This window comes from Bradyrhizobium sp. Cp5.3, assembly GCF_000426265.1.
Taxonomy (GTDB): Bacteria; Pseudomonadota; Alphaproteobacteria; order Rhizobiales; family Xanthobacteraceae; genus Bradyrhizobium; species Bradyrhizobium neotropicale.
The window spans coordinates 1-53,679 of sequence record NZ_AUFA01000034.1; the positions used below are offsets into that span (position 1 = coordinate 1).

The following is a 53,679-nucleotide window of genomic DNA, read 5'->3' on the forward strand; positions in this document are numbered from 1 at the left end:
TTCCGCGGCGACATCGGCGACCCCGACAAGATCGCCGCGCGCACCAAGGAATACGAAGACCGCTTCCTGTCCCCCTTCATCGCCGCCGAGCGCGGCTACATCGACGACGTCATCATGCCGCACTCGACCCGCCGCCGCATCGCACGGGCGCTGGCGATGCTGAAGGACAAGAAGACGGAAATGCCGGCGAAGAAGCACGACAATTTGCCGTTGTGACAAAAGCGTAGGGTGGGTTAGGCGAAGCCGTAACCCACCAGCGGAATCGGCCGCGCGTCAAGACCTCGGTGGGTTACGCTACGCTAACCCACCCTACGGGCTCGATCCAAAATCAAATGACCGAAGACGATCCTCCAGACGAGATTTCAGACATCGAAGCGCGGATCGAGGCGCTGGCCGAGGTCGCCGAGCGGTGCCGGAAGATCATCCTGGCGTCCAAGATCGCCATCGGCGGCGGTGCCGCGCTGCTGCTGATCACGATCCTCGGCCTGCTCGGAGCCGGTCAGGTCGCGGCGCTCGGGTCGATCGCGCTGGTGCTGGGCGGGATCGTATCGCTCGGTTCCAACATCAGCACGCTGCGGCAGACTGACGCCGCGATCAGTGCCGCGGAGATGCGCCGCCTGGAGCTGATCGGCAGGATCGATCTTCGTCTGGTCGCTGATACGCCCATGAAGCTGATGTGAAGCGGCTTGCAATCGCCTGCCGGGGGCCTACCATGACGGGTGTTGGACCCTTGAGGGAGCGCGGCCATGGAACTCACCGTGGTGCCCATCGTCAAGCCGGACGCCACCAACTTCATCTTCGGCCAGTCGCATTTCATCAAGACCGTGGAAGACCTCCACGAGGCGCTGGTCGGCGCGGTGCCGGGCATCCGCTTCGGGCTGGCTTTCTGCGAGGCCTCCGGCAAGCGGCTGGTGCGCTGGTCGGGGAACGACGAAGCCGCGCTTACGCTGGCACGCGACAACGCATCGGCCATCGGCGCCGGTCACACGTTCCTGATCTTCCTGGGTGACGGATACTTTCCCGTCAACGTGCTGGCTGCGGTGCGCGCGGTGCCGGAGGTCTGCCGCATCTATTGTGCGACGGCCAATCCGACGCAGGTGATCGTCGCGCAAACGGACCTCGGCCGCGGCGTGCTCGGCGTGGTGGATGGCGCCTCGCCGCTGGGCATTGAGACCGACGCGGACATTGCGTGGCGGAAAGACCTGCTGCGAAAGATCGGCTACAAGCTGTAGCGACTGGATGCAGCGGTCGACGTGAATTGCGTATCTCGTGGAGAGCGCACGATCATGAAGGGCTTGCTGCACGTGTTTGCCATGGTTGTCGCTGCGTGGGAGGCGGCCGCACAGGATGCGCCACAGGACGACCAATGCGTCCGTGAACGCGCCGCCATGGTCGAAACCATCCGGGCCTACGCCCGGTCCGCCGGAAGTGGCTTGGGACAGCAAGGACTGTCGGAGAGGGTGCTCGAGGCCATGGCGCAAACCAAGCGCCATCTGTTCATCGCCGAGCGGTCCTGCGCGATCGCCTACGCCGACAGTCCGGTACCGATCGGCCTCGGCCAGACCATCTCGCAGCCCTACATCGTGGCCTTGATGACCCATTTGGCCGAAGTCGCGCCCGATCACGTCGTGCTCGAGATCGGCACAGGTTCGGGCTACCAGGCCGCCATCCTTGCGCGCCTGGCGCGAAAGGTCTGCACCATCGAGATCATCCCGCAATTGGCCGAGACCGCCACGAAGACTCTGAGAGACCTCGCGTATGACAATGTCAGCGTCAGGCTTGGCGATGGCTACGGTGGCTGGCCCGAATGCGGTCCGTTTGACGCCATCATCGTGACGGCCGCGCTCGGGCATACGCCACCGCCTTTGATCGAGCAGCTCAAGGTGGGTGGTCGCCTCATCATGCCGGTGGGAGCCGGTTACGGCACGCAGCAGCTCACGGTCGTCGAAAAAGTCGCGCCCGGCAAGACAACGACGCGCAGCGTCGCCTACGTGCGGTTTGTCCCCTTTACGCGTTCACAGAACTAGAGGCGTGATGAATTTGGATTGAACCTCCCGCTGCAGCGCCAGCTCAATCGCACCCTTTAGATCTCGCGCAGGATGGGCTGAGCATAGCGAAGCCCATCCTGCGAAGCTGTGACTTCGTCTACGCAGCCTTGTGCTGCTGCTTCATGGCCTCCGCCGCGCGCTTCTTCAGTTCGGCCGGAGATACGTCCTCGATATGGGTGCCGATGTGCCAGCGGTTGCCGGCCGGATCCGTCACGCCGCCGCTTCGGTCGCCGTAAAATTGATCAGCGGGCTCCATCAACGATGTGCCGCCGGCCTTGAGCGCCTTCTGATAGACGGCATCGACATTGGGTACGTAGAGATAGAGCATCGTGGATGTTGCTTGTGCGCGCTCCGAGGCGTCGGAAATCATGATGATGGAATTTCCGACCTTGAACTCCGCATGTCCAACCTTGCCGTCGGGCCGCATCATCGGCTCGAAGACCGGTTGGGCTCCAAAAGCGTCTTTCATGAAACGGATGATCTTCTCCGCACCATCGACGACGAGATAGGGCGTGACGGTGTGGTATCCCTCGGGAACCGGTTTTACCTTGGTTGCCATGGCTGTTTCCTCTGGTTTTGATGAACCCATGCAGGACGACCCAGCCCTTGTCGTGTCCGGAATCTTCGACCCGGTCTTTGAACAAAGTATGACGGCTGGCGCCGCGTTTCAGCGGGCGGTCGCGTCAATGTGCGTCCGCTGCTAAGTTCCCCGTTGTCAGCGTTGCCGGGTTACAAAAACATCAGGGAGAATCCCATGCCCGCCGCCTTCTTCGTCGACCGAACATCTGCCGGATGCGGTGAAGGCGTTCGGCGTCGCCAAGGCGTGGCGGTTCTGGAGCCTCGACGATCCGTCGCTGCATCAGGCGGTGTATCAGTTCGATGACGAGGCTGCGCTCGAGGCCATGCTGAGGGGCGAGGCGTTGAAGCGGCTGACGGCCGATTTCAACCGCGACTGGCCCGAGGTGACGCGCGCGAGAGAGACGCTGGTGCTGGCGCAGGAATTTGGGACATAGCCTCGTCGCCCCGGAAGGACGGTGCTGAGGCAATCGTAGCTCGGATGGAGCGCAGCGAAGTCCGGGGTAAATGTATCAGCGCTGTCACTTCATGTCAGCTTTTCAATGAACCTGAACGCGCGCTTCAGCCGCAGTTCATGTCGCTGCTCCGACACTTCATTCTGCATCACGAGGACGATGATCCAAGAGGAAAGATGTCATGGAGCGCCGCAACTTCTTGAAGCTTGCATTCGGTGTCGCGGCTGGAGCGGCCGCGTTCACGGCGACTGCACAGGCCGCGCCGCTATCGCCACAACCGATCGGTGAGCTGGCCCGCACGCCGCAAGGCACTGCGGAGGCTCATCCCGCGGTTACCACCAGCGAGGAAGCCGCTCGTCTGAAGCCTGAGCAGGTTCATTGGCACGGCGGCTGGCATCATCGCCACTGGGGCTGGCGTCACCGGCATTGGGGCTGGCGTCATCGGCACTGGGGCTGGCGCCGACGCTGGCATCGCCGCCACTGGCGGCATTGGTAGGTCGGGGCCGGCAATTCGGCCTTCCCTGACAAACGGGGACCGCCTTGCGGTCCCCGTTTTCGTTCATCCCGGCAAAAGAAAATGGCCGCGCCAGCATGCCGCGCGGCCATTTCGCAGCACGAGAAGATCAGATCAAATCGGACGGCAGCGGCCGTAGTACCAGCGGAAGCCGTACGGGCAGACGCGTGCACGCGGCACCACGACGACCGGCGCCGGGGCGACCACGACAGGGCCAGGGGCCACGACGACCGGACCGCCGCGCATCGGGCGGCAGCCGCCATACGGGCCACGGTACCAGCCGGGACCGCAGCCCTCGGCGGCGCTGGCCGCCTCGCTGAAACCGACGACAGCGCTGGCGAGCATGACGGCTGCAAACAGAAATTTCATTTGATCTCCTTCTGGTCCTTGGGGAGGGCGCTTGCGGCGCACAATGAATCAAAAGACACGATTCGACACATTAAATTCGGGTGGGATGTGTCGACACGGCGCGATCCAACTTCGCAATCATGACCTGAATGCGACATGAATGCTTGTCGCGATGTTGCTTCAGGCGACAGCGATTGGCGCTAGCGGCCAAGGAAGCCGAGCACCAGCTCCCGGTACTTGTCGGGCGCTTCCAGGAAGACGAGGTGACCGGTGTCCGGAATCACCTCGGCTCGTGCGTTCGGCATCTTGTCGGCGAACGCTTTTGCGAGATCGGCGTTGTGCCCCATCTTCGGCCGCAGCGCCTCCGGCGCGTTCGGCCGGCCTGGTGCGTTGTGGTCGTCTGCGCCCATGATGAAGAGCGTCGGCTCGGAAACAAGCGGGATCTCGTGCGCCACCGGCTCGCGATAGATCATCTGGCCGGAGCTGACGAAGGCGCGCAGCCAGCGCGGATAATCCGGGCTGCCCTTGATGTTGAAGCGGGCGTCGATGAACGGCGTGATCTGGTCCGGCGGAAGTTTGATTGCGTAGTTGGTCTCGAGCTGCTTGCGGTAGCCCTCCGGCGTCAGCTTGTCCTCGGTCTCGATGATCTTCTCGGTCGGCACCGGCGGCACGTAGAGGCGGTAGTCCTCGAGCCCGATCGGCGCGGTCAGCACGAGATGGTTGACCCGATCCGGATAAGCCCGCGCGATGCGCACCCCCAGCATGCCGCCGAGCGAGTGGGCGACGATGTCTGCCTTGTCGATCTTGAGATGATCGAGCAGCGCGATGGTGTTGCGCGCCAGCGTGTCGAAATGCAGCTCGCCTTGCGGCTTGGAGGATTTGCCGAAGCCGATCTGGTCCGGCACTACGACGCGATAGCCGGCCTCGCTCAGCATCTTGATCACCGGCGCCCAGTAGCTCGACGGAAAATTGCGCCCGTGCAGCAGCACGACGGTGCGGCCGTTCGGCTGCGCCGGGGCCACGTCCATATAGGCCATGCGGACGTTCTCGCCGTCACTGACGAGCGGCAAGAGGTTGACGGGGTAGGGATAGGCGAAGCCTTCGAGCGCGATGCCGTAGGGCTCGCGCGGTGTGGCATCGGCGGCGTGGGATGCGAGAGGGGCGGAGGCGAGAAGAGCGGCACAGAGTGCGGCCGGCAGGATGCGGTTCATGGAGAGGCTCTGATTGGAATTGACGCTGTGAGACACAGTCTCCGTCATGCCCGGGCAAAGGCGCGAAGCGCGTCTTCGCGCAGATGTCCCGGTCATCCACGTGCGAGCCGCAATAAACGCGTGGATGGCGGGGTCAAGCCCGGCCGTGACGAGATCGTCCGATCACACGCAAACGTGCGATTTATCGCGATTTGCGTGATTACTCCCGCCCGTTGACGAACAGCGCGGCGAACTGCTTCTCGCCGGTGCGGGTGAAGTTCACGACGCGGCTGCCGGGCGTGGCATCGCGCGCGGCCCATTTCAGTTCGGTGAAGCGCCTCATCATCGCCGCGCCAAGTGTGCCGGCGAGATGATGGCGCCGCTCGCTCCAGTCGAGGCACGCCTTGCAGACGGGGCGGCGCGGATGGGTAAGCATGTCGGGCGAGATCTGCAAATGCCTGGCGAGGAAGCGTTCGCCTTCCACCGTCAGCTCGATCTCCTGCTTCTTCTGCTTCACCAGTTTTCGCTCGCGCAGGCTGTCCAGCATCTGCACGCCGAGATCGCCGGCAAGATGGTCGTAGCAGATCCGCGCCCGCCGCAGCGCCGGATCCTTTGGTCCCGTGCGCACGCGCATGTGGCCGGCCCGCGCGGCAAGGCCTGCGAGCCCTTCGAGCACGCCGGCGACGTCGGGATCGGTGAGGCGGTAATAGCGGTGCCGGCCCTGCTTCTCCGGCTCGATCAGTCCGCCGGCCTCGAGCTTGGCGAGATGGGAGCTTGCGGTCTGCGGCGTGACGCCGGCCTCCTGCGCGAGCTCGCTTGCGGTGAGCGCGCGGCCGTTCATCAGCGCCGTGAGCATGTTGGCGCGGGCGGGGTCGCCGACCAGCGAGGCGACCATGGCAATGTCGGGTCCTGCTTTCATGCTTCGATGCTAGCCGAAGCATTGGTGCCGGGCAAGGGCGTAGGGTGTAACCAATTCGTCATTGCGAGGAGCGAAGCGACGAAGCAATCCAGGCTGCCTCCGCGGCCGCACTCTGGATTGCTTCGCTGCGCTCGCAATGACGGCGAAACGAGGAGAACCCGCATGTCCGTCACCGTCTTCATCCGCTATCAGCTCGATCCGTTCAAGCGCGCGCAGTTCGAGGACTATTCGAAGCGCTGGCTCACCATCATCCCGAAATGCGGCGGCGACCTGATCGGCTATTTCATGCCGCATGAGGGCACCAACAACATCGCCTTCGCGCTGATCACCTTCGAGAGTCTGGCCGCCTATGAAGCCTATCGCGCACGGCTGCGCCAGGATGCGGAAGGCATGGCCAATTTCCATTTCGCCGAGGAGAACAAGTTTATTCTTGCCGAGGAGCGGACCTTCCTGCGCAAGGTGGTATTGTAGCCACGTCGCAAACAGGGAGATGCCCATGATCGCCGTGATCTTCGAGGTCTGGCCGAAGCCGGAACACCGCCAGGATTATTTCGATCTCGCGGCCGATCTGAAGCCGCTCCTGCAAACCATCGACGGCTTCGTCTCGGTCGAACGCTTCGAGAGCCTGACCGAGAAGGGCAAGATCCTGTCGGTCTCGTTCTGGCGCGACGAGGCGGCGGTCGAGGCCTGGCGCAACACGATGGAGCACCGCCGCAGCCAAGCCAAGGGTCGCGGCAAGATCTTCGCCGACTACCGCCTGCGCATTGCCAGCGTCATCCGCGACTACGGCAAGACCGATCGCGAACAGGCGCCGAAGGACAGCCGCGCCGTGCACGACGCACACTAGCGTGTGCCCGGGCGCGCACTGGCGCTGCCCCGGGTGGGTGCCTATGTCTGCGCGGCCAACAAGGGAGAGAAACATGCATGTCACGACCGCGGACAAACGCGCGACGTTCAGGAAGATGCACGATGCCGGCTGCTTCATCCTGCCCAATCCGTTCGACGTCGGCAGTGCCAAGGCGCTGCAGCATCTCGGCTTCAAGGCGATCGCCTCGTCGAGCGCGGGCTTTGCCTGGACCATCGGCCACGCCGATAACCGCGTCACGGTCGACGACGTCTGTCAGCATCTGGCAGCATTGTGCTCGGCCGTCGACATCCCCGTGAATGCGGATTTCGAGGGCGGATTTGCCGTCGAGCCCGACAGGGTCGCGGAAAATGTCGAGCGCGGGGTGCGGACCGGCGTCGCCGGCCTGTCGATCGAGGATTCCACCGGCGACAAGGACAAGCCGATCTACGAGCGCGCGCTCGCGGTCGAGCGCATCAAGGCGGCGCGCAGGGCGATCGGCGACAGCGGCACGCTCCTGGTCGGCCGCTGCGAGGCCTACCTCTGGGGCGTTGCCGATCTCAAGCTCGTCATCGACCGGCTCACCGCTTATGCGGACGCCGGCGCCGATTGCCTCTATGCGCCGGGCCTGAAGACGCGCGAGGACATCGCCGCGGTGGTGAAGGCCGTGCATCCAAGGCCGTTCAACCTGCTGATCGGCGGCTCGGGCCTGTCGTTGCAGGAGGCCGCCGATCTCGGCGTGCGCCGGATCAGCGTCGGCGGCTCGCTCGCGCGCGCCGCCTGGGGCGGCTTCATGCGCGCGGCAAAGGAGATGGCGGAGAAGGGGACCTTCGCAGAGCTCGGAAGCGGCTATCCCGGCGGCGAGCTCAACAAGATGTTCAGCTGACGCGAACGGTCAGCTGACGTGAACGACGAGCGGCGGGATGTCGGGTCCCGCCGCGCTCGCATTTCGACTCGGTTACTGCGCCTTGCCGCCGTCAGACGGCGCGGCCGGCTCCGCCGGCTTGTTCGGTGCCGCACCCGTGGTCACGCCCGGCGCGGTGTTGTTCTTCGGCGTCACGTCACGCATGCCGGGAGGCGCCGCCGGATTGGTCGGCTGCGTCTGCGCGGTCTGCGGGGGCGGGGCGTTGCTGGCCTGGTTGGTCGTACTCGTGTTGTTCAGGCCGTAGAACACGGCGCCCAGCACCAGCGCGATCGCAACGGCGAACAAGGCAACTTTGCCGCTGGAGGCGGGGCCTTCCCCGAGCTCGGGATCGGCCTGCAGGTCGGCATCCCGGCGTGCCGCGCGAAGATACTCATCGTCGGCGAGGTTCGGGCGGTACGGATCGTTGGGAAAACGGTCGTCAGCCATCGATTGGTCTCCTCGATTATTGCCCCGAGACAACCCGTGGCTGCGAGATTCCGTTCCGTGCTCGCTAATGCTTTCGTCGCATGTTGTTGCCCGCGCCCCGGGAATCGGGAACCTGTTCGTGGGGAACCCGGGACGTGAGTTCCACGCGAGCAAGGGAACAAAGCAATGTGGAGCCTGCCGCCGAGCGATAGCGTGCTGCATTTCCTGTCCCTGGTCGCGGTGGCCGCACAGGGCATGACGGCCGCGCTTGCGGCCGGACGACGCAGCATGGACTGGTTAGGGGTCTGCTTCCTCGGCTGCATCACCGCGCTCGGTGGTGGCACGTTGCGCGACCTCTTCCTCGGCCACTACCCGCTGGCCTGGGTCGCCAACCCGATCTATCTCGCTCTGGCCGGCGGCGCAGCCTTCGTCACCATCCTGTTTGCGCGCCTCGTGCACCGGCTGAAGGTCGCCTTCATCGTGCTCGATGCCATTGGCCTCGTCGTGTTCACCATGGCCGGCTGCGACGTCGCCTGGCAGATGGATGCCTCGCTCCCGATCGTCATCGTCTGCGGCATGGTGACGGGCTGCGCCGGCGGTGTCTTGCGCGACGTCCTCTGCAACGACGTGCCTCTGCTGTTTCGCTCCGAGCTCTATGCCAGCGTCTCGGTCGTCACCGGCCTGTTCTACGCCACGGCGTTTGGCCTCAAGCTCAACGCCGAGCTCTGGACCATTTTGACCTTCGTGCTCGGCATCAGCTTCCGTCTGCTCGCGGTGCGGTACAAATGGGAGATGCCGAAATTCGTGTTCACGGGTGATGAGCGGTAGGGCTCTTTCTGACCTCGCCCCGCTCTTGTCCGCCGGAGCCTTGGCGAAGGCGAATGCGGGGAGATGTACGCAATTTCGATCGGGGCGGCCGTGAGGGGATGGTAAATATTGGCTTTACGGAAGGCGTTACCTTTGAGCCCCGGCGGGCATAGCACAGGTCGACATGATGTCCGCTTGCGCCCTCAGGCGCGCATCAATCCTCTTGGACGAGCGCCGTACGAAGTGCCAGAGCAGCCAGCCAAAAGCGGATTTACGGCGCTGATTGTTCTTGTCTTCGAGACGCGTGCAGCCGCGGGAAGATCGCAGACGCGACTGTGCGTGCGGCTCCTTTTCCTTAGCCGCCGGCAAGGCAAGCACGGTTCCCTTGGGCGAACGTCGACAGAAATATCTGAAAACAAACCGTTCACCATGGAAATCGATTGCAATAATCTGGTGATACAACCGCGCGATGCGCGTGCTAAACCTACAGATGAAATAGTCAAAAGCTGCACGTCGGTTGTCGTAATTGGAAATTCGGAATGTTCAGTGCGTCGACCTTCGCACGAGCGACGGCATCGCCCGATCGCATTGGACCATCGAAAGATCCGAAGATCGCCAGTTCAAGTGCGCTCGGACACAGGGGGAGATCCCATCAGCGCACTGAGAAGTGCTGCTGGTTGATCGGCATTGCGGCGTGCGGTTTCGCGGTATTTCTGCTCGCGACGCTAGGCGTAGCCATAGAGGCTCGCAGCCTTGCCCTATCCGTAGGGCTGATGGCGTTTCTCATCTCCGTTTACATTTTCTATGGGACGTGGCGTCCGGCGCCAGTTCTCTCGAATATATGCGGCGCAGTCGCCGTTCTCTTCCTTTCGATTGGGATGGCTGGAATTATCAGTCTTGTTGGCTTGCGATACCACTTTCCCTTGATTGATGATGCGCTTGCAGAGAGTGACCGCCTCCTGGCGATCGATCTCCCGTCGATCATTGCATGGTTTGCAGATCGCCCTGCGCTGTCAAATCTACTCGGGATCGCCTATGATAGTTCCTTCGCGCAGTTGCTGGGACTTGTCGGGCTTCTCGCTGTTCTGCGCCGCTACGATAAGCTTTGGGAGCTGGTCTTTGTCTGCAGTCTGACCATCGTCGCCTCCACCACGATTTCGATTGTATGGCCTGCGATCGGTGCTTTCGCTTATTTCGATTATTCGACCGACGTTATCCGAAAGTTGCCTCTCAACGCGGGCACATATCATCTCGCGAAGTTCGAGTACTTTAGGAACGCCTTCTCGCCGGTGATATCGTTCGCCAGTCTGCAAGGGGTCGTAACCTTTCCATCGTTTCATTGCTGCCTCGCGCTCATGACCATATTCGCTGCAGTCGAAACCGGCTGGCTGTTCTGGATCGTGACGGCCTGGAATTCACTCGTGTTGATATCGACACTCCCGATCGGGGGACATTACGTGGTCGATCTGGCGGGCGGCGGGCTGCTGTGGCTGATCGGCGTCGCTTTGGCAACCGCACTCGGCAGATCCGGGCGGCGAGGAGTGCCGCTTCCTGGCCGGCAGATCATCTCCGAAGCCAACGCGTGCCCCGGGGCGATCGGAGAGAGAGACGCAGAGCATGTCGCGTTAACAACTGTTATGCCAATGTTCAAGTTCAAGACCGCCCGCGAGCTCCATGTGGCCGATCTCCTTATCTTGGCTGCAATCGCTGTCGTCACGTTGATCGTCATCGTGACTCCGTTCACCCGGTAAGACCGTCGGACCAGCTCCGAAGACGAAGATGGTGAAGGTCTTCATCCGGACGGCTCGCGCTGTTCGTTTAGGATCGGCCCCCTTTGATGATCTCGCTCGATATCACCGCTTCGCTCGTAAGATTTACACGGCAATCTGGGCGCATTGAGAATTGAGCCGTATTGCTCATCGGAGGTCGCGCCGAATGTTCGCCGCAGCGTTGGAGCAGATTCAAGACTTTGCACCGCCGAAGCGGGCAGCCTATGTCCGCATCATAGTCGCCGGATTCGCAGCAATTGTTCTTTCCAAAGCGTTCCGCTTCTTTGGCCACGGATTTTGGGAAGCGGGCCAGGCAACCGATTTTGCGGCCTTCTACATTGTCGCGCAGAAGGTATGGCTGGGCGATGTCGATCTGACCTATCGGTTCCAATCATTTGTGAAGATGCAGGCAGAAGCATCTGCCGACGCGACGAGCTTCATGCCTTGGACCTATCCGCCGCAGTTCGACCTACTTCTGTCACCGCTGGCTCTTCTGCCCGGTTGGGCAGCCTATCTTTCGTTCACGGCTCTGACTTTGGGAGCCTATTTGGCGACCTTGCGGGCTATCGCGGAAAAGAATTTCGCCCTTGTGCTGATCGTCAGCTTTCCGGCCGTCGCTGTCACGATTGGCAGCGGCCAAAACGGCTTTCTGACCGGCATATTGATGGGACTTGCCTGCATCAACATCGAGAGACGACCGTTTCTCGCCGGGATCGCACTTGGAGCCATGATCATCAAGCCTCATCTGGCCATCGCGGCTGGTGTCTACATGCTCTTGATCAGGCGATGGCCCGTGATTACGGCTGCCGGCGTGACGATCATTCTAAGCTCCCTCGTCTGCACGATTGTTTTTACTCCATCAATCTGGGGCGCCTGGTTGGAGGGCGTGAGGGAGTCGGCTTCCTTTTTGCAGGAAGGCCGATATCCACTGTTCCGGATGATTTCGACTTATGCGATGCTCTATGCCATGGGCGGATCGAGCGCCGCTGCTGCCTGGGGCCAAGCGTTAGCAGCATGTCTCGCTCTAGGCACACTCACGCTAGGTGTGGTTAGAGGACCATCGCCCCGCTTCGCACTAGGCGTGGCCGTCCTCGCCTCCGTAATGATCAGTCCCTACGCCTATGATTACGACCTACCCATCGTAGGTGTCGCGTTGGCCATGCTGTTGCCAGACCTTTCCGACTTGGCCACGCTACGGGAACGCAGCCTCACGTATGGACTTTTGGCGTTTGCTGGCGGCTATGGCCTGCTGCAAACGGCGTTCCTTGCGGGAAGCCCTAGCAATAATGCAGAGCGATCTCTCGATGCCTCCGTTTCAGGGGCGGCGCTCCTGGTCGTCCTCATGCTCGTATTGCATGCCACTCTTCGAGAGGCGCGCCACCGACGTCTAAGGGACAGCGCAATAGTCGGTTGAGTTTTCTCCGTGAGTTCGTCTTTGCGAACCCTCACCGTGACCCTCTCAGAGCGAGCGAAGCTCGTCTCGACCCCTAAGAACGGAGAGAGGGAGCCAACTACGGCTGCTGCTTCCGCGCCTTCGCCACCTGCGCCGGCGTCACCAGCGGCGCGGCGTTGCCCCAGGAATTGCGCATGTAGTTCGTCACCGCCGCGATCTGCTCGTCGGACAATTGCTTGGCATAGGGCGGCATCTCGCCCGAGTTGGGGGCGCGCGGCGTCGTCACGGTGTGTGCGCCGTCGAGGATGATGCGCAAGGTGGAGGATGGATTGACCGATTGCAGCAGCGCATTGCCCGGCAACGGCGGATAGATGCGCGGCGCGCCGGAGCCGTCGGCTTCATGGCAGGCGATGCAGAGCCGCGCGTAGACGGCCTGGCCGGCCTTCAGCTCGGCCTCGTCAGGCGGCGTCACGATCGGCTCACGCCGCGCCGCCGGCAGGCTCTTCAGATACACCGCCATGGCCCGCACGTCGGCGTCGCTCATCTTCGACGTCGAGCCGACAACGACCTCCGCCATCGGCCCGTCGGCATGGCTCCTGGCGTTGCGGCCGCTCTGCAGGTATTCGGCGATGTCCTCGGCGCTCCAGGACTTCAGCCCGCTGCGCGCCGCGCCATCGAGCCTTGGAGCGAACCAGCCGCCGACCTCGTTGCCGGACAACGCCTGTGCGTCCTTGTCCGCGCCAAAATAGTTTTTCGGCGTGTGGCAGGCGCCGCAATGGCCGAGCCCGGTGACGAGATAGCCGCCGCGATTCCACTCGGCGTTCTTGCTCTGGTCCGGCTCGAACAGGCCGGGCTTGAAGTACATGTAATTCCAGACCCGCATCAGGCCGCGATGGCCGAACGGCCATCGCAGCTCCGGCGGCTTGTTGCGGCTCACGACGGGCGCGAGCGTGCCGAGATAGGCGCGGATCGCCAGCGTGTCGTCCTTCGTCATCCGGGTGAAATAGGGATAGGGAAAGGCCGGGTAGTACAGCGAGCCGTCCGGCGCGGTGCCGTAGCGCAGGGCGCGGGTGAAATCGGCATCGCTCCAGGCGCCGATCCCGGTGTCGCGGTCGGGCGTCAGGTTCGGGGTGAAGATCGCGCCGAAGGGCGTGTCGATGCGCGTTCCGCCGGCAAAAGGCTTCGCGGGATCGGCGGTGTGGCAACCCGCACAGTCACCGGCCACCACCAGTGCCTCGCCGCGAGCGATCATCTCCGGCGACGGCTCGCTGGCTGCGGCTGCACTAGCAACTGCACTGCACAAAATCAGGCCTGCCAGAATCGTTCGCATCCTCGGCCTCTCCCGCGACCAATCGCCACTATCCGCATTATAGGGGCGTCACGTCATTTCGCGATGGCGGGGCATGGTGACACAAATTGAAAATGCCCGGCGCCTTTCCGGCCACGAAATTGCGATTTTTACCCGATGCCACTTCCGAGCCAGATTTGTGGTGCGAAGCGTTAAATATCCGACATAGAGTGGCAGAGGTGGTCGGCGCGCGCCCTAGCTAAAAACAACGGGCAGGCAACGGCTTAAGCGACCTTAATTGAGCAAGACCTGAACAGGGCGGCAAAGAGGACAGCATGGGCATCAACCAGGGTCCGATCAGTCTCGATCAAAAATACACCCAGGAAACCGGACACGTCTTCACCACGGGCATCCAGGCGCTGGTCCGCCTGCCCATGGCCCAGATCCGGCGGGACCGCGCCAATGGTCTCAACACCGCGGGCTTCGTCTCCGGCTACCGCGGCTCGCCGCTCGGCGGCTACGACCAGCAGCTCTTCGCCGCACGAAAACATCTCGAGCAGTACAACATCAAGTTCCAGCCCGGAGTGAACGAGGATCTCGCGGCCACCGCGATCTGGGGCTCGCAGCAGCTCAACCTCTCGCCCGGCGCCAAGTATGACGGTGTGGTCGGCATCTGGTACGGCAAGGGCCCCGGCGTCGACCGCTGCGGCGACGTCTTCCGCCACGGCAATGCCGCGGGGTCCGCCAAGAACGGCGGCGTGCTGTGCCTCGCCGGCGACGATCACGGCGCAAAGTCCTCGACCGTTCCGCATCAGTCCGACCACGCCTTCATCTCGGCCCTGATGCCGTATCTCTATCCGTCCAGCATCCACGAGATGATCGAGATGGGCCTGCTCGGCATCGCGATGTCGCGCTATTCGGGCTGCTGGGTCGGCATGAAGGTGATCACCGAGACGGTGGAGACCACCGCCGAGATCGACCTCACCGACGAGATGAAGCCCTTCATCATCCCCGCCGATTTCGAGCTGCCGCCCGGCGGCCTCAACCTGCGCTGGCCGGACGACCGCTTCGAGCAGGACCGTCGCCTCCAGGACTACAAGGGATTTGCCGCGATCGCCTTTGCGCGCGCCAACAAGGTCAACCGCGTCACCATGGATTCGCCGAACGCGCGCTTCGGCATCATGGCGTCCGGCAAGAGCTATGAGGACGTCCGCCAGGCGCTGCGCGAACTCGGCATCACCGAGGAGGTCGCCGCCAAGATCGGCCTTCGCCTCTACAAGATCGGCATGCCCTGGCCGCTGGAGCCGGAAGGCGTGCGCCAGTTCGCCGTTGGGCTCGAAGAGATCTTCATCGTCGAGGAGCGGCGCGAGATCGTCGAGAACCAGGTCAAGCAGGAGCTGTTCAACTGGCGCGACGACGTGCGCCCGCGCATCGTCGGCAAGATGGACGACCACGACAAGCGCTTCCTGACCTTCGCCGCCGAGCTCAGCGTCGCCTCGCTTGCCACCTCGCTCACCGAACGCCTGCTTCGACTTAACCTCAACCCCGAGATCGCGGAGATGCTCCGCGCCAAGGCCGACTGGTTCAACGGCCGCCAGGCCACGCAAATGCAGGCGACCGCGCCTGTCTCCCGCGTCCCGTATTTCTGCTCCGGCTGTCCTCACAACACGTCGACCAAAGTCCCTGAAGGCAGCCGTGCGCTCGCCGGCATCGGCTGCCACTTCATGGCGCTGTGGATGGACCGTTCGACCGAAACCTTCACGCATATGGGCGGCGAGGGCGTGCCGTGGGTCGGCATCGCGCCCTTCACCAACGAGAACCACATTTTCGCGAACCTCGGCGATGGCACCTACTTCCACTCTGGAATTCTCGCCATCCGCCAGGCGATCGCCTCCAAGGCCAATATCACCTACAAGATCCTCTACAACGACGCTGTCGCCATGACGGGCGGCCAGCGCCATGACGGCGATCTCTCGCCGCAGAAAATCATGGCCCAGCTTCACGCCGAGGGCATCAGCGAGATCTATCTGGTCTCGGAAAGCCCGGACGCCTATCCGGCCAACACCATCGCGCCGGGTGTGAAGAAATATCATCGCGACGAGCTCCAGAACGTCATGAAGATGTGCCGCGAGTACAAGGGCACGTCGGCGATCGTGTTCGTGCAAACCTGCGCGGCCGAGAAGCGCCGCCGCCGCAAGCGCGGCCTGATGGAGGATCCACCGCGCCGGGTCATGATCAATCCGGCCGTCTGCGAGGGCTGCGGCGACTGCTCGGTGCAGTCGAACTGCATCTCGGTCGAGCCGCTGGAGACCGAGTTCGGCCGCAAGCGCGCCATCAACCAGTCCTCCTGCAACAAGGACTATTCCTGCCTGAAGGGTTTCTGCCCGTCCTTCGTCACCATCGATGGTGGCGCGCCGCGCCACCGTGCACCTGGCGAGCTCGCTGACGTCGGCGAGCTGCCCGAGCCGGCCTCGCGTCCGGCGCTGGACAAGCCCTACAACATCGCGGTCGGCGGCGTCGGCGGCACCGGTGTTCTCACCATCGGCGCGCTGCTCGGCATGGCCGCGCATATCGAGGGCAAGGCCTCGATGATCCTCGACATGTCGGGTCTGGCGCAAAAGGGCGGGGCGGTGCTCAGCCACGTCCGCCTGTCGGATCATCCGGCCGAGGTGACCTGCTCGCGCATCGTCACCGGCACGGCCGATCTCGTGCTCGCCGCAGATGAGGTGGTCGCGGTCGCCAAGGACACGATCTCGCTCTGCGATACCAGCCGCACCCGCGGCGTCATCAACAGCCACGTCATTCCCACCGCCGATTTCATCCTCAACCGCGATTTCAACTTCCAGACCCGCAAGCTGAATGGGCTATTGGAAACCGCGCTGCACAGGGACTCGGTGTTCTTCGATTTCACCAAGCCGGCCGAGCAGCTCCTCGGCGACTCTATCGCCACCAACATGATGATGATGGGCTACGCCTATCAGAAGGGCTTCTTGCCCCTGTCGGCGGAAGCGATCGAGCAGGCGATCGAGGTCAACGGCGTCTCGATCAAGATGAACAAAGAGGCCTTCCGCCTCGGCCGTCTCGCGGTCGCCGATCCCGCGCGCCTTGCGGACATGCTGAAGGGGACTGACGAGGTCGTTGCGCCCAAGACCTTGGACGCAATGACGCTGGACGAGGTCATCGAGCATCGCACCAAGCATCTGACGGCCTATCAGAATGGTCGTCTGGCGAAGCGCTATCGCAAGCTCGTCGACCAGGTCCGAGACGTCGCGGTGAAGGGCGGCTATGACGACGCGCTGCCGCGCGCGGTCGCGATCAACTACGCAAAACTGCTCGCCTACAAGGACGAGTACGAGGTCGCGCGCCTCTTCACCGACGGCGCCTTCGAGCAGCAGCTTCGCGACCAGTTCGAAGGCGACTACAAGTTCAGCTTCAACCTCGCCCCGCCGATCCTCAGCAACGGCGTCGACGCGCTGGGCCGCCCGAAGAAGCGCGCCTTCGGCCCGTGGATGCTGAAGGCATTCCGTGTGCTTGCAAAATTCAAGTTCCTGCGCGGCACGCCCATCGACATCTTCGGCCGTAGCGCCGACCGCAAGCTCGAGCGCGATCTGATCGCGGGCTACGAGAAGGACGTCGCCACCGTGCTCGGCCTGCTGTCGCCGGTCACGATCGACACTGCGGTGGAGCTCTTGTCGCTGCCCGACCGCATCCGCGGCTACGGCCCGGTGAAGGAGAAGGCGGTCGCGGACGCCAAGGTCCGCTACGCCCAGCTCGCCGCCGACCTCGCAAGCCCGCCCTCCGCGCCGAGGCAGATCGCGGCGGAGTAGGGCGTCGCGCCTCGGACGCAGTGCGTAGGGTGGGTTAGCGCAGCGTAACCCACCACTTCTCTCTCCATGCGGAAAGTAAAGAGGTGGGTTACGCCTTCGGCTAACCCACCCTATAGCACTACAATCCATTGTGTCGCTTGGCGGGCGAGATACCACCGGCTACTTTGCATGGGGTTGTTTTCGAAAAATAGAAATCGCTTGTGCCGTCGGGCAAAACACCTTTACGACTTTGCACATCCTGCCTGTCCGCGGCGTGTTGAGGTGAACTATGGATCCTGCTCATCGCATCGTGACACAACTGCCGCTCACCGAGCTGCGGAGCGGCGAGGGCGTATTGGATGCGCGCTCGGCCGAAGCGGTGGGCGGGGTCGAAATCGAGCGCCTTCTGCGGGATCATTCGACCTTCGTGGTGGCGGATGTTGGAAAACCGCTGAAGTGGATATCCGAGGCCGATCGCTTTGCCTTCTGGAAGGCTGAGGTGAAAGACCGCCTGGTTTCGCGGGATACGGATTCCTTTTGTCTCGACGATTACGCGGGCGGTTATTGCTACGTGGCGACTGTTTGGCGGGGAGCCTCGTGCGCGCCGGTCATTGTTTTAGAGATGCATCACTAGGCTCCGCAGGGTTATCCCTGCGGCAACGGATGCTCGGCGGAAGCCCCACTTGCGTCGACCCGCTGCCCTCTCGCCCGACGGAATATTTCCGCGCTTGCCAACGGGGCATCCGCGGTTCAGAAAAACGGAGCAAGAAGAAACGCCAGCGGAGACCTGAAGTTTTGACCATCAAGGGCAAGGCCTACATTGCCGGGATTTTTGAACACCCGACCCGGCATGCGCCGGACAAATCCACCGCGCAGCTCCACGCCGAGGTCGCCAAGGGGGCGATCGAGGATGCCGGGCTCAGCAAGGACGATGTCGACGGCTATTTCTGCGCCGGCGACGCCCCCGGCGGCGCCTGGCCGATGGTCGATTACCTCGGCCTCAACACCAAAAAGCTGCGCCACGTCGATTCCACCGAGACCGGCGGCTGTTCCTACATTATCCATCTCGGCCACGCGGCCGAAGCGATCGCGGCGGGCAAGTGCTCGATCGCGCTGATCACGCTCGCCGGCAAGCCGCGCACCGGCGTGATGCCGCCGCGTGCGGCCGGTGCCGAGGCCGATTTCGAGTTGGCTTACGGTGCGACCACGCACAATGCCTACGGCATGTGTGCCATGCGCCACATGCACGACTACGGCACCACGAGCGAGCAGCTCGCCTGGATCAAGGTCGCGGCCTCGCATCATGCGCAATACAATCCGCATGCGATGCTCAAGGACGTCGTCACCGTCGAGGACGTGCTGAACTCGCCGATGATCTCCGATCCCTTGCATCGCATGGATTGCTGCGTCGTCTCCGACGGTGGCGGTGCGCTGATCGTGACGACGCCCGAGATCGCCAAGAGCCTGAAGAAACCGCAAGTGCGCCTGATCGGCCATGGCGAAGCGATGAAGGGCCCGCGCGGCGGCAAAGACCTCGACCTCACTTATTCCGCCGGCGTCTGGTCCGGCCCGCGCGCATTTGACGAAGCCGGCATCACACCGAAGGATATCAAATACGCCTCGATCTATGACAGCTTCACCATCACCGTCCTGATGCAGCTCGAGGACCTCGGCTTCTGCAAGAAAGGCTCGGGCGGCAAGTTCGTCGCCGACGGCAATCTGATCTCTGGCGTCGGCAAGCTGCCGTTCAACACCGATGGCGGTGGCCTCTGCAGCAACCATCCCGTCAACCGCGGCGGCATGACCAAGATCATCGAGGCCGTCAGGCAGTTGCGCGGCGAGGCGCATCCGAAGGTGCAGGTTCCGAACTGCGATCTCGCCATCGCCCACGGCACCGGCGGCCTGCTCGGCGTCCGCCACGCGGCCTCGACGGCCATTCTGGAGCGCGTGTGATGAGCGAAGCAAAGAAATATCCGGCACCTGTGACCAACGCCGAGACGGCGCCGTTCTGGGAAGCAGCGAAGCAGGGCAAGTTCATGATCAAGCGCTGCACCGCCTGCGGCGAAGCGCATTACTTCCCGCGTTCGATCTGCCCGTTCTGCTATTCGGACAAGACGGTGTGGGAGGAAAGTTCGGGCGAGGGCACGATCTACACCTACAGCCTGATGCGGAAGTCGCCGACCGGCCCTTACGCGATCGGCTACGTCACGCTGAAGGAGGGTCCGTCACTCCAGACCAACCTCGTCGATTGCGATCTCACGACGCTGAAGATCGGCCAGAAGGTGAAGGTGGTGTTCAAGCCGACGGACGGCGCGCCGCTGCCGTTCTTCACGCCGGTGTAGCAGAAGGTGCTTTCCCTTCTCCCCTCATGTCCGCCGAAGCCTTGGCGAAGGCGGATGTGAGAGAAGGTGGCGCGAAGCGCCGGATGAGGAGTCTCTGCCCACACGAAGAGTCTCGCTGTGGAGCCAACCCCTCACCCAAACGAGTTTGCCGTGATGTCCTCGCTGCCCTCTCCCACAAGGGGAGAGGGCACATCAACGAGCAGCGGCGCCCAAAATATCCGGGGAGGAAACCAAGAAAATGTCCGCCAGATACGAAGAACTTAAATCCCTCAAGAACCTCGGCCAGAAATACGCCTACACCGACCGTGAAGTGATGCTCTATGCCTACGGCATCGGGCTCGGCGCCGATCCGATGGACGAGAGCGAGCTCGCCTTCGTCAACGAGGGCACGCTGACGCCCCGGCCGCTCAAGGTGGTGCCGACCTTCGCCTCCGTGGCCGCCTGGGGCTCGGGTCCCGGCGAGATGAACCTCAACCGCGTGATGGTGGTCGACGGCGAGCGCGACATCACCTTCCACCAGCCGCTGCCGACCGCCGCGCACATCACCGCCGACTCCTCCGTGCTCGAGGTCTACGACAAGGGCAAGGACAAGGGCGTGGTCATCAGCCACCAGACCGTGCTGAAGAACGAGAAGGGCGAGAAGCTCGCAACTCTGGTCGCCTCACGCTTCGCCCGCGGCGATGGCGGCTTCGGCGGGCCGAACCTGATCCAGCCCGATGCGCACCAGATCCCGTCGCGCGCGCCCGACAAGAGCATCGACATCACCACGCGTCCCGACCAGGCGCTGGTCTATCGCCTCTGCGGCGACCGCAACCCGCTGCACTCCGATCCCGAGTTCGCCAAGAAGGCCGGCTTCCCGCGCCCGATCTTGCACGGCATGTGCACCTACGGCATCACCTGCCGCGGCGTGCTGCAGACCTATGCCGACTACGACCCAGCCGCCTTCCGCCAGCACGTCGCGCGGTTCTCCTCCCCGGTCTATCCCGGCGAGATCGTGACCATGGACCTCTGGAAGGACGGCAACGTGATCTCGTTCGAAGCCAAGGTGAAGTCGCGCGGCGTCACCGTGATCAAGAACGGCAAGACGGTGCTCGGTTAGGAAGGCACCGGCGGCGTACTCCCTCGCCCCGCTTGCGGGGAGAGGCGAAGAAACAAGAAACAGGGAGAAGCCACCATGGGACTACTCGACGGCAAAGTCGCGCTGATCACCGGCGCGGGCGGGGGGCTCGGCGAGGCCTACGCAAAGCTGTTCGCGCGGGAAGGGGCATCCGTCGTCGTCAACGACCTCGGTGGGCCCCGTGACGGTTCCGGCGCCGACAAGTCGATGGCGCAGATGGTGGTGGACGCAATCAAGGCCGAAGGCGGCAAGGCGGTCGCCAACGGCGCCGACATCTCCACCATGGAGGGCGGCCAGTCGGTGTTCGACGACGCCATCAAGCACTTCGGCCGCGCCGACATCCTTGTCAACAATGCCGGCATCCTGCGCGACCAGACCTTCGCAAAAGCCTCCGAGGCCGACTGGGACAAGGTCATCAAGGTGCATCTCAAGGGCACCTTTTGTTGCACTATGCCAGTGTTTCGCTGGATGCGGGAAAACGGCGGCGGCGTCATCGTCAACACCTCCTCGACCTCGGGCCTGATCGGTAATTTCGGCCAGACCAATTACGGCGCGGCCAAGGGCGGCATCTGGGGCCTGTCCAACGTGCTGGCGATCGAGGGCCGCAAATACAACATCCGGATCTGGACGCTGGCCCCGGGCGCGCTGACCCGCATGACCGCAGACCTGCCCCGCTATAAGGAGAACCCCGGTGCCGCGCTGGGGCCGGACGGCATCGCGCCGGCCGTGCTATACATGGTCAGCGATTTGTCGGGCGACCAGACCGGCAAGGTGCTGGGCGTGTCCGGGCCCCGCGGCGTGCGCGAAATGCGGATGATGGAGATGGAAGGCTGGAAACCGCCGCACACCGGCTGGAACGCCCAGGACATCGTCGATCACGCCAAGGAGATCTTCTTCTCCGAGGAGCAGATCAAGATGGGCGCGCGGCGGTTTTAGGAGTTGCCGTCATCCCGGGGCACGCGAAGCGTGAGCCCGGGATCCATACTCCCGGCGCGTTTGGCCCTTGGGCCATTCGCGCAACCCAAATAGGCCGGCGCGCCTATTTTTAGTTTTCTGCGAATGCGGCAAGCCGCACACGCAGCGTGGTTATGGATTCCGGGCTCGCGACTGCGTCGCGCCCCGGAATGACAATTAGAGAGAGACGAGGCACTTATGAAACTCACCGCCGATGCCAAGGGCACCTTCGCAATCGCGCCGACGCCGTTCCACGATGACGGCCGGATCGATGAGCGCTCGATCGACCGCCTGACCGATTTCTACGAGGAGGTCGGCTGCGACGGCGTCACGGTGCTCGGCATCCTCGGCGAGGCGCCGAAGCTCGATGCCGCCGAGGCCGAGCAGGTGGCGGTGCGCTTCGTCAAGCGCGCCAAGAAGATGCAGGTGATCGTCGGCGTCTCGGCGCCGGGCTTTGCCACCATGCGCTCGCTGGCGAAGGCCTCGATGGATGCAGGCGCCGCCGGCGTGATGATCGCGCCGCCGCCGTCGCTGCGCACCGACGACCAGATCACCGGCTATTTCAAGCAGGCGGCCGAAGCGATCGGCCCCGACGTGCCCTGGGTGCTTCAGGACTATCCGCTGACGCTGTCGGTGGTGTTCACCCCCACGGTGATCCGCAAGATCGTCACCGACAATCCGAACTGCGTGATGCTCAAGCACGAGGACTGGCCGGGACTGGAGAAGATCTCGACGCTGCGCAACTTCCAGAAGGACGGTTCGCTGCGGCCGCTCTCGATCCTGTGCGGCAATGGCGGCCTGTTCCTCGATTTCGAGATGGAGCGCGGCGCCGACGGCGCGATGACCGGCTACGCCTTCCCCGAACTGCTGATAGACGTCGTGCGGCTGTCGAAGGAGGGCAAGCGCGATGCCGCGCATGACCTGTTCGACGCGCATCTGCCGCTGATCCGCTACGAGCAGCAGCCCGGGGCAGGGCTCGCCGTACGCAAATACGTTCTCCAGAAGCGCGGCATCATCGCCTCCAGCGCGCAGCGCAAGCCCGGCGCGACCATCACCCCGGCGGCGAAGGCGGAGGTCGATTATCTCCTGTCGCGCGTCGCCCGCGTCGACAAGCGCGCCAATCTCCAGCCGCAATCGAGCGCCGCAGGTTAATCGCATGGCCGAGACATCAGCATCACGTCCCGCTTCGACGATCCTCCTGCTGCGCGACTGCGCGAGTGTAGACGGCGACAGCCGCGACGAGATCGAAGTCTTCATGATGGTCCGCCATCATCAGATCGAGTTCAATTCGGGCGCGCTGGTGTTTCCCGGCGGCAGCGTCGATGCCGGCGACAACGAGATCGTCGCCCGGTCCGACCTGTATTCAGGCGGCGAGGGACTGAGCGAGGCCGATCGGGGCTTCCGCATCGCCGCGATCCGCGAGACCTTTGAGGAGAGCGGCATCCTGCTGGCGCGGTTGAGAGGCTCATCCGCGCCGGTCGATGCCAAACGTGCCGGCGAGATCGCGGACAAGCATCGGGTCGCGCTCAACGAGCACAAGATCAGCTTTCTCAGCATTCTCGCCGACAACGGCCTCCAGCTCGCGCTGGATACTTTAGTGCCTTACGCGCACTGGATCACGCCGGAGGGCATGCCCAAGCGTTTCGACACCTGGTTCTTCCTTGCGGCCGCGCCGCCCGACCAGCTCGGTGCGCATGACGGCAGAGAGTCGACGGATTCGATCTGGGTGTCGCCGCGCGAGGCAGTGGAGGGCGGCGAGAGCGGGCGCTTCAAGCTGCCGTTCCCGACCACGCGCAACCTGATCCGGCTGGCGAAGCAGGGCAGCGTGAGCGCGGCGATCGACCACGCCCGTGGCATGTCCATCGTCACGGTCATGCCGGTGATGACGAAGACCGAAAGCGGCCGCCAGCTCCGCATTCCCCGCGAGGCCGGCTATGACGGCGAGGTGTTCGAGGTCGGCGCGGTCGGCTGACATACTTCGATATGCAGCGAATTATCGGTGATCCTGACGCGGTAAGTTCCGCTGCCTCGAGGCAGGACGGACCGCGTGACATGGATAGCCGGCAGGACACCAACATCACCGTCGAGCTGGCGCTGCTGCTTGCGCTCGCCACGCTCTGGGGCGGCTCCTACACCTTCATCAAGCTCGGCGTTGCCACCATCCCGCCGATCACGCTGATCGCGGCGCGTACCGCGATCGCGGGCCTCTTGCTGCTCGCGGTGATGCGGGCGCGCGGCATCAGCATGCCGACGGACGCCGCGACGTGGCAGCGCTTCGCCTTCCAGGCCGTGCTCAACAGCGTCATCCCCTGGACGCTGATTGCCTGGGGCGAGCGTCATGTCGATGCCGCGCTCGCCACCATCCTCAATTCGGCCGCGCCGATCTTCACCTTCCTGTTCACGGTCACTGTGACCCGGCACGAGGCGACGACGCCGCGCAAGCTGGTCGGGGTGGTCGCCGGGATGGCCGGCATCTGCCTGATCGTCGGCGTCGATGCATTTCATGACGTCGGCCGCGGCCTCGTCGCGGAGGCGGCGATCGTCGCCGCCACCATCTGCTACGCCTGCGCCGCGATCTTCAGCCGCGGCTTCAAGGGCCTCGATCCGATGGCGCCCGCCGCCGGCTCGCTGCTGGCGGGGGCGGCGGCCCTGATCCCGGCCTCGCTCGTGGTCGAGCAGCCCTGGACGTTATCGCCCTCGCGGGCTTCCGTGCTGGCGCTGCTCGCGCTCGCCGTGTTTTCGACCGCCGCGGCGTTCGCGATCTACTTCCGCCTGATCCAGACCCTCGGCTCGGTCGGCACCACCGCGCAGGCCTATCTCCGCGTGCCCATCGGGGTCGCCATCAGCGTCGCCTTCCTCGGCGAAAGCCTGAGCCAGACCGCCTGGATCGGGCTTGCCTGCGTCGTCGTCGGCGTTGCCGCCATGACCATCCCGGCGAGGGGCCCGGTCAGCGTCAAAACGTCCTGACCGGAAAGGTTAACCGAGGAGGGCGGGCGGTCGCGGCTTGCAATTTTAAGGATATTCCGCGGCCGAAGGCATGTTCCCCCAAGGCCGCAAGACGTCGTATATTGGGCTGCCAGGAGCCCGGTCACCACACCAATGTCCGCCGAATTGTCGCCGAACCCCGAGAAAAAGCGAATATTCTCGCTCTCCATCGGCCAGCTGACGTTCGGCAGCTTCCTGCTGGTGCTGGCGGTGATCATCGTCACCTCGACGGCGAGCGTGATCGCGATCCGGCACATCGATTCCACCTTCGCGGAGCTGCAGCGGCTCCAGAGTGTCGGCGATCTCGCCGAGGACATTGACCGGCGCATGAACGAGTTGCGGCTGGCCGCACGTGACTTCGTCACCGATCCCGGCGCCGGCATCCAGTTCAAGCAGGTCGGCGAGGCGGCCGCGACGCTCAGCGACATCCTGAAGAAGACCCGCATCGAGCTCGCGCCCGAGCAGCAGGACATGATCGACGGGGTCACCGAGCGGCTCGCGACCTACCGCAGCGGGCTGGATCGCATCTCCACCTTGATCGACCGGCGCGCCCAGCTGCTGGCCGGCTTGCCGCCCTTGCGCGACCAGTTCGACGCGGCCGTCGCCGGAACCGCGGACCGCGAGCTGGCGGCCCACCTGTCGGAAGCGCAGAGCCGGATCGCGCTGGGGTTGCTGGCGCGCAATCCGTCGGCGGCCGAGCAGGCCGCGCAGAGCATGCGGACGATGGATATCGCTGACACCAAGCTGAAGGCAGCGGTGGACGGCTATGCCGAGGCCATCATCGCCGTGGCCGTCCGGGAACGGCAGATCGCCGATATCGACCGCGAGGTGCTGGGTACCGAGGGCCGTCTGATCGGCCGCGTCACCGAATTGCTGCGCGAGGTCAGCGCGCGGCGCGGCCACGTGCTGTCGCGCGACTTCGCCCGTACGCTGACCGAGGCGAGATGGCAGAGCATCGTGTTCGGCACGATCGGCGTGCTGATCGGCATCGTCGCGGCCGCCTTCGTCGTGCGGCGGACCGTCCGGCCGCTCGCAAAGATCGCAAGGTCGATCCGCGCGCTCGCTGCCGGCGAGAAGAACGCGTCGATCCCGTCGGCCGACCTTGACAACGAAATCGGCGACATCGCCCGCGCCGCCGAGGTGTTCCGCCGTGCGCTGGAGGAGGCCGACACGGCGCGCGAGGCCGCGGTGCGCGCGCTGACCGAGCAACGGCTTGCCGAAGAGAGCTATCGCAAGCTGTTCGAAGGCTCGGTCGACGGCATCTATGTCACGACGCCGGCCGGCGACCTCCTCAACGCCAATCCGGCGCTGGCGCGGATGATGGGCTACGACAGTCCGCAACACCTCATCGACAGCATCAACGATATCGCCCACACCATCTACGTCCATCCCGAGGCGCGCGCCGAATATCAGCGGCTGATGGAGCGCGACGGCATGGTGCGCGAGTTCGAGTACCAGGTGCGCCAGCGCAGCGGCAACATTTTGTGGCTCTCGGACAGTGCGACAGGCGTGCGGGACGAGCAGGGCAGGATCGTCCGTTACGAGGGCACGCTGCGCGATATCACCGACCAGAAGCGCGCTGAAGATGCGATCGCCGAGGGCCGGCGCCTGCTGCAGCAGGTTATCGACACCGTACCCGCCGTGATCAACGTCAAGGACCGCGACCTGCGCTATGTGCTGATGAACCGCTACATGGCCGGCATCTTCGGCATCGAGCCCGGCGATGCGCTTGGCCGCACCACGGCCGACCTGATGTCGCGCTACGGCGCCGCCAAGACCGACGAGAACGACAAGCGGGTGCTCAAGCTCCGCAAGGGGCTCGGCTTCTACGAGGAGGAGTACAAGGACGCCTCCGGCAGCATGCGGCAATGGCTCGTCAACAAGCTGCCGCTGCTCGATACCGAGGGCGAGATCGAGCGGATCGTCACCGTGGCGCTCGATATCGGCGAGCGCAAACGCGGCGAGCTGGAGATGCGCAAGGCGAAGGAAGCCGCCGAGACCGCGCTGCGCAATCTGCGCGAGACCCAGGCCTCGCTGATCGAGGCGGAGAAGCTCGCGGCGCTCGGGCGGCTGGTCGCCGGCGTCGCGCATGAGGTCAACAATCCCGTCGGCATCAGCCTGACGGTCGCCTCCGCGCTCGAGCGCAAGACCGCGATGTTCAGCGCCGATGTCGAGCGGGGCGAGCTGCGCCGCTCGACGCTGAACGATTATCTCAACACCAGCCGCGATGCGTCCTCGCAGCTCGTGGCCAATCTCAACCGCGCCGCCGAGCTGATCCAGTCGTTCAAGCAGGTCGCTGCCGACCGCAACTATTCGGACCAGCGCACCTTCGACCTTGCCGACCTCACCGAGCAGGTGGTGATGAGCCTGCGGCCGGGCCTGCGCAAACACAACCTGACGCTCAACGTCGACTGTCAGCCCGATCTGACCATGAACAGCTATCCCGGCCCGTACGGCCAGGTGCTGACCAACCTGTTCCTCAATGCGGTGGCGCACGCCTTCCCGGACGGACGTCCGGGGATCATCGACATCCAGGTGCGCGAGTCCGGCAAGGACAATGTCGAGATCATCTTCTGCGACAATGGCTGCGGCATGAGCCTGGATGTGCGCCGCCGCGCCTTCGATCCGTTTTTTACGACGCGGCGCGACCAGGGCGGCACGGGCCTCGGCCTGCACATCGTCTACAGCATCGTCACCAACCGGCTGGGTGGACGGCTCGATCTCGATTCCGAGCCGGGCGGCGGGACGCGCATCCAGATGATCCTGCCGCGCACGGCGCCGCTCGAGCAGGCTGCGGAATAGCTAGTCTACGTCCGAAAGCTTGCGAAGCGTGGCGCCAAAGATCTGGCTGGCCTTGCCGACGAGCGCCGTCCCGGTCATCTCCGCGCGCGTATCGGTGAAGGTGCCGCTGACGCCGATGCCGACCGGGGCCGGGCCGCCGAACAGGGGATTGTCGTCGCCGCGCGGGGAGGTGTGCCGTTGCACCAGCACCTCGCCCTTGAAGGTGTTGTCCTTCACCGTGTAGCTGCCGGTGTAATAGAGGTAGGCATCGCCGCCAAGAATCTGGCCGTCGCGAAACAGGATCACGCCGCTGCCCTTGCCGACTCGACCATCAAGCAGCGCCACATGAATCGAATAAAGACCGTTTTTCATAACGCCCGCAGGTCGGCCACCTTCGCCCAAGGCGGACCGGTCCAGCTTTTATGCCAAAGCGCGTTCGCCTGCGCAACGCGTCAGATTGGCGACTGACAGCGCTGATCAATGCCGCGAACCGTAGTTATCCCGGCTTGTCTGTGACGCGGATATGACGGCCTCATAGTGCCGCGGGACCAGTCGTTTCGAATCGGAGTTGGCCCGCGAAATGCATAACCATCATTGCACTGGCCGCGGGGTGCTGGAGCAAGACGAACGTGACCCACTGGATCTATTCCGGCGGCGATGAGCCGCGCCTGTACGGTACGCGTCCCACGAATTGCGAAGCAGAGCAGGTTGGCAAAGCGACACGCTGGCGAAGCGTGCGCAGGCTCGGCTGCGCGTTCCTGCTGGTTGCGCTCGTTGCCCCCTTGGGGCACGCGCGCGACCGCGGCCAATTCGTCAACACCAATGCCGAATTGAAGGCCTGGTTCGACGGATTGCGCAGCGGCAAGGGGCCATGCTGCTCCGATGCCGACGGTTCGGCGATCTCGGACTCCGACTGGGAGAGCAAGGACGGGCACTATCGTGTCCGCGTCCCGCGCTATGACTATGTGGTGAATGGTCAGGCGCAAGAGCTCGTCTGGGTCGATGTGCCCGAGGAAGCCGTAATCTCCGAGCCCAATCGGGTCGGACGTACCATGGTATGGCCGATCTACGGCTACACGGGCGTCACCATCCGCTGCTTCATGCCGGGCAGCATGACCTAGCCGACGCAACCTGGGCTTGGGCGGCATCGAGCGCCGCCCACGCGGCATCAGGTGTACTTCTTGTCGCGCTCGAGCAGCTCGATGGAGATGCCTTCCGGGCCGCGGATGAAGCAGATGCGGACGCCGGGCCGGATCGTCGTCGGCTCGCGCGTGAACTCGACGCCTTTGGCCTTGATCTCCGCGGCGACGGCGTCGATGTCCTTCACCGTGAGCCCGAAATGGTCGAGGCCCTGATGGGGATGCGGCGGGGGCGGGCTGACGGCATTGTCGCCCTCCAGCGGCGCAATGAAGATCCTGGCGCCACCAAGGTTCACGTCGATCCGCCCCGGCGCGCGCACGATCTCGCCACCGAGGATATCCCGCAGCCAGGCCGCCGTGGCCTCCGGATCGGGGCTGCGCAGATGGACGTGATCCCAAGTGACGACTGGCATTTCATTTCCTCCCGACAGGGGCTTGCGATGTTGCAGTGCATGTTAGCGACCCCGGCCGGCAGTCGCCACCGTCGTTCCCGAATTCGCATGAGCGCGGGAACCATAGTTCCCCTATTGGATTAAGTAACTAGCGGTCGAATCCCTTATCGAAAGGCCGTATCGGCCTTGCAGGAAGCGTGATGCACAGAACGTGCTTCGGCCGCTGTCGGGGGTGCACCCATGAACGCAGGGTTTGACCGGATCGGGTTGGGACGCTTCGCCGGGATCGGCGACCGTCTGGCACGGAGAGCGACGATCATAGGCGTCTCATGTGGCCGAAGCCTCCTGTGGTTGCTGGCCGCACTGATTGTCGGATGTGGTGTCTGGATGCTGACGCCTTCCAAGGGCAACAGTGCTGAAGGCGAGCCGCGGAAATCCGAGTTGGCGACCGTCGATCCCGCGCCGGCCACAACCCCTGCGGCAAGCCAGGCCGCGGCAGCCGAGCTCGATCACCTGCGGATCTCCTCCCAGACCTGGCGACGTGGCGGGCTTGGCTCGAAGGCGCTCGTGACGTTCACCCTGCGAAACGACAATGATTATGCCGTAAAGGATCTCGAGATCGTCTGTGCCTTCACCCGGCGCGACGGCAGCCATCTGACCGATCGCAGCCGCGTGCTTCCCGAAATCGTGAGCATGAAGAGCCGCAAGACGTTTGCGCGCATTTCCGTCGGCGTTATCAACGTCAATGCCGATCAGGCCAAGTGCTCGGTGATCGCAGCGCGGCGCGCGTAAGCGGCCGCAGGTTCCGATAGCGGAAAAGTTACCGTTAATGCCGCGTCGCCCAAAAAACGTGGCGTTGCCGGTTGAACCGAACAGCCCCACTTATGAACCAATTAAAGGATCGCCGGTTAACGCGGAGTGCCCGCGCCTGGAAGCGCGCACGGAGCGATGTCCAATGCCCATCTTTCGGTATTTCATGTTCGTCGGTGGAGCGCTGCTCGCTCTGTTGCTCGCGGCGGATTTCGTATGGCCGGCGCCCCCCGCGACGCAGGGCATCGCGAGCGCAAGCAACGATCCGCCGCCGATCCGCATCCGGTCGGATCGCCACCTGCCGGAACGCGTCGTGCTCGATACCAGCAAGCCGACGATCGCCGCGCCCGTCGTGCACACGGCCGCTGTTGCCGCGCCGCAGGCAACCGCGTCACCCGTCCTGAACGAAATGTCGGCCAAGGCGCGGGTCCGCGAGACATTTGCCCAATTCATCCCGCCCGGGTCGAAGGCTGAGGCAGGATCGGTCAAGAAGACCGAGGCCAAGGCGTCCAAGCGCAGGGTCGCCAGGGCGCGGCCGGTGCAACCGCAGGGCAGGCCGATGATGCTGATGGCGCAGCAGCCGCATTTCGGCCTCTTCAACACGACCTGGTGAGCGCGTCCGTCTGCTCAGGGCGGGCGGGGCTTTTTATTGTCAAACCTCTCTGCTAAGTCGAACGCATCCGAACATCACGCTTGGTGCTGGTCCTGAAGGCACCGAACAGGCGTATCTCGGTAGTGGCCCGACGGTCGGGCCGAAGCGCTCGTAGCTCAGCTGGATAGAGCATCGGATTTCGATTCCGAGGGTCGGGAGTTCGAATCTCTCCGAGCGCGCCACTTTCAGTCTTTTTGCGGCGGTTATCTCCCGCGGTTCCATGGCCGGGAATGTCTGCAGGCTCGGCGTCCCTACCACCGGCGTCAATCGGGAAGCCCACAATCCGCTGCCGGGCAAGGACGGGACGAAACTCTTTGCCGGCCGGGCGAAGCCAGCCTGAAACAAACCGGGTCTAACCTTCCCTCAAGCTGCCGCATCCAACCCGTTTCAAGGGAGGGGATCTTATGAAAGCAGCATTTTTGGCACTATCGCTTCTTGGCCAGCCCGCGATACCGATTTCCGACCGTGTGCCCGTTTTCAATGTCGAAGCCCTTTGCAGGGATGTTTCCGCTGACGACAAGGCGTCAGGGCTGGCCCTGGCGCAGGACGCCGACGAATGCGTGCGTGACGAGACACTTGCGCAGCAGCAGCTAAGTTCGACTTGGCTGACTGTTCCGGGTCCGGCGCGCGAAAGCTGCGAAGGCGAGGCTGCGGCAGGTGGAATACAAAGCTATGTCGACCTGCTCACCTGCCTGCAGATGGCGGGCTGGGCGAACCCGGCTCCTTCACCGGCAGTGCCGCTCAGGGGCGCGAGCAAGACGCGGAACACCAAAAGTTAGTTGCGCAAGCGCGCAACCATCCACCGGTTTTTGTTCTGTCTGTGTTCTAATGGCGCGTGGCCCCGCGACCGGCGCAACAGGCTACGCGGTCCGAAGACTGAGCAGCCGGCCGCGCGCCAGGGTCTCCGAGGGTGCTTCGTTGAAGGTCGCGCGATAGATCGCGGCGAATTCGCCCATGTGGTGGAAGCCTTGTGCGCGGGCGCAGCTTGCGACGGTCAGGCTGCCGCCGCCTTTCAGAAGCCGGGCGCGGGCCGCCCACAGCCGCTTCAACCGGATGTACTGGTGCAGGCTCATCCCGCGCAGCTTCGACACGGCACTGCCCAGCGTGCGCATCGAGACGCCAAATTCGCTCGCGAGCCCTTCCGAATAGATCGGGGCGATCGGATGGGCGGCGACGTAGTCGTCGAGCCGCTCTATCAGCCTTGACGACCGCCCGTTCGCGATCCGGCTGTCGCCGGCTGTGCGCAGATCGACGCGAAACAGTTCATCGATGGCGAGGAGCAGCCCCTCCTGGAGATGCGCGGCAATCTCGGGAATCGCGAACAGGCCCGGCTCGGCGCTGGCCGTTCGCAGGATGTCGAGGATGAGCTGGCGCACATGCATCAGGGCGGCGCGGTCCGGGGCATAGGCTTGGATCATGTCGGCCCGGTCGAACCAGCCGCGATCCCGCAAGGCCGGCGAGAGGATGAGCATCGCGTGAAGGTTGGTCCCGGGTTCGACGAAATGGCAGTCGTCGTTGCCGCGGAGCGCAACGAAGAAACGCGAGTCCAGCTCCACGCCGTTGAGACTCGCCCGCCCATCATCCGACATCGGCAGCAACACCATCCCGCCGGGCGTGCGATAGGCCGTATCCAGGATGCGCGCAAAGGTTTGCATCACGATGATCCGGCACGCCGGCAGGCAGACAACCGCGCGAGCCGCCTCGAAATTCGCAACATCGAGCGGGATGCTCCGGGCATCTTCAAACAGCTCCGCCGGCCGGAACGCATCGATGTCGGTGAAGGTCGTCAGCTGCAGGGCGGGGGAGGGCGCAAGAGCACTGAACAACATTCGTCTGGCCCGCAGCCGTTTCAATGATGGAAATCATATCAATGGTGAAACGTCGTGATTCCGTAAACCGCGAAGCGGGGCCGTAGTATTGCGGTGTGACAGAGGTGCGACGTGTGGACGATGACGATACGTCCCGCTCTCTAGCGCTCCCGCTTCATCGGCTGGCCGGAGGCGAGATCGATGAAATGGACTCGCGTGCAGGCGGGACAGCTGAACGCCTCGAAGCTCCGCCTCTCGAGTTTCGGCTGCTTTTCCAGATGAGTTTGGACGTTCATGCCCGTCTGGGGGCATTGGAAAACGATGAAATCCGCCATCGACGCAAACTGCCGCAGCGGCATTTTCCTGCTTTGATCTAGATCAGTTTTGGAATCGGTCTACGCATCGCGGCGCCTTCGGGAGGGCGCACCGCCTTCCAAAAATGCGAAGGGGCCCGAAGGCCCCTCCAGATTTCACCAGCCGCGATAGCCGTAATAGCGAGGACCATAATATCTCGGGCCGTAGCCGTAGTACCGGGGCCCATACCCATAATATCTTGGACCATACCCGTAGTAGTCTGAACGCCACCAGCAGCGGCCCCAGGGATTACAGACCCACCGGACCTGCTCGATGTTGGAGACCTGCGGCGCAGGCGCGATGGGCGCAATCGGCATGGCGGACGCCGCCGGCGATGCCGCAAGGGCACCAAACAGGGACGCGGCAACGAGGCCAATCTTAAGCTTCATGATGATGTCTTCCTCTGCAAAACGCGATGCAAGATATCGAAGAGGTTCTGATTCAAATTGTGGCCGGTGCCGAAATGTAATGCTGATGAATGAACCTTCAGCCAACCGCAGGCTTGATCCACCGCCGCCAAGCTATTGCAGGTTTGGACCCATCGCCAACCTTGATCCCGCGCAGTTCCGAAGCTCGGCTTCGCACGTAGTCTTGTCGCCGTGAGCAGTCCTTCGAGGCATTCGAAGAGCATCTCCGATTGATTGGCCCCGCAAGATCATGGGACCACGCCGACACTTCGTTTGGAGCAGTTCAATGAACAAGATGAGAATCGACAAAGGCGACTGGCTCGTCGTGTGCGACGGGCGCAAGGCGCTCATCCTGGAAAATCTCGGTGACGAGATGTTTCCAAATCTTCACACCAAGGAGGTGCACGAGCAGGCCAACCCGTCGACCAGCGCGCAGGGGACCGATGCGCCGGGCAGATTTCATGCCGCAACCGGCGGTGCGCGCAGCGCGGTCGAGCAGACCGATTGGCACGATGAGGCCGAACGCGCCTTCCTGCGGACGCTGGCCGGCCGGCTCGATATTGCGGTCAGCTCGGGGGAGACCTCGGCGCTGACCATGGTGGCCTCGCCGCGTGCGCTGGGCATGATCCGTGCCGACTATTCGGAGGCCGTCCGCAAGGCCCTTCACGGCGAGGTCGGCAAGGACCTCGTCAAGCTGCCGGTCTACGAGATCGAGAAGCAATTGTTGCTGTCAGGAGCCGCCAAATAGGACTTGAAGTACGACTTGTCGGCTGGAGACAGGCGCCCCTCAGAAGCAGGGGTGCCTGCGGCGGTCCTGCCCGATATAGGCGGCCGCGCCCTGGTAGCAGTGGTTGTTCGACGGACCGTCATAATAGGCGAAGGCGCCCGGGGTGATCCCGGGGCCGTAATTGTGCAGGTAGCTGATCGGGTAGGGCAGCGGGTTGGCGTAGTAGCGGTGATGCCGGTGATGCACCCGGGCCTCCGAGAGGCTGGGGGCAAGGACTGCCGCCGACAGGACAGCAACCGCGGCAACAAGCTTCAACCTGCTCATCTTGATTCTCCGGAACCTGCGCTAACAGACCCGGCCTTTATAGCCATTTTGGGCCGGTTCGGCACCCGTCCCGGGGCCGAAAATCGCCTCCGATCCCCGCGATTCTGGCCGGGTGTGGCCCAAAAGTCGGAGGGCGTCCGCAGCCCTGCCCATTTTTGGCCTTTTCGAGATGCTTAACGAATTCCCCACACAAGTGTGACCAAAGAGAATTCCATCAAGATTCCCGTGGCCGGCCCCTTGGGGGTGCTCTTCGAGGCCGGCTCATTGCAAGGCTGTCGCCGTCACTGTGTCATGCGCATCACGCCCCTAAGCCTGCTGTTGCTCTCCGGCATCGTCGCCACGCCGGCGCGGGCCGATCTGCACATCACCCGCGACCATGGCGGCTATGTCGAGGAGTACAAGGTCAAGTACAAGCGCATCCGCGACAAGGGCGAGCGGGTCATCATCGACGGCATCTGCAATTCGGCCTGCACGCTGGTGCTGGGCATCGTGCCGATGAACAAGATCTGCGTGACCCCGCGCGCGAGCCTCGGCTTCCACCAGGCCTATTACGACAAGGCCTTCACCTTCGGCATCAAGGTCACCAGCGCCGAGGGGACGTCCGATCTGATGTCCTACTATCCGGACACGGTGAAGGACTGGATCCGCCGCAACGGCGGGCTCACCACGGACATGAAGAAGATCAAGAACGGCGTCGACCTCTGGAAGATCATCGATCCCTGTCCGACCGAATGGTGAGCGGCTCGCCTGACACCGCGCTCCCTTTGCAGCGCAACATCGGCTAGGCAGGAATTCGCATTGCCGCACAGCCCCTGGTCGGGCAATGAGTGCGGCAATGAATCATAATCAAGAATCCATGGCCGCGCGCGCCGCGCCGATCCTGTTCGTCGTGCTCTGGAGCACGGGCTTCATCGGCACCAAATACGTCATCAACAACGCCGATCCCTTGACCTATCTCGCCATCCGCATGGCGCTGGTCGTCGGCCTGATGGCAGTCATCGCCGCGATCGCCCGTCCGAAGTGGCCGGACCGCATCGGCATTGCGCACAGCGCCGTCGCCGGAATCCTGGTCCACGGCTTCTATCTCGGCGGCACCGCCATCGCGATCGCACACTCGATTCCCGCAGGGCTCTCCGCGCTCATTCCGGGACTGCAGCCGATCCTGACCTCGACCATTGCCAACCGCTGGCTTGGCGAGCGGGTGACGCCGGTGCAATGGGGCGGCCTGGTGCTCGGCCTCGGCGGCGTCGTGCTGATCCTGCACAACCGTCCGATGACCGGCGAAGCCGGCCTCGGCTGGCTCGCCTCGGTGGTCTCGCTGATCAGCATAACGCTCGGCACGCTCTATCAGCGGCGCTACTGCAATCACATCGATTGGCGCGCCGGCAACCTCGTGCAATACGCCGCAGTGACGGTTTTCTTTGCGATCGGTGCGTTCCTGTTCGAGGAGCGCGTCGTGCACTGGACGCGGGAGTTCGTGCTCGCGCTCGCGTGGCTCGCCGTGGTGCTCTCGATCGGGTCGATCGGGCTGTTGTACTGGCTGATCCGCCATGCGGCGGCGACCTCGGTCGCGAGCCTGTTCTATCTGGTGCCGGCCGTCACGGCGCTGATGGCCTATGTGCTGTTCGGGGAGAAGCTCGATGCGCTGGCGATCGCCGGCGTCGTAATCTGCGCGGCCGCGGTGTTTCTGGTCAACCGGAGCTTCTGAAGCTCCCGGGCGCTGGACCGCGGCAATACATCCCTGACGTGCACCGCTTATCTGTGCTAGGCTGGCGCGGCTTATTTCAGTTTCCCATTCCACTTGGTGATTTCCATGAAGAGAGCCAGGCGTGCACTGCTCGGCAGGTCCACGAAGCCGGTTCGGATTGCCTGCATCAATTACGCGGAAGAGACGATCGACGACCGGACGATGAGCAAGCTCACCGCGGCGCTCCAGAAGTGCTACGATGAGCACTTCCTGCCGGTGTGGGGCTATCCGGTCGATCTCTACGTCACGCAGAAACCGAGGCCGACGGACTGGCAGCTCGTCTATTTCGACGACGCTTCCCACAAGAACATGCTCGGACGCCACGAGCTGACACATCGCGGCCAGCCGATCTCGAAGATCTTCGTCAAGTCGCTTGGCGACGATGAGCCGGTCAGTCTGGCCGCCTCGCACGAGCTGTTCGAGATGGTGCTCGATCCCATGGCCAATCTGTGGGCCGACAAGAACAGGAATACGCAATATGCCTACGAGGTCTGCGACGCCGTAGAGGAGGACCCGTTCGTCGTCAGCGGGTTTCCGATGTCGAACTTCGTCTACCCGTCCTGGTTCGAACCGTTCAAGCATCCGCGCGGCACCAAGTTCGACCACAAGGGAACGCTGAAGGCGCCGTTCTCGATGACCGAGGGCGGATACGTGATCAAGAAGGTCAACGGCAGGCGGGTGATCAAGGCGTTCGGCTCACCCGAGAAGCGGCGGCGCTTCGCCAAGGAGGACCGTCGCGGACACCGGAGCGAATTCCGCGATCCGAAAGGAGAGCATCATCCGGGCAGGCGGGCGTCGAAGCGGCGAGGATAGAAGCGCTTGCGGGGCAGGCCGCCGGGCGCGCCCGCACCCGGAGGCCTGCTCTCAGAGCTAGCGATCAGCGCCTGGCCTTCCCAGCCTTCTTCTTGGTGGCTTTCTTCGCTGTCTTCTTTGCAGCCTTCTTCGCGGTCTTCTTGGCCGCTTTCTTGGAAGATTTCTTCGCGGCCTTCTTCGCGGCCTTCTTGGCTTTCTTCTTGGCGGCCTTCTTCGGCGCTACCTTTTTCGCGACCTTCTTGGCGGCTTTCCTGACCTTCTTGACGGCCGTGACCGCGGTGTCCTTGGTGGTCTCGACGGCGGTGGTGATCGTCTCCATCGCCTGTTCGATTACCGGCTTTTCATCGTCCATATCGTCCCCCAGGGTTTGAACGGAGCGATGACGATAGCGGGATTCGAAATTGTGTCAAAGCAACGCTCAACCTTTGCGGATCCTTGCGTAGGCGGCTAGCGCGCGCTCGCGCCCCTTGGCGTGATCGATCATCGGCTGCGGATAGGTCGCGCCGAGCGTGATGCCGCTGCTCGCAAGCTCGATCGGCGTGGCCCGCCAGGGCTGATGGATCAGCTTTGCCGGCAACGCCTTCAACTCGGGCACCCAGCGCCGGACATAGGCTCCTTCGGGATCGAACTTCTCGCCCTGGAGCACCGGATTGAACACGCGGAAGTAGGGCGCTGCGTCGGCGCCGCAGCCTGCGACCCACTGCCAGTTGGCGGGATTATTGCCGGCGTCGGCATCGACGAGTGTGTCCCAGAACCAGCTCTCGCCCTGGCGCCAGTCGATCAGGAGATGCTTGACCAGGAAGGACGCCACAACCATCCGCACCCGGTTGTGCATCACGCCGGTGTGCCAGAGTTCGCGCAGGCCGGCATCGACGATCGGATAGCCGGTGCGGCCGCGCTGCCAGGCCGCGAGCGCCGTGGCGTCGTGCTTCCATGGAAAGCCGTCGAAGTTCGCTTGCAGGTTTTCGCCGGCGAGGTCGGGGTGATCGTGGAGCAGGTGGCGGCAGAACTCCCGCCAGCCGAGCTCGCTCAGGAATTTGTCGATGCCGGGCGCAAGCGCCGGGTTCTCGGCCGCAGCGAACCGTGCGGCGTGCCAGACCTGTCGCGGGCTGAGCTCGCCGAACCGCAGATGCGGCGAGAGGCTGGAGGTGCCCGGCCGGTCCGGGCGATCGCGGTCGCCGACATAGGTGCGCGCGGTATGTTTGAGGAAGTCGCGCAAGCGCGCGCGGGCGGAGGCCTCGCCCGGCGTCCAGCTCTGGCGCAGGCCGCCGGCCCAGTCGGGCTTGCTCGGCTCGAGGTGCCAGGTCTCGAGCGTGTCGCTCGCGATCTTCGGTCCGGCGTGGAGCGCCTTCGGTGTGGGCAGGGGCTTTGGCGGGTCGCCGAGCGCCAGCACCCGGCGCCAGAACGGCGTGAATACGCGGAGGCCACGGCCCTCCTTGTTGCGAACGGACGAGGGCGGAACGAGCAGGTCGCCGGCGAAGCTCTTTGAGCCCACGCCGAGCTTTGCGAGCGCCGCCTCAAGCTGTCCCTCAACGGCCTGATGCGGCGCCTGTGCGATCTTGTTCCAATAGACCGCGCCGGCGCCGCTCTCGCGCGCCACCTCGGCGATTACCTTGGCGGCCGGGCCCTTGCGCAACGACAGCGATCCGCCGATCGCGGCAAGGCCGGCGCCGAGCGCCCGCAGCGACTGCGCCAGCCACCAGCGCGCCGCGCCACCCGGCGCCCGACCGGCGGCACCGTCCAGGACGTAGAGACAGATCACCGGCGCGCCGGTCTTGGCCGCAGCATGAAGGGCGGGATGGTCGGACAGGCGGAGGTCGTCGCGAAACCAAACAATGATCGCGCGCTGCTCAAGCACTGGAGCTGGCCTCGTGTGCGTCGACGTCGGGTGGGGCGCGATTGAGGACCGCGGTTCTTTTTGATCGTGAAGCGGACGACAGCCTAATTCGTAGCCCTTCCGGAGCGGTCCGCAGGGACCGAACCGGAATCTCGAGGTTCCGGGGCCGATGCCGACGCATCGCCCCGGAACGAGGTTAGATCACTTCGGCTGCGGGACGATCCGGATGTAGGGCTTTGGCTCCTTCCAGCCCTGCGGATAGATCGTCTTGGCCTCTTCATTGGAGACCGAGCCCGCGATGATGACATCTTCGCCCTGCTTCCAGTCGGCCGGCGTCGCGACGCGGTGCTTGGCGGTCATCTGGAGCGAGTCGATCGCGCGCAGGATCTCCTGGAAGTTACGTCCCGTGGTCATCGGATAGACCAGCACCAGCTTGATCTTCTTGTCCGGGCCGATGACGAAGACGTTGCGGACGGTCTGGTTGTCGGCCGGCGTCCGGTTGAGGGGATCGCCCGAGGTCGAGGCCGGCAGCATCTCGTAGAGCTTCGAGACGTTGAAGTCGGTATCGCCGATCATCGGGTAGTTCGGGGCGGCGCCCTGCGTCTCCTTGATGTCCTCCGACCATTTGGCGTGGCGGTCGACCGGATCGACCGAGAGGCCCATCAGCTTGACGCCGCGCTTGTCGAATTCGGGCTTCAGCTTGGCGAGCGCGCCGAGTTCGGTCGTACAAACCGGCGTGAAGTCCTTTGGGTGGGAGAATAGGAGGGCCCAGCTATTGCCGATCCAGTCGTGGAACTTGATCTTCCCTTCGGTGGTTTCGGCTTCGAAGTCGGGGGCGGTTGCGCCGATCGGAAGTGGCATGGTTCTACCTCATCGCATTGAATTTGCTGTGAAATTTTCTCTAGCCGTCAACCTCAGTATAGGAGTGTGAACGGCCCAAGTGAACGGGCTCAAGTAAAATGTGAATTCCTTCTTTGAAGAGCCGATTTTCTAGCACCTTTCTGTTACAGCCGTCGCCTGCGGCGAAACATCTCGACGGGAAAGGTCCGGTCCCGATCGCCCCGATTATGCCTTTTATGACCCGCATCACGCTCGCCCGACGTTTCCTGGAACCGAAATGGTCCTGACAGCGACTAATCGGCAACCATTGAGAAAAGTCACGATCCCCGTATCGAATCATTAACCACCCGTTTACGCCCGCGTGAAAATGCTGGCCGATCAGAAGAACTTGGAAGTGAACTATGTCCGCCGCCGCGCCTAAATCCGTTGAGTTGTCGTCTCTCGAACCGTCATGCCGCGATACCGCGGCCCATGCGCTCACCATCGTGCGCGATGGCGTGATCACGGGTGAAGGCCCGACCACCAAGGGCAGGGTGCATTTCTCCCGCTCGCTCGACGCCGCCGACGCCGCCTGGTGCGCCCGCATCCTGACCGCAGCCGCAGTGAACGACAAACCGGTCAGCCGTGCCGAAGCCGAGGTCCTGTTCGAGATCAACGAAGCCGCGACCGAGCGCGCCGATGGCGGCCGGTTCGACGACCTGCTCGCCAAGGCCGTTGCTCATTATGCCGCGAGCGCCTCGGGCGTGAAGGTGCCGCCGCGCAGCGTTGCGCTGTCGCAGGACACCGACATCGAGAGCTGGGCGCCGTCCTACGCCTCCAAGGTCAACAGCGAGATGCTGGAGTGGATTGCCGGCCAGATGCGCGGCAAGCGCCAGAACAACCGTCGCCTGATGGCGATGGTGGCGACCTTCCTGGGCGCCACCGCGCTGCCCCTGGCTGGCCAATTGCCGAACGTGTTCGACATCGGCATGTAGTTTTTCGCGTCTCTTGATGAGAGCGAGAGAAAGCGGCGGGGTTATTTCCCCGCCGTTTTTTGTTTGCCGGTCTCCGGCTCGAGCCCCAGCGTACGACCGGGGAAGCCGGCGGCGTCGAAATAGCGCTGGCTGCCGACGCGCTGGACGTTGAGCACGGTCTGCAGGCCGTTCTCGGACATCTTCGACTTCTCGACGGCCTTGAACGCCTTCGGCACGATGCCGTTGGGCAGGGCTTCTGACATCACCCGGCCGACCAGGCCGCCGTTCTGCGAGCCGCGCAGGCCCATGAGCTGGGCGGCGGTCATGCCGACGTCGGCATTGCTGACCGGCAGCTCGTCGACGAAGCCGGCTTTGAAGTCGGGCCCGATCGCGGCCATGAAGTTCATGGTGTCGCCGCGACTGAAGCTGCCATGCATGCCCTGGCCCTGGCGCAGCACAGTGTCGGCGACCTGCACCGAGCAGTTGGTCGGCGCCTCGCCGCAATCGCTGGCATAGGAGCGGAAGTTGACGACGATCGCCGGCGTCGGCGTCGCCGACTTGCCGCGCAGGTTGATGCTCGACAGCGGCAGGGTGCCGGGGAAGCGACCGAGGGAGTCGTCGACGAACAGGCCGGAGACGTAGTCCTGCTCGAGCAGCGCCTTGATGGTCCTGGCCGTCAGCTTCTTGTCCTTGTTCGGCAGATAGATCAGGTCGGAGCCGCCATTGGTGGCGATGACGAGGTCAGGCTTGGTCGGATCCTTGCCGAGCACACCATTGCCAGCCTTCGGATGCGCGTTGCCGGTGACCGCAGCGTTCTTGTCGTTGGGGTCGAAAAGCGGCAGGTCGAGCGCCTTCGCAAGGTCGAGCGCCAGAAAGCCCATCGGCAGGAAGTCCTTCGGCGTGTCGTCATAGCTGACCTTGGCCGAGGGGCTGGACTTGCTTTCCTTGGAGATGGTCGAGAAGCCGTGGTCGGCCTGGATCATGATGTTGGTATTGACGGCGAGCCCGAGCTCGTCCAGCGCCTTGCGGATCTGGGCGAGGTTGTTGTCGACGTTCTTGATACTCGCCATCGTGCTCGGGCCGTTGATGCCCGGCATGATCTGATTGAGGCTGTCGCCCTGGTTATGCTGGGTGCCGTCGGGATCGCGCGACCAGAACACCAGCACGAACGGCTTGTTGCGCGCCTTGAACATCGGCAGCACCACCTTGGTGGCGACATCGGCGAAATAGGCCTGCTGCGCGACGTTGGCGACGGTGGTGCCGGGCGTTTTGGCATCGCCAGCCTTGCCGTTGTCGCCGCGGCCGGGGGCGGCGAGGGCGAGGCCCGCCTTGGTCAGGGCTTCCTTCATCTCGTCCGACAGCGCCACGCCGTTCTTGCCGCCGGTGGAATCGTCGATGACGATCGAGTGCTTGCCGGCCTTCTCGGGATGATCGGTGTGGTCCCACTGGTAGGTCGGGCCGACCTTGCCGATCGCCGCCGTGCTCAGGCCCTTGTCGCGGGCCATCTTCAGGACGGTCTCCTCGTTGAGATAGTCGCCCTTGAAATGCTCGTCGATGTCGCCGAGCACCGCGTCGTTCTCGATGAAGGGGACGACGGTGTTGCCTGCCGGTACGGAGGTGTAGTTGGTCCAAATCGTGTTCGAGAACACGCCGGTGTCGCCGAGATAATGGCCGGTCGACATCGCCGAGCCGTTGGCCATGGTGAAGGTCGGGAACAGCGAATGCGAGTTCTTGAAGTTGACGCCCTTGTCGCGGACCTCGGCCATTGCCGGCGCGGTTTCCGGGGTCACCTTCAGCGCGCGCAGGCCGTCAGGGATGAACAGGATCAGGTTACGGGGCGTGTTGTTCTGGGCGGAGGCAAGTCCGGTGGACAGCACTGTCAGTCCGGCGGACAGCAACACCAGTAAACGGCGCATCAATCTCTCCCTGCGGTGAGGCGGCTTGGCGGCCGACGGCGGCCGCTGCCTTCGTTTAGTTTTGCTGTATGACAGTTTTGTTACAAGAGCGAAAAGGCGCGCAAGAGGGATGAGGACAATGCCGCCACAGCCTCGCCATCCCCCCGCGCAACCGCGAAGCGGTTGTAGCCGGGGTGGGCCGGCCGTTAGGGCGCGATCTGCGTCGTCTGATGCTACGCGCGCTTCTTCTTCGGTTGCCTGGGGCGAAACAGGGAGAGGACGTTGTCCGCGAAGAACTGCCGCGCTTTTGGAATGAGGCCGATGATGGCCGCCAAGGAGGTGATGGCGGCAGTGATCGCCCCAATGGCCCCGTTGAGGCTCGCGACATAGCTCTTCAGCCGTTGGAACGCCGTTACCTGGATTTCGATGGACTCATGCAGCGTCGTAAGCTGAACGCGGTGCTTGTCCGGGCCGATCTGGATATTTGCGGCGACATCGATCGTCACCGATTTCGTGCCGGACGAGATCGGCTTGACCTTCCATTCCCATTCGACCGGGTGCGCCAGCGTCGCGGTGCGCGCTTGCGGACCCGATGGGCTGATTTCGAAATCGTCGCCTGTCAGCGTGGCTTCGACCGATTGCGCGAATGGCCGATCGTCGCGCGTGACCACCTGGCCCGGCATGCCGCTGAAAGTGGCGGCCTGGCCTTCGGCGGTCAGCAGAACCAGCCGCATCGGGAAGGCCTCTTCGAGGATGGCGGTGTTCGGCTTGTTGAACTTGAAGGTCCCCCGCTTGAGGTTTGCCACGACGTCCCCGAGTTCGACGCAGGGAGCGCCGGGATTAGCGGCAATAATGCCGAGGGCGGCATTGTCCTCGCGACATCTCGACTGATCGTCGTTACGAAGTTCGTCGCCCGCGGAGAACGGTCTCAAGCCGGCGCGAGGTATGGTCGGACGGGTGCCGGGGGGTGTCATTGCGGAAACATTGGCCGAGGGATTTAGGGGGGCAGTCGATGCGGCTGCACTTGCCGCAGCGGCGGGACGCTGTTGATTCAGTGATTCTGGAGGTGGTCTCGCGGCACTCGCGACAGGCGGCGGTTCAGCGCGCGCAGCAGGCGGTGGCGCGGCGCTTGCGGGAGGTGGTGCAGCGGCGCTTGCTGTAGGTGGTGGCTCGGCGCTTGCAGCCGGCCGTGGCCCGTCGCCTGCAGCAGGTGCCGCCTGGTTTGCAGCAGGTGCCAACGTGGCACTTGTTGCGGGTGTCGCCGCTGGTGGTCGCTCTGCGCTCGCAGCAGGTGGTCGTGCAATGCTTGCGGCAGTCGGTCGGCCGGTGGACAGGGGCGTAAGGATTTTGCCAACAGACCGCAGTTCGAATCCCGCTGCCAGGAGGGCGACGACGACTGCCGTGCCGCCGAAGATCAACGATCCAACAATAAGGCTACGCTTGCTCATTGAAATGAAATCCGTCGTTGAAATGGCCTGATCATGCTCCAACGACGCAAGATAGCAATATGGTCAATGTGCTCGTATCAGGAGTGCTGACCTAAAATTCTGCCAATGAATTCCCTCACGGCCACAACAGTTTCGATCAAGCCATTGTCCATACCCGGATTGATCGAAGCACGGGTCCAGATCGGCATTGTCCGCCGCGCAGGCACTGCTGCGCCGTCATTCCGGAGCGGTCTGTATCCGCGGATTGCGCGCGAGCACCTGCGCGGGCTTCACCGCCACCGGATAGACTCCGCCATTGGCCAGATCGCGGCGCAGCGACGGCGGCGCTGCGTGCAGGGCGAAGATGATCGCGATCTGCGTTCGGTTCTGGAGGCGGTATTTGCGCATGATGTTGCCGATATGCGCCCGCACCGTGTTCTCCGAGATCTTGAGCTCGTAGGCGATGTTCTTGTTCTGCATTCCACGAGCGATAAGCATCATCAGCTCGCGCTCGCGCGGCGTCGGTGTAATCGAATCTTTCAGATCCGGGTTCATGACTACCTCCTCCCTGGTCTTTGGTCGATGCGAACACCCCAGCAGCATGTTCTCACTCTGTCTTGAGCGCCTCGATGGGACTGAGCTTGGACGCCTTGTGTGCAGGATAGAAACCAAAGATGAGGCCCGTCGCGATCGAGAAAGCGAGGGCCAGGGCAATCGCTTCGCTGTCGATCGACGTGATCCACCCGGCCATGCGGGCAACCGTCATCGACAGCGTGACGCCACCGATGACGCCGATGGCGCCGCCGAGGAGGCAGAGCACGAGCGCCTCACAGAGAAACTGGAGACGAATGTCCCGCATCCGCCCGCCGAGCGCGCGGCGGATGCCGATTTCCCGGGTACGCTCGGTCACCGACACGATCATGACATTCATGATGCTGATGCCGCCGACCAGCAGCGAGACTGAGGCGATGGCCACGAGCAGGAGCGCCACGGTGCGGATCGCTCCCTGCTGGGCTTCCATGGCGGCGGCCGGATCCTGGACCTTGAAGTCGTCTTCCTGTCCGGCGAGGATCCGGTGGCGCTGCCGCAGCAGGCTCTCGATCTCGGATCGCGCCCCCGCCATCTGACCGTCGGCAGTCACCTTGGCGATGATGTAGGCGACCGAATCCCGGTTGATGTTGCTTGCGCTGCCGAGGAAGCGCAGCTTGGCCGTGGTGAGAGGGACGAAGGCGACGTCATCCTGTGACGGGTCCTTGTGATCGAGCACGCCGACCACTTCAAGCGGAACCTTCATGATCCTGATCTGCGCGCCGATCGGATCGTCGCCCGGCGCGAACAGCTCGCGCGCGACGGTGCTTCCAAGGATCACGACCTTTCCCGCGCCGGCCTCCTCGGTGCCGGAGAAATAGCGCCCCGAGGCGAGCTGCCAGTCGCGCACCATGAAGTGCCCGGTGGTCGTGCCGTTGATCGTCGTGTTCCAGTTCTTGCCTTCGTGGATGACCTGCGCCGTTCCGGCGATCGAGCCGGCCGCGGCCTGGACTTCCGGAATCTGCTCGAGGATGGCCTGCACGTCGCTTTCGGTCATCGTCAGCTTGCTGCCTTCCTTCAGGCGCACGCCGCCCTGATAGATCGCGCCCGGCGTGATCATCAGCACGTTGGCGCCGATCGAGCGGATCTGCTCCTGCAGGCGTAGCTGCGCGCCCGCGCCGATCGCGAAGACCGTCACGATCGACGCGACGCCGATCACGATGCCGAGCATGGTGAGGAAGCTGCGCAACGGGTTGAGGCGCAAGGCGTGCAAAGCGATCTGAAAGCCCTGGAGCATCGTCATGACGCAAAGCTCCGTTTCGGCAGCACCGGAGCCAGCGTCTCGTCGCTGACGAGCTCGCCGTCGTGCAGGCGGATCGTGCGCCGGCACTGCGTCGCAATGCTGGGATCATGCGTGATCATCACGATGGTCTGGCCGGCCTCGTTGAGCGCGGCGAACAGCGCCAGGATCTCGGCACCGGTGCGGCTGTCCAGTGCGCCGGTGGGCTCGTCGGCGAGCACGATCAACGGGGTGGCGATCAGCGCCCGGGCGATGGCGATGCGTTGCTGCTCGCCGCCGGAGAGCTGGCGCGGATAGTGATGCGCCCGGTGCAGCATGCCGACGGCTTCGAGGCTCTGCTCGGCCCGCTCGAGGCGCTCCTTGCGGCCGACGCCGCAATAGACCAGCGGCAGAGCGACGTTCTCGATCGCGTTGTGGCGCGCGAGCAGGTTGTAGGACTGGAACACGAAGCCGATGCTCCGGGCGCGCAGGGACGACCTGCGGTCTTCGGTAAGGGCGGCGACATCCGCCCCCTCGAGATAGATCGCGCCCTGGCTCGGCAGATCGAGCAGCCCGATCATGTTCATCAGCGTGGACTTGCCCGAGCCGGACGGCCCCATCACGGCGAGGATCTCGCCCTGGTCGATGTCGAAGCTGACATTGCGCACCGCCGTCACCGCGACGCCGTCCGCGCGGTAGGTCCTGCACACGGACCGAAGGCTGATGAGGGGCAGGGGAGCGGTCATGATCCGAACCTGATCCCGAGGAATTCCATGCCGGCCGGCCGGATCGCCTGTCCGACCGCGACCTGGCTGCCTTCGACGAGGTCGCCGCTCTTGAGCGCGACCTGTTCGGTGCCCGCCGCGCCGACGGTCACGGGGATGCGTTGAAGCAAGCCGCTGGCAGTACGCACCCAGACGCCGCTACGTCCAGGGGTTGTGTCCGTCCGCGCGCCCGAGGGCTGGAAGCGCAGTGCGGCCAGCGGCACCTTCAGCACATCGTCCTGCCGCTCGATCACGATCTTCACCAGGGCGGTCATTCCCGGCAGCAGCGCGCCGTCGAGGTTGGAGGTCGACAGCACGACGGTATAGGTGACCACGTGCTGCTGGTTCTGCGGTGCCTTGCGCACCTGCCGCACCACCGCCTCGAAGCGGCGGTCGGGATAAGAGTCCACCGTGAAGTAAGCTCGCTGGCCGAACGCGATGCGGCCGATATCGGCTTCGTCGACCTGGGCGTGGATCTCCATGTCTTCCAGACGGTGGGCGACCAGGAAGGTGGTACGCGACTCGAGGCCGACCGCGAGCGTCTGGCCCTCGTTGATGAACCTGCCGACCACGACGCCGTCGATCGGCGAGCGGATCACTGTGCGGTCAAGATCGGCCTGCGCTGCCGCCAGCACGGCAGCCTTTTCCGGAACCGCCATTTTCGCCTGCTGCAGCTCGGCCTCGATCCTGCGGACGTCGGCCTGTGCGCCATCGACGGAATAGGCATTGAGGGACACGAGGACCTCGGCCTCGCGCTCCTGGGCCAATCTGGCGGTAAATTCCGTCTGGGCGTCATCGACCGCCGTGGTCGCAACGACGTTCTGCTGCTGCAGCGCGAGCTTGCGTTGGAGGGTCTTCTGCGCCGATGCCTTCACCGCCTGGGCGCTATCGAGCTTGGCGGCGAGCACGTCTCGGCTGCCCTTGGCATTTTGCAGATCGATCCTGGCGCGATCGAGCTTGGCGCGTTGAATTTCGACGAGAGAGTTGGCGACCGCCAGCGCCGCCTTGGCTTCATCGACCTTGGCCGCGAAGCTGCGCGGATCGATCAGGGCGAGCGGCTGGTCCTTGCTGACCGTATCGTTGAAGTCGACATAGACCCGGGCGAGCTGTCCGGAGAGTTGCGAGCCCACCTCGATCGTCTTGACCGGCTGCAGCGCGCCCGTGACGGTGACGGTCTGCTCGATGGTGCCGCGTTGAATGGAGGCATAGCGGAACAGTGGCGAGTCCGACCCGAAGGTGGGCGCCACGCGTCCGGCGGGCGCAAGGAACTGCCTGGTCGATTCATAGGCGCGTGCCGCGCCGACCGCTGCATTGCCCGCAGCGCCAGTGATGGCGGCCGGTGCCGCGCCGTAGATCGTGGCGAGGCCGCATGCAGTTCCGAGCAAGGCAATGACTGGCACAAATCGCATATTGAAAACCCGCCTTCTTTGAAAATGACTTTAGTTGGCGGAAAAACCGGAGTCGCGCTATGGTTGTAAATCGCCCGATGCGATACCGGCGTCTTGGCAGTATGTCGCCATTGTTAGGACGACGGACGGGCGCGCTCCATGATACAGTTGTAAAGTTCGAACGTGCGACGTTTCGTGATTTGCGCAACACGCATACCGAGCGTATTCCAACTGATGCGCGCGGTATCGAAGTCGATAGCTGATTGAACGTACCGTATGGTTCGGCGGACCCATCGGTGTTCAAGTCAGCGCATGAGTGACGCTTCCATGACGCAGTTGGCGATATCACGGCTACGATGCCGGATTGCCGCGTCCCCAACATGGCGTATTGCCGCGACTTGCGTCGTCGAATCCCTTCAATCACGAAGCCGATGTGTGAACGCCTTCACTCGTCTTCACCGGGCGTTGGCCCTAAGACGTGGAGGCCAGGGGCCGATGCGACTCGTTCGGCCTCGGGCTTGCATTCAAGCACCTCGTTATTTTCGCTTGCAAAAAGAGTTGGCGGCTCGTCGCCGGATCATCGGCCCCAAGTCCGGGAGTCTGTTGCAATGAGTTCAAATCAAGCCACTGTTTACGTCGTTGATGATGAAATTCAGATTCGAAATGCGATCGGAAGTCTCTGCGAGGAGACGGGTCACCAGGTCAGGCTGTTTGCGTCAACGGACGAATTCCTCAACGAGCGCCTCTCCAACGGGCCGTCCTGCCTGGTGCTCGACGTCCGCTTTCCCGGCACCTCGCCGACCGGACTCGAGCTTCAGCGCAGGTTGGCTGAATCGGGTGTGTCCATTCCGATCGTCTTCATCAGCGGCCATTCGGACGTCCGTGTCTCGGTCGAGGCGATGAAGCGCGGTGCGGTCGAGTTTCTGCCAAAACCGTTCCGAGAGCAGGAGATCCTCGATGCCATCAGGCACGGCATCGAGCGCGACCGCAGGCGGCTCGCGCGCGAAGACGCGGAGCGCGGAGCGCGGCAGCGCGTCGAAACCCTGACCGCCCGGGAGCGGGAGATCATGCTGCTGATGGCGGAAGGACTCGTCGCCAAGCAGATCGCGGCAAAGCTCGGCGTCAGCGAGGTGACGGTGAAGGTCCATCGCGCCAGGATGATGCGAAAGCTGGAGCTGCGATCGCCGATCGAGGTGGTGCGGTTGATCGACAGCATGGGCCCGGAAGCGCAGACAGCGCGCTTCAGCGCGGGACTTCCGCTGACTTGAGCCTGCAGGCGGACGAGTCGCGCAACGTCTAGTCCGTACCGATTAGCATGAACTACAGTCTGTCGCCTGGAGGGTAATCAGTTCAGAGTGATCCCACGATGTCGGCCTCCTCAACCCACGGCATCACAACTCCTGGTCAAATTCTTTGTCAGAAAAGGGATTACCCATGCGCAAGTTGCTCCTCGCTTCCGCCGCTCTGTTCGCCCTGTCCTCCGCAGCGTATGCCGACAATACGGCGACCACCGTGCAAGTCGGCCTCGCAAACGGCTCCACCGTGAATCAGCAGGGCCACGTGAATGACACCTCGACCACCAGCCAGCTCGGCCTTGTGAATAGTGCGAGCACCATGCAGGGCACGACCGCTCCGTCGCTCAACAATGTCAGCTCGGTGACCCAGATTGGCGTCCTTGGCAACTCGGCCACCACCGGTCAGGTTGCCACCGGCAACAACACCAGCGGGATCAGCCAGTCCACGCTCTTCGGCTTCCCGCCGAACAACAGCGCCTCCGTTGGCCAGCTCAGCGGCGGAATCAACCTCAGCACCATTACGCAGCACTAAGCCAGCCCCGTACCTCCTTGGGTGCGCCACATGCGGGCGCACCCAGGGCAGGCTCGAGCGCGATCAGACGAAACGGTGGATCGACCAGCTACTATCGGCGGGAGGAAATCAGATGCGGATCAACTATGTAATCGCGACGGTCGTCACGCTCAGCGCGTTGACCGCTGTCGATGCCAAAGCCGACAACACGGCGAACGTGCTGCAATTCGGCACCACAAATTCTTCATCTACAACTCAGACCGGCCCGGTAAACAATACCGCGACGACGCTGCAATTCGGCGCGACCAACACCGCATCGAGCCTGCAGTTTGGATCGCTGGCCTCGGTCAATTCGGCGACGATTGGACAGGGCGGCACGACCCCCACCGCGACCAATAACGCCGCGGTCGGTCAGGTCGGCGGCGCCAACACGAGCTTGATCGGTCAGATTGGCCTGAACAACACGGCCGGCGTGGGCCAGCTCGGGATCCTGAACGGCTCGACGATCCTCCAGCAGGCTCCGTGAACGCATCATCGGCAGTGAGGCATGTCATGAACCATTTTCGAAACGCCGCTTGCGGCGCCATCGTCGCACTTTACTGCGTCGGCGCCGGACCCACGAGCGCGCAAACCGCGAACATCAAGACCATCGTGTCGATCGGCGGGCCGCCGGTCGTCCTCAACCAGAATAGTTCGACCAACATGGCGGGCGTGTTCATGATCGGCGGCAGCACCAGCGCGACCGTGACCCAGACCGGCAGCAACAATGCCACAGGAATCCTGCAATTCGGCGGAACGAATTCGGCAACGGTCGGGCAGGGGGGCGCGAACAATTTCGCCTTCGTCGGTCAGGTCGGCCAGTCGGCGACCAGCGTCGTCTCGCAACTCGGTGCCATGAATACCGGTACGATCGCGCAGTTCGGTGGGGTCAACACGTCGACGGTGAGCCAGACCAGCCCGTGAGACGCGCGCAAAGCACATCAGTGTCACGCGACGGAAAAAGGGGAGCGCGATGAGGGGCGGCAGGCAAATCCTGGCCAGGTTAATCTTGGCATTGACGGCGTTGCTCGCCGTCATGAGCGCGGCGACGGAAGCATCCGCCGGGTCCGTGCAGCGCAGCGTGACGAACAGGAACGTCAGCATCGAGACGATCGTGGAGTTCGGCAACAATGTGCAGCCGGTCACGATCGAGGAGAACAGCCGCATCAACATCGCGCGGGTGATCGAGATCGGCGGAACCGGAACAGTCGACGCGACCATTGTCCAGAACGGTGTGCGCAACTATGTCGATGTGATCCAGGTGGGCGGCACCACCAATGCGCTGATCGGCCAGTCGGGGGTGAGCAACACGGCTAATATTACCCAGATCGGCAATTCAACGAACGCTCTCCTGCTTCAGATCGGCGATATGAACACGGGAGCGGTCAGGCAGTTTGGACATTTCAACTGGTTGGCGATATTCCAGTTCGCGCGATGAAACGAGACGACGAGGTGTGACATGAAATCCCTCCTGCTCGCATCCGGAGTAAGTATCATGATGGCGATTGCAGCACCGCCGGCTGGTGCCGGCGAGACCGGTGACGGCCACACCACCGTGGTCCAGGACGAGAACGGCACGTCGGTCATCACACAAAGCGGTGATCCGGCGCAGGCCGAGGTCAGGATCGAGAAGGAGCCCGGCCGCACCACGGTCTACCGCCGTAGCGGCGGAAACACCGCGATCGTGTCGCAGGGCACGGGAAATGCGCAGGACATGCTGGACTGGCTGCGCAAGCAGCAGGGCCGCTGAAGCGCGAAGGCCCACCGTCCACCGGGACGGTGGGCCTCGTTGTGCGCCGGCCTTACCAGGAGCGATAGGGACCGGTCAGCGTACCGTTGTTGTTGCCGCCCGGACCGACGTCACCTTGCGTCGAGCTCGGCGCCGGATGATTGCTGCCGTTGAGCGTGCCGTATGGCGCCGCCGGTCCGGGAGTGTACATCGGGCCCGTCTCATAGGCGTAACCGCCGCGATCCCATCCTACCGGGTTGCCGTTCCAATCGTAGGCCTGGGCCGACGCGGCGGTCGTGCCCGCGATGAGCGATATCGTGGCCAGGCACGCAAGTCGTGTTCTACGTTGCATCGAGATGCTCCCTTGCTGTGTCGGGGGCCAACGACCGCAGTGCAGCAGCGTTCCGGATCCGTCCGGTCAACTCGATCAACCCGCGATCAACTGGTTATGAGCCGAATTCCAGGGAACGAAGCGCTTCCGCAAGCTGTAGCGGCGCATCTTGCCGCAGGGCGCGCTCTGTTAATCCTGCGTCTTAACCAACAATTAATTATAGGTTTGCGGGGGAACGACGGCCGGGCCTAGCGTGCAGTGGGGAGCTGCCGTAGCCAACGAGTTGGTGCGTATCATGACCTATAAAATGCAAGGGGCGTTGCTCGCCTCGCTCAGCGCAGCCGCGCTGCTCCTTAGCCCGCATGAGACTTTTGCCAGGCCAGCGATTGCCACCGCCGCGCCGCCAGCGGTCGGACGTCCAGCGATCGCGCGGCCGGCCGCCCGGTTCCACCATCGGCGGAACAATCCGTTTGTCTATTGGCCGGGCGGGGGCGGGTTCTTCTACGATCCCGGCATGACCAGCCAGCCCTTCGTCGATACGGTGCAGCCGCCGCAGTCCACCGACGTACGCTACACCTACACCTATGATGTGCCGTGGGACTGGGCGCATCGTCTTCCGCCGAACGTCACGCCGTCGGACCGTCCCTACGTGCCGAGCTGCCCGTCGGAGACGGTGACCGTGCCCGGCCGCGGCGGCGGCGAGCACACCGTCAACATCATGCGCTGCTACTAAAGCGGCGCTGTCCTAGCCCAGCTCGAAGCTGGTCACACCGAAGACGCGATCGAGCCGCAGCGGGCGGATCGCTCCGGTGTACATCCGCGCCGTCTCGAACACCGGTTCGAGGCCGAAGGACTCGGCCAGCGCGACCGCCTCGCGGTTGACGGCGGGGACATCGAGAAAGACCTCGCCGCTGCCCGCGCTTGCGAGCAGGGAGCGCATGATCACCTCCGCGCCGGCGCGATCGTCGGCGACGAGCGGGCCGATCTTGCGCCCGGTCCGGCACGGACGGATCACGCCCCATGCAGCAAGCCGGCCGTCGCGCACGAGCGCGCGGCCGATATGGCCGGGCGCGTCGATCCAGGCACGCAGGAAGTTGCCGCGCGGAGCCGGGAAGACAGTGGCGTCGTCGGCTTCCACGATTGCGAACGGGACTTTCTCGAGCGCGACGACATCGGCGGGCGGCGCAGGCGCGGCGGCGATGGTGCCGCCATAGCGGATATTGGCGTAGGCCAGGTGGAAGCCGGATTTCCTGTAGTTGTCCTGTTGCGCTACCACGCCGTCGAGCCCGATCACGCGGGATCCGGCATGCGCGATCGCTGCGTTCCAGATGCGCAGGCCGTGGCCGGCGCCGCGAAAGGCCGCGCGCACGATATAGAAGCCGAGAAAGGCGAAGGTCTCGCCATAATTGACGCAGGAGACGGTCGCGACCGGCTCGCCATCGATCTCGCCCAGAAAGAATCCTTGCGCATCGGGGATCGCGAAGCAGGTGGCATCGGCGAGCCCCGGATTCCAGCCTTCCGCTGCGGCCCAGTCGGCGGCGATGGAAATCTCCTCGAAACGCATGTTGCGGATCTGCAAGTCGCTCATGACGGATGCCTGTTGCGATGGACCTGTCGGCAGTTCTGCCTGTAGAACAGCCGATGATAGGCCGAGCCCTCGGCTCGCCTCAACGGGTTCGCAAGGGGGTCATCGTCATGGCAGCAGAAAAGGTCGCACTCGTCACCGCGGGCGGCAGCGGCATGGGGGCGGGGGCTGCGCGGCGGCTCGCCGCCGACGGCTTCCGCGTCGCGATCCTGTCATCCTCCGGCAAGGGCGAGGCGCTGGCGGCCGAGCTCGGCGGCTTCGGCGTCACCGGTTCGAACAAGTCGAACGACGATCTGAAGCGGCTGGTCGACGACGCGCTTGCCAAGTGGGGACGCATCGACGTGCTCGTCAACAGCGCCGGCCACGGCCCGCGCGCGCCCATCACGGAAATCACCGACGAGCAGTGGCACACCGGCCTCGATACGTATCTCCTCAATGTGGTCCGTCCGATGCGGCTGGTCACGCCGGTCATGCAGGAGCAGAAGGGCGGCGCCATCATCAACATCTCGACCGCCTGGGCGTTCGAGCCGAGCGCGATGTTCCCGACGTCGGCGGTGTTTCGCGCAGGCCTTGCCGCCTTCACCAAGATCTTCACCGACACCCATGCCGCCGACAACATCCGCATGAACAACGTGCTGC

The 53,679-nt window shown here is 63.9% G+C and carries 61 protein-coding genes, 1 tRNA gene and 1 pseudogene (1 of these 63 only partly in view); 41 read left to right on the top strand and 22 right to left on the bottom strand.

Features of this window, described 5'->3' with window-relative positions; genetic code table 11:
- The 4 genes from K289_RS45810 to K289_RS0131410 form a co-directional block, all read left to right on the top strand.
- A partial coding sequence (locus tag K289_RS45810; protein WP_035686503.1) for a carboxyl transferase domain-containing protein occupies positions 1-216 on the top strand: 216 nt, incomplete at its 5' end.
- A 116-nt stretch (positions 217-332) separates the two neighbouring features.
- The gene (locus tag K289_RS0131400; protein WP_027555104.1) at positions 333-680 is read left to right on the top strand and encodes a hypothetical protein; all 348 of its coding nucleotides are present in this window, start codon (positions 333-335) and stop codon (positions 678-680) included.
- Positions 681-746: 66 nt separating this feature from the next.
- Complete coding sequence (locus K289_RS0131405) at positions 747-1,232, top strand: adenosine-specific kinase (RefSeq protein WP_027555105.1); 486 nt, start codon at positions 747-749, stop codon at positions 1,230-1,232.
- Positions 1,233-1,286: 54 nt separating this feature from the next.
- The gene (locus K289_RS0131410) at positions 1,287-2,027 is read left to right on the top strand and encodes a protein-L-isoaspartate(D-aspartate) O-methyltransferase (protein WP_035686506.1); all 741 of its coding nucleotides are present in this window, start codon (positions 1,287-1,289) and stop codon (positions 2,025-2,027) included.
- A gap of 118 nt (positions 2,028-2,145) precedes the next feature.
- Here K289_RS0131410 and K289_RS0131415 read toward each other — a convergent pair whose 3' ends face one another.
- Entirely contained in the window at positions 2,146-2,607 is a 462-nt protein-coding gene (locus tag K289_RS0131415; protein ID WP_027555107.1) for a glyoxalase/bleomycin resistance/extradiol dioxygenase family protein, read from the bottom strand.
- A gap of 217 nt (positions 2,608-2,824) precedes the next feature.
- Between K289_RS0131415 and K289_RS45815 the strand changes: the two are divergent.
- Both K289_RS45815 and K289_RS45820 read left to right on the top strand, forming a co-directional pair.
- A pseudogene (locus K289_RS45815) lies at positions 2,825-3,061 on the top strand (hypothetical protein); the annotation flags it as partial.
- Positions 3,062-3,260: 199 nt separating this feature from the next.
- On the top strand, positions 3,261-3,575 hold the full coding sequence (locus K289_RS45820) for a twin-arginine translocation signal domain-containing protein (RefSeq protein WP_035686510.1): 315 nt from the start codon (positions 3,261-3,263) through the stop codon (positions 3,573-3,575).
- A gap of 132 nt (positions 3,576-3,707) precedes the next feature.
- Here the strand turns inward: K289_RS45820 and K289_RS0131435 are convergent, their stop codons facing one another.
- From K289_RS0131435 to K289_RS0131445, 3 genes are all read right to left on the bottom strand, one after another.
- A complete protein-coding gene (locus K289_RS0131435; protein WP_027555108.1) occupies positions 3,708-3,962 on the bottom strand; it encodes a GCG_CRPN prefix-to-repeats domain-containing protein in 255 nt (84 codons plus the stop codon).
- A 179-nt stretch (positions 3,963-4,141) separates the two neighbouring features.
- Positions 4,142-5,152: an alpha/beta fold hydrolase gene (locus tag K289_RS0131440; RefSeq protein ID WP_027555109.1), complete on the bottom strand. Its 1,011-nt coding sequence runs from the start codon at positions 5,150-5,152 to the stop codon at positions 4,142-4,144.
- Between the two features lie 199 nt (positions 5,153-5,351).
- On the bottom strand, positions 5,352-6,050 hold the full coding sequence (locus tag K289_RS0131445; protein ID WP_027555110.1) for a winged helix-turn-helix domain-containing protein: 699 nt from the start codon (positions 6,048-6,050) through the stop codon (positions 5,352-5,354).
- A gap of 162 nt (positions 6,051-6,212) precedes the next feature.
- Here K289_RS0131445 and K289_RS0131450 point away from each other — a divergent pair, with 162 nt between their 5' ends.
- From K289_RS0131450 to K289_RS0131460, 3 genes are all read left to right on the top strand, one after another.
- Complete coding sequence (locus K289_RS0131450) at positions 6,213-6,521, top strand: NIPSNAP family protein (protein ID WP_027555111.1); 309 nt, start codon at positions 6,213-6,215, stop codon at positions 6,519-6,521.
- A 25-nt stretch (positions 6,522-6,546) separates the two neighbouring features.
- A complete protein-coding gene (locus K289_RS0131455; RefSeq protein ID WP_027555112.1) occupies positions 6,547-6,897 on the top strand; it encodes an antibiotic biosynthesis monooxygenase in 351 nt (116 codons plus the stop codon).
- Between the two features lie 73 nt (positions 6,898-6,970).
- On the top strand, positions 6,971-7,780 hold the full coding sequence (locus K289_RS0131460; protein WP_027555113.1) for an oxaloacetate decarboxylase: 810 nt from the start codon (positions 6,971-6,973) through the stop codon (positions 7,778-7,780).
- A 72-nt stretch (positions 7,781-7,852) separates the two neighbouring features.
- Here K289_RS0131460 and K289_RS0131465 read toward each other — a convergent pair whose 3' ends face one another.
- On the bottom strand, positions 7,853-8,245 hold the full coding sequence (locus K289_RS0131465; protein WP_027555114.1) for a hypothetical protein: 393 nt from the start codon (positions 8,243-8,245) through the stop codon (positions 7,853-7,855).
- A 165-nt stretch (positions 8,246-8,410) separates the two neighbouring features.
- On the opposite strand from K289_RS0131465, the gene K289_RS0131470 reads away from it, so the two are divergent.
- From K289_RS0131470 to K289_RS45825, 3 genes are all read left to right on the top strand, one after another.
- Entirely contained in the window at positions 8,411-9,052 is a 642-nt protein-coding gene (locus K289_RS0131470; RefSeq protein ID WP_027555115.1) for a trimeric intracellular cation channel family protein, read from the top strand.
- Positions 9,053-9,570: 518 nt separating this feature from the next.
- The gene (locus K289_RS0131475) at positions 9,571-10,782 is read left to right on the top strand and encodes a phosphatase PAP2 family protein (protein WP_084788799.1); all 1,212 of its coding nucleotides are present in this window, start codon (positions 9,571-9,573) and stop codon (positions 10,780-10,782) included.
- Between the two features lie 184 nt (positions 10,783-10,966).
- Positions 10,967-12,214, top strand: a complete 1,248-nt coding sequence (locus K289_RS45825) for a glycosyltransferase family 87 protein (protein WP_051311009.1) — start codon at positions 10,967-10,969, stop codon at positions 12,212-12,214.
- A 97-nt stretch (positions 12,215-12,311) separates the two neighbouring features.
- On the opposite strand, the gene K289_RS0131485 is transcribed toward K289_RS45825, so the two are convergent.
- A complete protein-coding gene (locus K289_RS0131485) occupies positions 12,312-13,523 on the bottom strand; it encodes a cytochrome c (protein WP_027555117.1) in 1,212 nt (403 codons plus the stop codon).
- Between the two features lie 293 nt (positions 13,524-13,816).
- On the opposite strand from K289_RS0131485, the gene K289_RS0131490 reads away from it, so the two are divergent.
- The 10 genes from K289_RS0131490 (at position 13,817) to K289_RS0131535 (ending at position 27,487) form a co-directional block, all read left to right on the top strand.
- On the top strand, positions 13,817-17,308 hold the full coding sequence (locus tag K289_RS0131490; protein ID WP_027555118.1) for an indolepyruvate ferredoxin oxidoreductase family protein: 3,492 nt from the start codon (positions 13,817-13,819) through the stop codon (positions 17,306-17,308).
- A 268-nt stretch (positions 17,309-17,576) separates the two neighbouring features.
- The gene (locus tag K289_RS0131495) at positions 17,577-17,921 is read left to right on the top strand and encodes a hypothetical protein (protein ID WP_027555119.1); all 345 of its coding nucleotides are present in this window, start codon (positions 17,577-17,579) and stop codon (positions 17,919-17,921) included.
- Positions 17,922-18,082: 161 nt separating this feature from the next.
- Positions 18,083-19,240, top strand: coding sequence for a thiolase domain-containing protein (locus K289_RS0131500; protein ID WP_027555120.1), 1,158 nt, complete (start codon positions 18,083-18,085; stop codon positions 19,238-19,240).
- The gene (locus tag K289_RS0131505; RefSeq protein ID WP_027555121.1) at positions 19,240-19,629 is read left to right on the top strand and encodes a Zn-ribbon domain-containing OB-fold protein; all 390 of its coding nucleotides are present in this window, start codon (positions 19,240-19,242) and stop codon (positions 19,627-19,629) included. The genes K289_RS0131500 and K289_RS0131505 overlap by 1 nt, the downstream gene beginning before the upstream one ends.
- A gap of 238 nt (positions 19,630-19,867) precedes the next feature.
- Positions 19,868-20,728, top strand: coding sequence for a MaoC family dehydratase (locus K289_RS0131510; protein ID WP_027555122.1), 861 nt, complete (start codon positions 19,868-19,870; stop codon positions 20,726-20,728).
- Between the two features lie 75 nt (positions 20,729-20,803).
- On the top strand, positions 20,804-21,682 hold the full coding sequence (locus tag K289_RS0131515) for an SDR family oxidoreductase (protein ID WP_027555123.1): 879 nt from the start codon (positions 20,804-20,806) through the stop codon (positions 21,680-21,682).
- A 216-nt stretch (positions 21,683-21,898) separates the two neighbouring features.
- Complete coding sequence (locus K289_RS0131520) at positions 21,899-22,852, top strand: dihydrodipicolinate synthase family protein (protein WP_027555124.1); 954 nt, start codon at positions 21,899-21,901, stop codon at positions 22,850-22,852.
- A 4-nt stretch (positions 22,853-22,856) separates the two neighbouring features.
- Positions 22,857-23,672: an NUDIX hydrolase gene (locus K289_RS0131525; RefSeq protein WP_027555125.1), complete on the top strand. Its 816-nt coding sequence runs from the start codon at positions 22,857-22,859 to the stop codon at positions 23,670-23,672.
- A gap of 80 nt (positions 23,673-23,752) precedes the next feature.
- Positions 23,753-24,667 carry a DMT family transporter gene (locus K289_RS0131530; protein WP_027555126.1) on the top strand — a complete coding sequence of 305 codons (915 nt, stop codon included), beginning with the start codon at positions 23,753-23,755 and terminating at the stop codon, positions 24,665-24,667.
- Positions 24,668-24,799: 132 nt separating this feature from the next.
- Positions 24,800-27,487, top strand: a complete 2,688-nt coding sequence (locus K289_RS0131535; RefSeq protein WP_027555127.1) for a PAS domain S-box protein — start codon at positions 24,800-24,802, stop codon at positions 27,485-27,487.
- Here K289_RS0131535 and K289_RS0131540 read toward each other — a convergent pair whose 3' ends face one another.
- Positions 27,488-27,838, bottom strand: a complete 351-nt coding sequence (locus K289_RS0131540; protein WP_027555128.1) for a GrlR family regulatory protein — start codon at positions 27,836-27,838, stop codon at positions 27,488-27,490.
- A 257-nt stretch (positions 27,839-28,095) separates the two neighbouring features.
- Here K289_RS0131540 and K289_RS0131545 point away from each other — a divergent pair, with 257 nt between their 5' ends.
- Entirely contained in the window at positions 28,096-28,587 is a 492-nt protein-coding gene (locus K289_RS0131545) for a hypothetical protein (RefSeq protein WP_027555129.1), read from the top strand.
- A 47-nt stretch (positions 28,588-28,634) separates the two neighbouring features.
- On the opposite strand, the gene K289_RS0131550 is transcribed toward K289_RS0131545, so the two are convergent.
- Complete coding sequence (locus tag K289_RS0131550; protein ID WP_027555130.1) at positions 28,635-29,018, bottom strand: VOC family protein; 384 nt, start codon at positions 29,016-29,018, stop codon at positions 28,635-28,637.
- 219 nt (positions 29,019-29,237) lie between these two features.
- On the opposite strand from K289_RS0131550, the gene K289_RS0131555 reads away from it, so the two are divergent.
- From K289_RS0131555 to K289_RS0131570, 4 genes are all read left to right on the top strand, one after another.
- Complete coding sequence (locus K289_RS0131555) at positions 29,238-29,789, top strand: hypothetical protein (RefSeq protein ID WP_027555131.1); 552 nt, start codon at positions 29,238-29,240, stop codon at positions 29,787-29,789.
- Between the two features lie 163 nt (positions 29,790-29,952).
- On the top strand, positions 29,953-30,420 hold the full coding sequence (locus tag K289_RS0131560; RefSeq protein ID WP_027555132.1) for a hypothetical protein: 468 nt from the start codon (positions 29,953-29,955) through the stop codon (positions 30,418-30,420).
- Between the two features lie 144 nt (positions 30,421-30,564).
- Positions 30,565-30,641, top strand: a tRNA-Arg gene (locus tag K289_RS0131565).
- Positions 30,642-30,863: 222 nt separating this feature from the next.
- Positions 30,864-31,238 (top strand): hypothetical protein, encoded by a 375-nt coding sequence (locus tag K289_RS0131570; protein ID WP_027555133.1) that lies wholly within the window; start codon positions 30,864-30,866, stop codon positions 31,236-31,238.
- Between the two features lie 81 nt (positions 31,239-31,319).
- Here the strand turns inward: K289_RS0131570 and K289_RS0131575 are convergent, their stop codons facing one another.
- On the bottom strand, positions 31,320-32,288 hold the full coding sequence (locus K289_RS0131575; RefSeq protein WP_027555134.1) for an AraC family transcriptional regulator: 969 nt from the start codon (positions 32,286-32,288) through the stop codon (positions 31,320-31,322).
- Positions 32,289-32,401: 113 nt separating this feature from the next.
- Between K289_RS0131575 and K289_RS51820 the strand changes: the two genes are divergently transcribed.
- Positions 32,402-32,644: a hypothetical protein gene (locus K289_RS51820; protein ID WP_198024810.1), complete on the top strand. Its 243-nt coding sequence runs from the start codon at positions 32,402-32,404 to the stop codon at positions 32,642-32,644.
- A 93-nt stretch (positions 32,645-32,737) separates the two neighbouring features.
- Here the strand turns inward: K289_RS51820 and K289_RS49235 are convergent, their stop codons facing one another.
- A complete protein-coding gene (locus K289_RS49235; protein WP_084788800.1) occupies positions 32,738-33,010 on the bottom strand; it encodes a hypothetical protein in 273 nt (90 codons plus the stop codon).
- Positions 33,011-33,314: 304 nt separating this feature from the next.
- On the opposite strand from K289_RS49235, the gene K289_RS0131585 reads away from it, so the two are divergent.
- Positions 33,315-33,776 carry a host attachment protein gene (locus K289_RS0131585; RefSeq protein WP_027555135.1) on the top strand — a complete coding sequence of 154 codons (462 nt, stop codon included), beginning with the start codon at positions 33,315-33,317 and terminating at the stop codon, positions 33,774-33,776.
- A 39-nt stretch (positions 33,777-33,815) separates the two neighbouring features.
- Here K289_RS0131585 and K289_RS0131590 read toward each other — a convergent pair whose 3' ends face one another.
- Positions 33,816-34,079, bottom strand: coding sequence for a hypothetical protein (locus K289_RS0131590; protein WP_027555136.1), 264 nt, complete (start codon positions 34,077-34,079; stop codon positions 33,816-33,818).
- A 291-nt stretch (positions 34,080-34,370) separates the two neighbouring features.
- Here K289_RS0131590 and K289_RS0131595 point away from each other — a divergent pair, with 291 nt between their 5' ends.
- From K289_RS0131595 to K289_RS0131605, 3 genes are all read left to right on the top strand, one after another.
- Positions 34,371-34,817, top strand: coding sequence for a hypothetical protein (locus K289_RS0131595; protein WP_027555137.1), 447 nt, complete (start codon positions 34,371-34,373; stop codon positions 34,815-34,817).
- A 97-nt stretch (positions 34,818-34,914) separates the two neighbouring features.
- On the top strand, positions 34,915-35,787 hold the full coding sequence (locus tag K289_RS0131600) for a DMT family transporter (protein ID WP_027555138.1): 873 nt from the start codon (positions 34,915-34,917) through the stop codon (positions 35,785-35,787).
- A 105-nt stretch (positions 35,788-35,892) separates the two neighbouring features.
- The gene (locus K289_RS0131605; protein WP_027555139.1) at positions 35,893-36,639 is read left to right on the top strand and encodes a hypothetical protein; all 747 of its coding nucleotides are present in this window, start codon (positions 35,893-35,895) and stop codon (positions 36,637-36,639) included.
- A gap of 64 nt (positions 36,640-36,703) precedes the next feature.
- On the opposite strand, the gene K289_RS0131610 is transcribed toward K289_RS0131605, so the two are convergent.
- The 3 genes from K289_RS0131610 to K289_RS0131620 form a co-directional block, all read right to left on the bottom strand.
- The gene (locus tag K289_RS0131610; protein ID WP_027555140.1) at positions 36,704-36,991 is read right to left on the bottom strand and encodes a hypothetical protein; all 288 of its coding nucleotides are present in this window, start codon (positions 36,989-36,991) and stop codon (positions 36,704-36,706) included.
- Between the two features lie 66 nt (positions 36,992-37,057).
- Positions 37,058-38,449 (bottom strand): deoxyribodipyrimidine photo-lyase, encoded by a 1,392-nt coding sequence (locus K289_RS0131615; RefSeq protein ID WP_051311011.1) that lies wholly within the window; start codon positions 38,447-38,449, stop codon positions 37,058-37,060.
- Positions 38,450-38,677: 228 nt separating this feature from the next.
- Entirely contained in the window at positions 38,678-39,337 is a 660-nt protein-coding gene (locus K289_RS0131620; protein WP_027555142.1) for a peroxiredoxin, read from the bottom strand.
- 380 nt (positions 39,338-39,717) lie between these two features.
- Between K289_RS0131620 and K289_RS0131625 the strand changes: the two genes are divergently transcribed.
- Positions 39,718-40,290 carry a hypothetical protein gene (locus K289_RS0131625; RefSeq protein ID WP_027555143.1) on the top strand — a complete coding sequence of 191 codons (573 nt, stop codon included), beginning with the start codon at positions 39,718-39,720 and terminating at the stop codon, positions 40,288-40,290.
- A gap of 41 nt (positions 40,291-40,331) precedes the next feature.
- Here the strand turns inward: K289_RS0131625 and K289_RS0131630 are convergent, their stop codons facing one another.
- From K289_RS0131630 to K289_RS0131665, 6 genes are all read right to left on the bottom strand, one after another.
- Positions 40,332-42,185, bottom strand: a complete 1,854-nt coding sequence (locus K289_RS0131630; RefSeq protein ID WP_027555144.1) for an alkaline phosphatase family protein — start codon at positions 42,183-42,185, stop codon at positions 40,332-40,334.
- Between the two features lie 212 nt (positions 42,186-42,397).
- A complete protein-coding gene (locus K289_RS50850) occupies positions 42,398-43,612 on the bottom strand; it encodes a hypothetical protein (RefSeq protein WP_156918297.1) in 1,215 nt (404 codons plus the stop codon).
- Positions 43,613-43,828: 216 nt separating this feature from the next.
- A complete protein-coding gene (locus K289_RS0131650; RefSeq protein ID WP_027555147.1) occupies positions 43,829-44,146 on the bottom strand; it encodes a response regulator transcription factor in 318 nt (105 codons plus the stop codon).
- A gap of 52 nt (positions 44,147-44,198) precedes the next feature.
- A complete protein-coding gene (locus tag K289_RS0131655) occupies positions 44,199-45,422 on the bottom strand; it encodes an ABC transporter permease (protein WP_027555148.1) in 1,224 nt (407 codons plus the stop codon).
- Positions 45,419-46,144 (bottom strand): ABC transporter ATP-binding protein, encoded by a 726-nt coding sequence (locus K289_RS0131660; protein WP_027555149.1) that lies wholly within the window; start codon positions 46,142-46,144, stop codon positions 45,419-45,421. Before K289_RS0131660 ends, K289_RS0131655 begins: the two co-directional genes overlap by 4 nt.
- Positions 46,141-47,571, bottom strand: a complete 1,431-nt coding sequence (locus tag K289_RS0131665) for an efflux RND transporter periplasmic adaptor subunit (RefSeq protein WP_027555150.1) — start codon at positions 47,569-47,571, stop codon at positions 46,141-46,143. Before K289_RS0131665 ends, K289_RS0131660 begins: the two co-directional genes overlap by 4 nt.
- A 587-nt stretch (positions 47,572-48,158) precedes the next feature.
- Here K289_RS0131665 and K289_RS0131670 point away from each other — a divergent pair.
- The 6 genes from K289_RS0131670 (at position 48,159) to K289_RS0131695 (ending at position 51,145) form a co-directional block, all read left to right on the top strand.
- On the top strand, positions 48,159-48,818 hold the full coding sequence (locus K289_RS0131670; protein WP_027555151.1) for a response regulator transcription factor: 660 nt from the start codon (positions 48,159-48,161) through the stop codon (positions 48,816-48,818).
- A gap of 166 nt (positions 48,819-48,984) precedes the next feature.
- Positions 48,985-49,377, top strand: coding sequence for a hypothetical protein (locus K289_RS0131675; protein ID WP_027555152.1), 393 nt, complete (start codon positions 48,985-48,987; stop codon positions 49,375-49,377).
- Positions 49,378-49,489: 112 nt separating this feature from the next.
- Entirely contained in the window at positions 49,490-49,882 is a 393-nt protein-coding gene (locus K289_RS0131680; protein WP_027555153.1) for a curlin, read from the top strand.
- A gap of 26 nt (positions 49,883-49,908) precedes the next feature.
- Positions 49,909-50,319, top strand: coding sequence for a curlin (locus tag K289_RS0131685; protein WP_027555154.1), 411 nt, complete (start codon positions 49,909-49,911; stop codon positions 50,317-50,319).
- 157 nt (positions 50,320-50,476) lie between these two features.
- On the top strand, positions 50,477-50,833 hold the full coding sequence (locus K289_RS0131690) for a curlin (RefSeq protein WP_245284053.1): 357 nt from the start codon (positions 50,477-50,479) through the stop codon (positions 50,831-50,833).
- A gap of 21 nt (positions 50,834-50,854) precedes the next feature.
- Entirely contained in the window at positions 50,855-51,145 is a 291-nt protein-coding gene (locus K289_RS0131695; protein ID WP_027555156.1) for a hypothetical protein, read from the top strand.
- Between the two features lie 52 nt (positions 51,146-51,197).
- On the opposite strand, the gene K289_RS0131700 is transcribed toward K289_RS0131695, so the two are convergent.
- Positions 51,198-51,476, bottom strand: a complete 279-nt coding sequence (locus tag K289_RS0131700; protein ID WP_027555157.1) for a hypothetical protein — start codon at positions 51,474-51,476, stop codon at positions 51,198-51,200.
- Between the two features lie 274 nt (positions 51,477-51,750).
- Here K289_RS0131700 and K289_RS0131705 point away from each other — a divergent pair, with 274 nt between their 5' ends.
- On the top strand, positions 51,751-52,188 hold the full coding sequence (locus K289_RS0131705; RefSeq protein ID WP_027555158.1) for a hypothetical protein: 438 nt from the start codon (positions 51,751-51,753) through the stop codon (positions 52,186-52,188).
- Between the two features lie 12 nt (positions 52,189-52,200).
- Here the strand turns inward: K289_RS0131705 and K289_RS0131710 are convergent, their stop codons facing one another.
- Entirely contained in the window at positions 52,201-53,043 is an 843-nt protein-coding gene (locus tag K289_RS0131710; RefSeq protein WP_027555159.1) for a GNAT family N-acetyltransferase, read from the bottom strand.
- 107 nt (positions 53,044-53,150) lie between these two features.
- On the opposite strand from K289_RS0131710, the gene K289_RS0131715 reads away from it, so the two are divergent.
- Positions 53,151-53,679: the 5' portion of an SDR family oxidoreductase gene (locus K289_RS0131715; protein ID WP_027555160.1), read on the top strand. It continues 176 nt past the right edge of the window; 529 of the gene's 705 nt are visible here — the first part of the coding sequence; its start codon is at positions 53,151-53,153; its stop codon lies beyond the right edge, outside the window.

Excerpts from the sequence above, each read along its gene's own strand:
- K289_RS0131530 (WP_027555126.1), top strand. The coding sequence starts at position 23,753 with ATGGATAGCCGGCAGGACACCAACATCACCGTCGAGCTGGCGCTGCTG.
- K289_RS0131505 (WP_027555121.1), top strand. The coding sequence starts at position 19,240 with ATGAGCGAAGCAAAGAAATATCCGGCACCTGTGACCAACGCCGAGACG.
- K289_RS0131475 (WP_084788799.1), top strand. The coding sequence starts at position 9,571 with ATGTTCAGTGCGTCGACCTTCGCACGAGCGACGGCATCGCCCGATCGC.
- K289_RS0131540 (WP_027555128.1), bottom strand. The coding sequence starts at position 27,838 with ATGAAAAACGGTCTTTATTCGATTCATGTGGCGCTGCTTGATGGTCGA.
- K289_RS49235 (WP_084788800.1), bottom strand. The coding sequence starts at position 33,010 with ATGAAGCTTAAGATTGGCCTCGTTGCCGCGTCCCTGTTTGGTGCCCTT.
- K289_RS0131585 (WP_027555135.1), top strand. The coding sequence starts at position 33,315 with ATGAACAAGATGAGAATCGACAAAGGCGACTGGCTCGTCGTGTGCGAC.
- K289_RS45820 (WP_035686510.1), top strand. The coding sequence starts at position 3,261 with ATGGAGCGCCGCAACTTCTTGAAGCTTGCATTCGGTGTCGCGGCTGGA.
- K289_RS0131620 (WP_027555142.1), bottom strand. The coding sequence starts at position 39,337 with ATGCCACTTCCGATCGGCGCAACCGCCCCCGACTTCGAAGCCGAAACC.
- K289_RS0131685 (WP_027555154.1), top strand. The coding sequence starts at position 49,909 with ATGAACCATTTTCGAAACGCCGCTTGCGGCGCCATCGTCGCACTTTAC.
- K289_RS0131555 (WP_027555131.1), top strand. The coding sequence starts at position 29,238 with ATGAACGCAGGGTTTGACCGGATCGGGTTGGGACGCTTCGCCGGGATC.
- K289_RS0131550 (WP_027555130.1), bottom strand. The coding sequence starts at position 29,018 with ATGCCAGTCGTCACTTGGGATCACGTCCATCTGCGCAGCCCCGATCCG.
- K289_RS45825 (WP_051311009.1), top strand. The coding sequence starts at position 10,967 with ATGTTCGCCGCAGCGTTGGAGCAGATTCAAGACTTTGCACCGCCGAAG.
- K289_RS0131535 (WP_027555127.1), top strand. The coding sequence starts at position 24,800 with ATGTCCGCCGAATTGTCGCCGAACCCCGAGAAAAAGCGAATATTCTCG.
- K289_RS0131560 (WP_027555132.1), top strand. The coding sequence starts at position 29,953 with ATGCCCATCTTTCGGTATTTCATGTTCGTCGGTGGAGCGCTGCTCGCT.
- K289_RS50850 (WP_156918297.1), bottom strand. The coding sequence starts at position 43,612 with ATGAGCAAGCGTAGCCTTATTGTTGGATCGTTGATCTTCGGCGGCACG.
- K289_RS0131440 (WP_027555109.1), bottom strand. The coding sequence starts at position 5,152 with ATGAACCGCATCCTGCCGGCCGCACTCTGTGCCGCTCTTCTCGCCTCC.
- K289_RS0131700 (WP_027555157.1), bottom strand. The coding sequence starts at position 51,476 with ATGCAACGTAGAACACGACTTGCGTGCCTGGCCACGATATCGCTCATC.
- K289_RS0131610 (WP_027555140.1), bottom strand. The coding sequence starts at position 36,991 with ATGGACGATGAAAAGCCGGTAATCGAACAGGCGATGGAGACGATCACC.
- K289_RS0131435 (WP_027555108.1), bottom strand. The coding sequence starts at position 3,962 with ATGAAATTTCTGTTTGCAGCCGTCATGCTCGCCAGCGCTGTCGTCGGT.
- K289_RS0131650 (WP_027555147.1), bottom strand. The coding sequence starts at position 44,146 with ATGAACCCGGATCTGAAAGATTCGATTACACCGACGCCGCGCGAGCGC.
- K289_RS0131605 (WP_027555139.1), top strand. The coding sequence starts at position 35,893 with ATGAAGAGAGCCAGGCGTGCACTGCTCGGCAGGTCCACGAAGCCGGTT.
- K289_RS0131445 (WP_027555110.1), bottom strand. The coding sequence starts at position 6,050 with ATGAAAGCAGGACCCGACATTGCCATGGTCGCCTCGCTGGTCGGCGAC.
- K289_RS0131490 (WP_027555118.1), top strand. The coding sequence starts at position 13,817 with ATGGGCATCAACCAGGGTCCGATCAGTCTCGATCAAAAATACACCCAG.
- K289_RS0131705 (WP_027555158.1), top strand. The coding sequence starts at position 51,751 with ATGACCTATAAAATGCAAGGGGCGTTGCTCGCCTCGCTCAGCGCAGCC.
- K289_RS0131695 (WP_027555156.1), top strand. The coding sequence starts at position 50,855 with ATGAAATCCCTCCTGCTCGCATCCGGAGTAAGTATCATGATGGCGATT.
- K289_RS0131595 (WP_027555137.1), top strand. The coding sequence starts at position 34,371 with ATGCGCATCACGCCCCTAAGCCTGCTGTTGCTCTCCGGCATCGTCGCC.
- K289_RS0131455 (WP_027555112.1), top strand. The coding sequence starts at position 6,547 with ATGATCGCCGTGATCTTCGAGGTCTGGCCGAAGCCGGAACACCGCCAG.
- K289_RS0131590 (WP_027555136.1), bottom strand. The coding sequence starts at position 34,079 with ATGAGCAGGTTGAAGCTTGTTGCCGCGGTTGCTGTCCTGTCGGCGGCA.
- K289_RS0131665 (WP_027555150.1), bottom strand. The coding sequence starts at position 47,571 with ATGCGATTTGTGCCAGTCATTGCCTTGCTCGGAACTGCATGCGGCCTC.
- K289_RS0131510 (WP_027555122.1), top strand. The coding sequence starts at position 19,868 with ATGTCCGCCAGATACGAAGAACTTAAATCCCTCAAGAACCTCGGCCAG.
- K289_RS0131415 (WP_027555107.1), bottom strand. The coding sequence starts at position 2,607 with ATGGCAACCAAGGTAAAACCGGTTCCCGAGGGATACCACACCGTCACG.
- K289_RS0131660 (WP_027555149.1), bottom strand. The coding sequence starts at position 46,144 with ATGACCGCTCCCCTGCCCCTCATCAGCCTTCGGTCCGTGTGCAGGACC.
- K289_RS0131450 (WP_027555111.1), top strand. The coding sequence starts at position 6,213 with ATGTCCGTCACCGTCTTCATCCGCTATCAGCTCGATCCGTTCAAGCGC.
- K289_RS0131630 (WP_027555144.1), bottom strand. The coding sequence starts at position 42,185 with ATGCGCCGTTTACTGGTGTTGCTGTCCGCCGGACTGACAGTGCTGTCC.
- K289_RS0131680 (WP_027555153.1), top strand. The coding sequence starts at position 49,490 with ATGCGGATCAACTATGTAATCGCGACGGTCGTCACGCTCAGCGCGTTG.
- K289_RS0131410 (WP_035686506.1), top strand. The coding sequence starts at position 1,287 with ATGAAGGGCTTGCTGCACGTGTTTGCCATGGTTGTCGCTGCGTGGGAG.
- K289_RS0131460 (WP_027555113.1), top strand. The coding sequence starts at position 6,971 with ATGCATGTCACGACCGCGGACAAACGCGCGACGTTCAGGAAGATGCAC.
- K289_RS0131600 (WP_027555138.1), top strand. The coding sequence starts at position 34,915 with ATGAATCATAATCAAGAATCCATGGCCGCGCGCGCCGCGCCGATCCTG.
- K289_RS0131675 (WP_027555152.1), top strand. The coding sequence starts at position 48,985 with ATGCGCAAGTTGCTCCTCGCTTCCGCCGCTCTGTTCGCCCTGTCCTCC.
- K289_RS0131520 (WP_027555124.1), top strand. The coding sequence starts at position 21,899 with ATGAAACTCACCGCCGATGCCAAGGGCACCTTCGCAATCGCGCCGACG.
- K289_RS0131625 (WP_027555143.1), top strand. The coding sequence starts at position 39,718 with ATGTCCGCCGCCGCGCCTAAATCCGTTGAGTTGTCGTCTCTCGAACCG.
- K289_RS0131470 (WP_027555115.1), top strand. The coding sequence starts at position 8,411 with ATGTGGAGCCTGCCGCCGAGCGATAGCGTGCTGCATTTCCTGTCCCTG.
- K289_RS0131400 (WP_027555104.1), top strand. The coding sequence starts at position 333 with ATGACCGAAGACGATCCTCCAGACGAGATTTCAGACATCGAAGCGCGG.
- K289_RS0131570 (WP_027555133.1), top strand. The coding sequence starts at position 30,864 with ATGAAAGCAGCATTTTTGGCACTATCGCTTCTTGGCCAGCCCGCGATA.
- K289_RS0131405 (WP_027555105.1), top strand. The coding sequence starts at position 747 with ATGGAACTCACCGTGGTGCCCATCGTCAAGCCGGACGCCACCAACTTC.
- K289_RS0131710 (WP_027555159.1), bottom strand. The coding sequence starts at position 53,043 with ATGAGCGACTTGCAGATCCGCAACATGCGTTTCGAGGAGATTTCCATC.
- K289_RS0131465 (WP_027555114.1), bottom strand. The coding sequence starts at position 8,245 with ATGGCTGACGACCGTTTTCCCAACGATCCGTACCGCCCGAACCTCGCC.
- K289_RS0131515 (WP_027555123.1), top strand. The coding sequence starts at position 20,804 with ATGGGACTACTCGACGGCAAAGTCGCGCTGATCACCGGCGCGGGCGGG.
- K289_RS0131495 (WP_027555119.1), top strand. The coding sequence starts at position 17,577 with ATGGATCCTGCTCATCGCATCGTGACACAACTGCCGCTCACCGAGCTG.
- K289_RS0131575 (WP_027555134.1), bottom strand. The coding sequence starts at position 32,288 with ATGTTGTTCAGTGCTCTTGCGCCCTCCCCCGCCCTGCAGCTGACGACC.
- K289_RS0131655 (WP_027555148.1), bottom strand. The coding sequence starts at position 45,422 with ATGACGATGCTCCAGGGCTTTCAGATCGCTTTGCACGCCTTGCGCCTC.
- K289_RS0131670 (WP_027555151.1), top strand. The coding sequence starts at position 48,159 with ATGAGTTCAAATCAAGCCACTGTTTACGTCGTTGATGATGAAATTCAG.
- K289_RS0131485 (WP_027555117.1), bottom strand. The coding sequence starts at position 13,523 with ATGCGAACGATTCTGGCAGGCCTGATTTTGTGCAGTGCAGTTGCTAGT.
- K289_RS0131525 (WP_027555125.1), top strand. The coding sequence starts at position 22,857 with ATGGCCGAGACATCAGCATCACGTCCCGCTTCGACGATCCTCCTGCTG.